A 57,671-nucleotide genomic window follows, 5' to 3' on the forward strand; every position below is an offset into this window, starting at 1 on the left:
AAACATTCTGACTCTGCTAAACGAAGACATAGCGGGTATTAGTCTAATTAATACAGTGCCGTCGGGAATAGATGCATTGCTGGCGGCGCAGCGGCTTCCTAGCTCGGTTCTGAGTGTCAACTTGGCAGGAGAGCCACTGGCACAGACAGTAGTAGAGAAGTTATTTAGTGGGCGAGAGTTACGGCGAGTTGTGAACTTGTATGGACCGTCAGAGGATACGACGTACTCCACTTACTATGAAATGACAGCGGCACCGGAGCAGGCCCCAAGAATAGGTCGTCCGGTGTCCAATACGCAGGCTTACGTACTGGGAGAACAAGGAGAGCTGTTACCGTTTGGAGTAACGGGTGAGTTGTATTTAGGTGGTGCGGGCGTGGCTTGTGGTTATCTTAATCAGCCACAGCTAACGGCACAGCGTTTTATTCCAGACCGCTTTAGTCACAACACAGATGCACGACTTTATCGTACAGGAGACTTAGTTCGATATGACCAACAAGGAGAGTTGTGTTTTATAGGGCGCGTTGACGAGCAGGTGAAGTTACGAGGTTTTCGTATTGAGCTTGGGGAAATAGAGCATCACCTAAATAGCCATGATGCAGTAATAGAATCGCTAGTGTTAGTGGTAGAAGAGGCAGGAGAGGCGCAGTTACAGGCTTACGTTCGAACAGAAGAAGCGACGGGTTTGGCACAGCAGCTACGTGAGTATCTACGGGCATTACTACCAGAGTACATGCTGCCAAGTCGCTACATTGCGGTATCACAGTGGCCGCTATCCCCGAACGGTAAAATTGACAAAAATGCGCTAAAACAATTGCATAGTAACACTGAGCTCGAGGCCTTTATAGCACCAAGAAATGCCACAGAGGAGCAGTTATTACTCATTTGGCAGCGATTGCTCAAAAACGACGCGATTGGTATTAATGACCACTTTTTTACCGTAGGAGGGGATTCAATTATAGCAATTCAATTGGTTGCTATGGCTCGGGAAGTGGGGCTCCATATAACTTTAAAAGAAGTTATGCAGTTACCTACGGTTGCTGATCAGGCATTGGTGGTTAAAGCAAGTAAAGAAGTGAGTGCTGAACAATCTCCCCTAAGCGGAGAATTTAGGCCTTTACCTATTCAATTGAGATTCTTACAACGCTCAAAAGGGGCGGCTGTACATCATTATAATCAGTCTATCTTATTGCAAGTGCCTATTGAGTTATCGCAAGATTTTCTAAGACAAGCAGTTTCATGTTTACTTGATAGGCATGACGCGTTGAGATTACGGTTTACTCACAAATCAATAGGGTGGATGGGCGAGTTTATTGCGCTTGAACAAATTGATATTAATCGGGTTGTACAGAATGTTTTCGTTGCTGATTGGTCGGCTGAGGCCGTAACTGAAATTGCTGCTGCAGCACAGTCTGGGTTTAATATTTCAAAAGGTGAGTTATTTAAAGCAGTCTTAATCTCAGGTAAAAGTGAAGCTCGGTTGTTACTTGTAGCGCATCACCTGGTCGTAGATGGTGTTTCTTGGCGAATTTTGGTACAAGATTTACAGCGTCTTTGGTGTCAGCATCAACGCCAAGAGATACCTCGGTTACCAGCAAAAACCTCATCTATAAGGCAGTGGAGTGATACCTTAGCGCTTCATTACGACGATTTCCAAGCGCAACAAGTCTTTTGGCTTGCCCAATTAGCCGCTGAAAATACCATGATGCCTTTATCTGAGAGTGAAATAGAGCCCTGTTTACGCAGTGAAAGTGAAATCGTTAAGCTACAGCTTACCCACTCAGTAACTCGTCAACTCCTAGGAAGTGCAAACCAAGCTTATCGCACGCAAGTAGAGGATTTATTGTTAAGTGGGCTGTATTTAGCGCTACAGCAAACATTTGCGGTATCGCAAGTCGCAGTTGCACTGGAAAGCCATGGTCGGGATCCTATCTCTGATGATGTGGATCTCAGTGAAACAGTAGGTTGGTTTACTTCACTTTATCCACTATTACTTAGTTCAGAGGGCACAGGGCTTACAGAAGTAATTATTGCTGTAAAAGAACGGCGTAGGGTTATTTCTGAGTCGAACGTTGGCTTTGGAACACTAAAATACTACTCCCAAACTTCTGAGTGTTCGCATTTTGAACAAGCGGATCCTTTTGTGCTATTTAACTATCTTGGACAAATTGAGATAAATGCAGAGCACGAGCATGGGGATTTTTCTCTCGCTAATGAAAGTATGGGGTCAAATCTACACGAGCAAGCTTTACGGGAGTTTGCTATTGCGATCAATGGCCAAGTGAGTGAAGGCTTACTGCATTTGATGATTGACTATAGTGTTGCGCAGTTTAGTCCAGAGACTATGGTTGCTCTTAAAAATAATTTAGCTATGGCGTTGCAGGATATTGCTAATCACTGTGAAGGCCGAATGCCGATGTTAACAACCTCTGATGTCCCTCATGTCGAATTACAACAATCTCAGCTTAATGAATGGCAGAAACGCTTTGGTACACTCATTAATATCTTTCCTGCAACACCATTACAGCATGGAATATTCTTTCAAAGTCAAATTGATAAAAAAGCCTACTTAACCCAAGTTGTAAATCAAATCAGTGGCGAATTGAACATCAAGGCGATGGAGCTAGCATGGCAATATGTGACTAATCGGCATGAAATATTGCGAAGCGGCTTTGCTATAGAAAAAAGTAGCCTTTATCGCTTTGTGCTTGCACCAGATATTAAAGTTCCTGTGCGCTTTTTAGATTGGAGCGACTTGAGTGATGAGCAGCGCCACAGCGCATTTATCACGTTGCGTGAGCAAGACCGAGAAATGGCAATGCCACTCAATGAAGCGCCTTTGCATAGAGTTACTATCGTGCGCTATGGCTCCATGCAGCATCAATTACTTTGGACACATCATCACCTAATTTTAGATGGTTGGTGTCTGCAAACCGTTTACCAAGAACTATTGCAAAGCTATTTGTCTTTTGCTAACTCGCAACCCTTATCGTTACCGAAACCGATCCCACTGGATGGTTACTATGATTGGTTGCAGAGTAAAGATAAGCAAAGTGCTCTTGACTATTGGCATACTTACTTGCATGACTTTGACTCGCCCACCGCATTGTTAGAAAGCCAAAATTTAGACGTTCAATCAGGCTATGTTGAGCGACAATGGCAAATAAGTACGAGTCTGTCGCAAAAGCTACGAGTACTTGCCAGTGAAGCCAAGGTGACTCTCAATGCTGTCATACAGTGGGCTTGGGGATACTTGTTACAGCGTTACAGTGGTGACCAAAAGGTATTGTTTGGTACTGTAATTTCAGGTCGGCCATCTGAGGTACAAAACATTGAAAAGATGGTTGGGTTATTCATAAACACCATACCTGTAAAAGTTGATTTTGTTCCATCAACGGATCTTAAAGCTCAGCTTAAGCAATTACATGAAAGCCAGTTGCAAAGTCAAGAACACGGCTTTTTAACTTTGCCAGAGATCCGGCAACAAACAGCGATTGCCGCTGAGGTTGAGTTGTTCGATAGTATTGTAGTGTTTGAGAACTATCCTACTGAGAGCAATAGCAGTGTAGCGAATAATACCAGCGATGTTGTTATCAATAGTAGTGAGACGGCAGAGTATAGTGCTGTGCCGTTGACTTTTATTGTGAATGATAGTGAACACTTACAGCTTACATTGGGATATCGTAAAGAGCGTTTCAGCGATAACACCATAGCGCAAATGCAATATCATCTTGATGCCATCTTTTCTCAGCTTGCGGATGGTCAAGGTGTGGGTGAAATTTCACTGTTATCGACGTCTGAGCAACATTTACTGGCGCAGCAACATGATACTTTCTGTTCCCACAATTTAGCTTTACTACCGCATCAATATGTTGACCACTTTGCACAGGTAACACCTAACAGCATCGCCGTTCTTGATACTCAAGAAACGTTGACATATCAGCAGTTAAATCAGGCAGCGAACCGATTGGCTCGTTTGCTACAGGCTCAGGGAGTAATGCAAGAATCCTTCGTGGCTTTGTATCTTGAACGTCACTGTAGCATGGTTATTGCAATTTTGGCGGTGTTAAAGGCGGGTGGCGCTTATGTACCTATTGACCCGAGTATGCCGGACGCGCGCAGTAGTGCAATCTTAGACCAGCTGGGTGATGTACAAGTATTGACCCAACAGCACTTAGCGGAAGCTGAGTGTTTGCAATCACATCAAGTGACTGTGATCGATAGCGAAGCGACGCTAGATACTCTCTTCCAGTATAGAGCAACGACTCCTAGTACCTTTGAATTAAGCGCGACAAATCTTGCGTATATGATTTTTACGTCAGGTACAACAGGACAACCAAAAGGGGTGATGGTTGAGCATCAAGCCTTGTTGAATCGTGTACTGTGGATGCAAAAGCAATATGGACTGAAAGCCAGTGATAAAGTGCTGCAAAAGACGCCTTATGGTTTTGATGTTTCGGTCTGGGAGTTTGTTTGGCCTTGGACCGTTGGCGCAAGTATTGTTCTAGCTAAACCCGAGGGTCACAAAGAGCCTAAGTATCTAGCAGAGTTGATACAGCGACAAGGCATTACTCATTGTCACTTCGTACCTTCAATGCTGCAAGCATTTATGCAGCATGCAGAGTTATCGCAGTGCCAAACACTGAAACAGGTATTTTGTAGCGGTGAGGCATTAACGCGCGATCACCGAGAACAGTTTATACGAGCGTCATCCGCTCAGTTACATAACTTATATGGCCCGACAGAAGCAGCAATAGATGTAAGTTATTGGGATTGTAGTAAAACCACCTCGGCCCCGAGTGTTCCCATTGGTTATGCTATTGATAACATTAACTGTGTAGTAGTGAGTCCGGATTTTGCTGAGCAGCCTATCGGTATTCCAGGAGAGTTACTCATATCTGGGATTGGCTTGGCTCGAGGTTACTTTCAGCAGGAACAGCTCACTGCGGAGAAATTTATTACGGTGAGCTTAGCAAACCGTTCTCAGCAGAGATATTATCGCACGGGCGATTTGGTCCGTCGTTTAGAATGTGGAGCTCTGGAGTTCCTTGGTCGTTTAGATCATCAAGTTAAAATCCGTGGTTTGCGTGTAGAGCTAGGAGAGATCCAAGCTGCGATTGCAGGCTGTGATGAAGTGGAAGAAGCATTTGTCAGTGTGCAGGAGTTACAAGCTGGTGAACAGCTTATCGCATTCTGTGTTACATCATTGGACAGTGCTGAACTTTCAGCTGTGATACCTAAGTTGCTGGCATCTACCTTACCGAACTACATGATACCTGCAACCTATATCGCATTGACTGAATTACCAGTCACTGTTAACGGCAAACTTGACCGTAAAGCACTATACAGCATGGTGACGGCCCAGCCTCAGATTGAATATGTTCCAGCACATACGGCAACAGAAGTTGCTCTAGAGGAAGTCTGGCGAGAGTGTTTAGGTATCACAGAACCCCTCAGTACCGTGCAGTCTTTCTTTGCTCTAGGCGGAAATTCGCTTCATGCCATGAGTATCCTCGATCGTGTCCAATCGCACTGGGATTACCCTTTTGAAATTGCAGACCTGTTTGCCTTCCAAACAATCAAAGAATTAGCACAGTTTATTGATGCAACACAGTCCCAGTATAGCTCAGAACAGCAGGAGCTAGAGGCGGATAGTGAGGCCTTTGAAGAAATGGAGTTTTAACCCAATGATTGATTTGCTTAATCAACTACAACAAAAAAATATTCAGCTATCTTCTGACTCCGGTACTTTAAAGGTGAAAGCACCAAAAGGTGCCATGACTGCTGAGTTAGCAGAGCAAGTAAAAACGCACAAAGAACAGTTATTGCACTTTCTTGAGAGAAAGCAGCAAGGGAGGTCAGTGGCGAGTATCCCCTTGTGTGCCATAGATCGTAGTGGTGCGATCCCAGCGTCATTTTCACAACAACGGCTGTGGTTAATCGATAAGCTAGAAGGTAGTCAACATTATAATGTTGCAGCAGCACTGGCCTGTGATGGGGTACTGGATATTGCAGCCATAGAAGCCAGTCTAACCCAAATAGTTGCCCGCCACGAGGCCTTAAGAACCTGTTTCGAAGCCCACGATGGAGTGTGTATGCAGCGGGTAATGCCAGCCCGAGCGGTGACGGTAGAAGTGGTGAATTTGGTTGATTGTGGTGAAGATGAAGTGCAGCGGCAAGTGGATGATGCGGCACGAGAAGTTTTTGACCTAAGCCAAGATTTAATGTTGCGTACAAAAATCATCAAACAGTCTCAAACACGGCATATTTTGTTGTTCACGTTGCATCACATCGCATCGGATGGTTGGTCAATGCAGCTATTAATAAAAGAGTTTAATGCATTTTACCAAGCTGCGATAACAGGCGGGGAAGCGGATGTGCCTGAATTACCGGTCCAATATGGAGATTACGCGTACTGGCAACAGCAACAGTTAACGGAGCAAAACAAAGCACAGTTGTTAAGGTATTGGCAGGCTAGGTTGTCGGGCATGCCGAGCTTACACGGATTGCCATTAGATAAGCCGCGACCAGCCAAGCAAGAATTTACCTCTGGATATGTGCGTAGTCGGATAGGCAAAGAGACATTGGCAGGGTTACAAGCGCTAACGCAAAGCGCAGGTGTCACGTTATTTATGGTACTGCAAGGTGCTTTTGCGGTGTTATTGAGCCGCTTAAGCGGTGAGTCGGACATCGTCTTAGGCGTACCGACAGCGGGGCGTAGTGAGAGTGAATTGTCGCCATTAATAGGGTTTTTTATCAATACCTTGGTGAGTCGAACACAGGTTGATTTAGCGCAGCCATTTACGGCGTTATTGGCGCAGATAAAGGCAGATACGCTGGCAGATTATCAGCATCAAGGGCTCCCTTTTGAGCTGTTGGTAGAGGCATTAAACCCAGATAGAAGCTTAGCATATAACCCCTTGTGTCAGGTTAAGTTGGTGCTACAGAACCATCGCAGCAGTGACGATGAAGGGTTGAGTTTGGGAGAGGCGAGGCTGAAACCACTCCAACAAAGTCAAGAGCAGGTACGGTTTGATTTGGATTTGACTTGCTCGGAGGGAGAAGGCGAGTTGCTATGCCATTGGCGGTATCAACAGAGCTTGTTTACAGAAGCGACGATAGCGGCGTATGCCCGTAGCTTTGAGTATCTATTGGAGAGTATCGCGAAGGGAGCCCAAGGTAGCTGCAAAAGTTTAGCCTTGTATGACGATGAAATGCGTCAAAGCTTGATAGAAGAGAGCGTAGGTGCGGCCTGTGATTATCGGCGAGGAGAAAGTGTAGTAGAGCAGTTTGCGAGACAAGCCCAGCAGACGCCGGAGAGAATAGCGGTACGGGATGAATCACACGCACTGAGCTATGGAGAGCTGTACAGTCGCGTGAATCAGTTGGCACATTACCTTCAAGAGCAGGATATAGGGGTAGGAGAGCGAGTTGCGTTGGTGATGACGCGAGATGTCACGCTCTTGGTGGCGATGCTAGGGGTGATGGCGACGGGTGCGAGCTATATCCCATTGAGCCCGGATAATCAGACGGCACGTTTAGCAGATATATTTAACGATGCGGATGTGACTCAGGTTTTGGTATCGACATGTTTATTAGAAATTTTACCGGTTTCAGGGGTAGATGTGTTAATGCTGGATGAGGATGAGTGGGGCTTATCGGGTTATGACAGCCATCCGGTGGGAGTGACACATACCTTAGCGGATAGCGCCTATGTGATTTATACGTCAGGGTCGACGGGTAAGCCAAAGGGGGTGGAGGTAAGTCACAGAGGATTAATAGATTACTGTGGCTATGGTCTAAAAGCGTACTATCAAGAGCAGTTGACAGGAAGCTATGTGTTGACGTCGCATGCATTTGATATAGGCGTTCCGAGTTTATATTTGCCTCTTTTGGTGGGAGGGTGCGTGAACTTAGCGCCTTGGGGAGAGGAGTTGGAGGGATTAGTCGAGCGGTTACGAGGGAGCTCAGAGGCGAGTTTATATCGTTTGACGCCGATGCATTGTGAGGCATTACTTGAATTGCTGAATGGGGATAAGGTCAGCGGAGCGCATGTTCTGGTGATAGGAGGGGAGACGCTAACGGAGGGGCTGGCTGCGCGGTTGCAAGATACCTTTAGTGAAAGTCAACTTTATAACCACTATGGTCCGACGGAAACGGTGGTAGGTTGTAGCTTATATGATGCAAGCGCGCATTTAAGGGCAGGGGATTCAACGCGAGAAGAGATACCGATAGGGTATGCGATGGCGAACACAGGGCTGTATGTCGTTGATGCAGGGGGTGAGCTGCAAGCGAAAGGAGGCGTAGGAGAGCTTTATGTTGGAGGGCCTTGCGTAGCGAAAGGATATGTTGGAGATCCGGACAGGACGGCGGCGTCATTTGTGTATGTTCCTTGGTTGGCGGATACGAGGTTGTATAGAACAGGAGACAGGGTACGGCGCTTGGAGTCGGGAGCGTTGGTATTTTTGGGAAGGAAGGATGAGCAAGTCAAGCTGCGGGGATATCGTATAGAGCTTGGAGAGATAAGGAGTGTTTTGGCACAGCAAGCAGCGGTGAAACAGGCGGCGGTGTTGGTGCAAGGAGAGGGTGCGGATGCGACGTTGGTGGGTTATGTTGTTGCAGAAGGAGAGGTAGTAGATGAAGGCATTTTTATAGCGGAGTTAGAGCGTGCGTTATCGGCGCGTTTAGCCAGTTATATGTGTCCGAGTCGTTGGTGTTTGCTAGATGCTTTGCCGTTGACGGCGAATGGTAAGCTGGATAGGGGTGCGCTACCGAGCGAGATTGGGGAGATAGGGCAGGAATATGAAGCGGCGGAGAATAGTGTAGAGCGAGCGCTGGTAGAGATATGGGCAGAGGTACTGCGACAACCACTAGAGGAGTTAAGTGTAACGGGTGATTTCTTTAGGTTAGGGGGAAATTCTCTGTTAGCAGTGAAAATAATCAGCGAGATTAACGCTCGTTACAAGCTGCAGTTGGGTCTCAAAGAACTCTTTAGTTATCCTAGTATTCGCCGCTTAGCGGTACTTATGCAGCAATCTGGTTTGGGAGAAAACAACCCAGAGATCCCAGCGTTACCTCGAGATGGTCAAGCCCTACCGCTATCTTACGCACAACAGCGTCTTTGGTTTATTGAGCAATTAGCAACTCAACCAAACGCACAATTCAATATGCCATTGGCGTTAAGAATCCGTGGCCAATTAGAGACTAATACCCTTGAGCAGGCCATCGCAGCAGTTATTAAGCGTCACGAGATACTAAGAACAGTATACCAGCTCGATCAAGATGGCGAACCCCAACAAGTTATATTGCCAGCATTTGCGCCACGGATAACAACGCTTGAGTTAAATGGCAGTGAGCAAGAAAAGCTTAATCAGGCACACGCTAATGTCGCAGCCCAAGCCTTGCAGCCGTTTAACTTACAAAGTGACCACATGTTAAAGGTTCAGTTGTTGCAACTTGGCAAGCATGATTATGTATTGGCCATTGTGGTGCATCATATTGCTTGCGACGGTTGGTCATTGAATATTCTTCTTAACGATATCATGGCATTCTATGACGCGATAAGCTCAGCGCAAGCACCCACTCTGGAGCCATTGACGATACAGTATGCAGACTTTGCAAGTTGGCAACGTCGTTACCTAGGTGGAGAGCGGTTGCAACACGGACTTGATTTTTGGCTGAGTCATCTAGATCAAGCGCCGCCATTACATAGTATTCCCCTAGACCGTAATCGAGCTCCTGATCAGTTCAGCGGAGCAAGAGTAGATAGAACCATTGCACCAGATATCGTTAATGAACTAGAGCTATTTGCTCAGCAGCACCAAAGCACTCTGTTTATGCTCTTACAGACTATGTTCGCGGTTACTGTAGGTAGATTCAGTCGTGAGCAGGATGTTGTAATGGGGATGCCTGCGGTCAATCGTAATAATAAGTCCTGTCAGAATATGATTGGCTTATTTCTAAATACACTAGTCGTGCGTACTCAGTTTGATACACAACAACCCATCGGTGAATTGCTGCGCAAAGCCAAGCAAACCCATATGGAGATACATGCTCACAGTGAGGTTCCGTTTGAATTACTAGTCGAACAATTGAATCCAGAGCGTTCCTTGACACATGCTCCTATCTTTCAGTTGTTTATCAATATGGCCAATGAACAACTAGCATTGTCAACAGAAAGCCAACTCGAAGTGAGTGCTTTTTCCGCACAGCAAGAGTTTGACAGTAAGTACGACATTACTTTATATCTGCGACCGACTCACTCAGGGTTGAAGTTTATTTTTGCTTACAATGCGGCATTGTTTGACTGCTCAACCATTACTGCTTTGGCGAATGAATTTAGTAGTACGTTGTATCAGGTTGCAGCAAATCCACAACTTAACGTTGCACAGCTTAAGTGGTCGCAACCTCTAAAAGAGAATGCCGCAGTTACTCTTTGTGAGCATGAAGTCAGCTCAGTTCATCAATTATTTGAACTTAATTTGAGTAAGCACGCAGCTAGTGGTGCATTACATTATGCAGAGCAAAAGCTGTCATTTGAAGAGTTAAACGAACAGTCCAACAAGTTGGCTCATTATCTGATTAAGCAACATGCTATCAGTAAGGGTCAAACGGTAGGTATACATTGCCAGCGAAACGCCACGCGGATAATCGCTATGCTTGCTGTATTAAAGGCAGGAGCAACACTGGTTCCATTGTCTGTTGAACTGCCTGCATCACGATTGAAGTTGCAAGCAGAAGATGCAGACATTACTTTGCTATTACATGATGAGCAAACAGAGGCATCATTTTTTGGGCGCGCAACATTGGACTGTAGCAGTCTATTGAGAGAAAGCACGCTGGACCAATACAGCGGAGAAAATCCAGACGTTGAAGTCTTTAGTGATGATATTGCGCACATTATCTACACCTCGGGCTCGACGGGTAAGCCCAAAGGGGTGTTAGGGACTCACGGTGCTGTAGTTAACAGAGTCAGTTGGATGTTACAGCGTTTTCCACTGGCCTCAAATGAAGTAACCGTGATGATGACCTCAATGGCGTTTATACGCGGTATGTGGGAGTTTTACGTCAGCTTAGCTGCAATCAAACCCGTTGTTTTATTGCCACGAGAGCAGGTGAAAGATAACAATTTATTCGTCGCAGCTATTGAAAAACATAAAATCACCAGAATAGTTACTACGCCTTCTCATTTGCAGAGTTTAGTAATATCGGAAGCGCAGTATCGCTCGACGCTTAGCAGTTTGCGCTACTGGTTTATTAGTGGTGAAGCACTGTCTTTGAGCCTTGCTGAGCGATGCTGTAAATGGCTGGATGAAGTGGAGTTTTATAACCTTTACGGCTCCACCGAGGTTATGTCCGATGTTCTATACAGTAATATTAAAGAGGATGTCGCACGAGGTGTCATAACACTCGGACAGGCGATAACCAACAACCACGTATTACTCGTTGATGAGCAACTACAACGTGTTCCTACGGGAGCTGTAGGTGAGGTTTTGGTTGTGGGTAGTAATGTGGCAGCAGGGTATTTGTTACGCCCAGAACAAACGAAAGCCGCGTTTGTGGAGTATGATGGTCAACGCGCATACCGAACCGGTGACTTGGCAAAGTATCTCGCTGACGGTCGCTTGGTTGGTTTGGGACGTAAAGATAAGCAAGTTAAGATTCGTGGGTTCCGAGTTGAAGTGGATGAAATCGCCAGTCTACTGCGCAACCGCCCTGAAGTTGATGATGCGATCGTACTGGTCAAAGGCACTGAACTACAACAACGGTTGATTGCTTATCTTAATGTTGGTTGTCGAGCTGTTAAACCGTCACAGCTTGAACAGATTAAAGTCTATTTAAGTGATCATTTACCTGATTATATGGTTCCTAGTCACTTTGTTACCGTCGAAAATTGGCCTCTCACTATCAATGGTAAACTACAATACAGCGCCTTGCCTGAACCCACTTACCAAAATGATCAGATGCAAGTTGTTCCGAGTACAGAGACAGAGCGTCAGCTCCTAGAAATCTGGCAAGGTCTATTAAATGTGACAACAATCGGTGTTACAGATAGCTTTTTTGCGTTGGGCGGACATTCGCTTTTAGCAACTCGTTTGGTTAGCCAAGTTGAGGCGACTTTTGGCTTGACGATAGCGTTGAAAGCAGTTTTTGAAAACAGCACGATTCAATTGCTAGCGCAGCATATAGATAATCATGGTAAAGCCAGTCTGGGGGCAATAACACCGGCACCTAAAGGAAAGCAGATCCCACTTAGTTATGCTCAACAGCGTCTATGGTTTGTCGAGCAAGTAAGTCCTAGTAATCAGTACAATATGCCACTAGCGTATCAAGTAACAGGAAAGTTTGCACTGCAAGTGGCAGAGCAAGCGTTGCAGTATTTAGTAAATCGGCACGCGGTACTTAGAACTCAATATCAATTTGATGGCCAAACGGCATATCAAGAAGTGCAAGAAAGCTGGCAAGTCAGGCTGACGGTTTCTGATCTAACTCATTTATCTGAGCAACAACAAAAAGATAGCATTATTGATCTGCTACGTTCTTTCTATCAACGAGTATTCGTACTCGAAGAACAACCGCCATTTGAAATCCATTATATCTGCCGAAGTAGCGAACAGGGGATACTGTTGTTTAATCTCCATCATATAGCTGCAGATGCATGGTCTATGGGTATCTTGATGTCTGAGTTTATCCATTGTTACCAGGCTATCGAGGCGGGAGTTGATCCGCAGTTACCTGCATTGAGTATTCAATATAGTGATTTTGCGTACTGGCAACGACAGCGATTGGATGATGTATTTTTAGCTGAGCAATTAGCATATTGGCGTACACAACTACAAGATGTGCCAAGCATCCATAACCTGCCATTGGACAGGCCTCGACCTTCAGTCAGAGCACAGCAAGGAGCAATTTATGAGAGTTGTTTATCTGGCGAAATAGTTCAGCAATTAGAGAAAGTGGCGAGTCAGCATAATGTATCGATGTACATGCTATTTCATGCAGCCTTGGCATTTTTAGTTAGCAAATTAAGTGGACAGCAGGATGTGGTTATTGGTTGCCCTATCGCCAATCGAACGAATGTTGAAGTTGAGCCACTAATAGGACTATTTGTAAATACTCTGGTTCTGCGAACTCAAGTACAGCAAGAGAGTTTTAATGGACTTCTAGAGCATATTCGTACGGTCAATTTGGACGCTCAAGCACATCAAGATGTGCCATTTGAGCAACTCGTAGATTTATGTAAGTTACTACGCACTAGCAGTCACACGCCACTAGTACAAGTTGTTTTGAACTTGAACAATATCGGCCAATCTGTTGCGGGGATTGAAGGGCTGGAATTTACCCCGTTAGAACAACAAAGCACGATTGCTAAAACTGACTTGAATCTTGGTGTGGTATTTGCCGGAGGAAAGTGGGTCATCAACTGGACCTATGATGTTGCGTTATTTGATGCAGATACGATTGAGCGATTCTCGAGCTACTTTATACGTATCCTTCATCAAGTTGCACACAATCCACGGATCGCATTAAGTGATATCGATCTGCTCAATGAGCAAACACAGCAAGCATTAGTGGCAATGAGCCGAGGGCCAGAGCTTGCACCAACAAGGATACAACAAGTTCATCAGTTTCTTGAGTACCAGGTAACACGAACTCCAGAGGCGATTGCACTGGTTTCTGATACACAGAGCTATAATTATCAGGAGCTAAATTCAGCTGTTAACAAGCTATCCAACTACTTACTCAAATTGGAGTTACCGCGTCAAGCAACGGTTGGGATCTGCATGGAGAGATGTAGTGATATGGTAATTGCAATGTATGCAGTTGCTAAAGCTGGTTTAGTTTTCACGCCTTTGGATCCGGAGCAGCCACAAGCGCGACGTGCATTTATTATTAGCAATGCAAAAGTTCATTTAGTGCTGAGTCATCAGCAATTTGAGCCCATATTGCGACAAATCCCAGCACTGGCCGTCGCCTATATTGATAGTGTTGCGACCAATCAATTAATCACACAATGCTCAAACATAAATCCAGAAATTGGAGGTCACAATACGGATTTGGCTTATATCATGTATACCTCTGGTTCAAGTGGCGAACCTAAAGGTGTACAAATTGAGCATCGGCAAATCATCGCTGCAACACAGAGTCGTCTAGATGCTTATCGAGTACCAGCAGGGCGCTTCTTGTCTCTTTCATCTATCTATTTTGACTCTTGTTTATTAGGTATTTTTTCAGTGTTAGCACAAGGTGCTGAACTACATATCGTCAAAGATAGTGATGTGGTCGATATTGGAGCCGTTTACCGGTACATCATGGCAAGTGATATTACTCACTTGGCGATTTTACCGACAATGTATCGGGCGTTATTACAGTATGCCAACCTAATGGCTGCGCTACCAAGCCAGCTAAGATTAGTGATCACTGGTGGAGAAGGAGTAGAGCAAGATCTTCAACAGTTGCATTTTGAAAGCCAATGGAGTCAGGGGGCTCGATTTTTTAACGAATATGGGCCAACAGAGGCGACAGTTTGGAGTAGTCACTATGAAATCAAAGCGGATGATAGCTTTCAGGTTGCACCTATTGGTCGTCCGGCGGGTCATGTCAACCTTTACGTAATGGATCATTATGGGCACCTAACACCACAAGGTTGTGAGGGGGAGTTGCACATTGGTGGAGTTGGTGTGGCAAGAGGCTATATGGACAATGCTGAGCTTACCAATGGACATTTTTTCTCAAGACAACTCTACAGCGGAGAATCAGAGCGACTATATCGAACTGGTGATGTGGTGCGTTATAACAAGCATGGTGATATAGAGTTTGTAGGTCGTAAAGATAACCAAGTAAAAATACGTGGCTACCGTGTCGAGCTAAGTGAGATAGAACAACAGATCTTACACCACCCTGATGTACTCGATTGTGTCACAAAAGTGTGGCAGGAGCAGGGAGAAGAAAAGCTCCTTATTGCATACTTACAGATCCGCGAACGACAGTCCGAACAGGCGGTTGTTGCAGCAGTTAAAAAACAACTGGCTCAAACACTACCCAGTTACATGCAACCCAATGCGATAACGAGTATTGGTCATATACCTGTCAATCGTAATGGTAAGGTAGATAGAAAGGCGTTGCCTAAACCTAACCTTGCAGCACTAACCGGTGAATATTCGCCTGCGCAAAATAATACGCAGAAAAAGCTGCTGACCATCTGGGCCGAACTACTGCACTTATCGGCAGAGGAGATCAGCATTAATGCCGACTTCTTTGAACTGGGTGGACATTCGCTATTAGCGGTACAACTAGTGACCAAAGTTAATGAAACCTTTCCTGTTGACTTATCTATAAAAGAAATTTTTAGCTCACCCGTACTATGCGATTTGGCTGACCAAGTTGATGCTTTACTTCATTTAGATGAAGACGAGCTCGCGGCCGCTGAAGCTGAGCTAGCAGATATGTCTGATGAAGAAATAGAAAAGCTTTATCAGGAGCTGTGTGACGAGTAACGGCTACTTTGAATTATCGTCACCTCCGGATATAGCGCATAACAAAATAGGTATAACGAAAATGGATATTGAGAATACACAGTCAGTGGCAGAGTCAAATCGCAAGCGAGCCGCGCTGATTAAAAAGTTGGCAGAGCAAAAGCGCGCCCAGATGTTGGCTAAGAAACAAAGCAAAATTACAGCTCGGCAAATAGGGTCTAACACCTTGCCTTTATCGTTTGCACAGCAACGCCTGTGGTTTCTCGATAAGCTTTCTGACCAGGGCGCAGAATATAATATCTCCGGAGGCTTCACCGTTAGAGGAGAGTTTAACGTTGTGGCGGCCCAACAGGCAATACAACAGATCATCACCCGCCATGAAGTGCTTCGAACGACATATGATGACAAGGACGGAGAGCCTATTCAGATTATTCAAGCGACTCCTGAATTTGCAATGACAGTTTACGACTTGAGCCGTGACGAATGTGCACCAAATGCGAATACGATGGAGGAGTTACTCCAGCGCGAATGTGAAAAACCGTTCGATTTAAGTACCGATGTGATGCTCCGAGCAAGTTATATCTCTATGCCACGCGAGCAAGAACAGGCTGTTGGGGTATTACTGTTTAGTATGCACCATATTGCTTCTGATGGTTGGTCGATGGAAATTGTCACGCGTGAATTTGTGGCAGAATATCAGGCTCAACTTGATGACCGCCCAGCGAGTGTCGTTGAACCGGAGATACAATACGGTGATTTTGCACTTTGGCAACGCCAACACTTGGATCAGCAAGTGTTGCAAAAGCAACTTGAATATTGGCAGCATCAACTTGAAGGAATGCCTGCCGTTCATCGTCTACCCATGGATTATCCACGGCCAGATTTTAAACGCTATCAAGGCCTTAAACTTTCCAGACGACTCGAAGGCAGCGTAAGCCGTCGAGCGTTGATGTTTGCAAAGGAGCATGGACTGACTCCATTCATGTTATTTCATGCGGTGCTGAATCTTATGATGGCACGCTGTAGTAACCAAGCCGAATTTGTGGTGGGAACGCCAGCCGCTAACCGAATGAAGTCAGAGTTGAAGCAAGTGGTTGGCTTTTTTGTTAATACGCTCGTTTTAAAAGCAAATGTCGATGCGTCTAGTATTAATGCATATCTTGAGCACATTAAAGAAGTTAATTTAGATGCTCAATCTAATCAAGATATTCCTTTTGAGCAGATAGTTGAGCATTGCGTGCCAGCCAGAAGCGCCCAATACACCCCATTATTTCAGGTACTGCTAAGTACAACGAGCGGTCAAAACACTGCATTAGAGCTACCTCACCTTGAGTTACTACCTATTGAGCGCAAAGGGGTGGTAGCTAAATTTGATATAGATATTAACGTTGCTTTGGGTGAGCAAGGTGGCCAAATCAAATGGGTTTATGATAGTGCTATTTTTAAGCCTGAAACGATAACACAATTTGCTGAATTTTTTGAATGTACCCTAATCTCCCTATTAAATTGCGATGATCTTAGTTTGCCCTTAAGTCGCATCAATATGATCACTGATGCTGAGCGCACGAAGCTAGTTACTCCCAACCAACCGCAGTTTGAAGGTCAGCCACTAGCAGATCATGTTCATCTTCATTTTAGTGCGCAGGCCCAAAAGCTTCATAACCAAACCGCGTTAATATCGCAAAATAACCACATTAGCTATCAAACAGTTGATAGCGCCTCGACACAAATGGCTATACATCTTCAAGAGTTGGGGGTAGGTGCTGGCGATATTGTGGCTGTAAGTATGATTCAGAATGAGCGCTTAATATATACTATTTTGGGCATTATGAAGCTTGGAGCAGCCTATTTACCTGTCTCACCTGATTTACCTAAGGCGAGGTTACAGTATATTTTTGATGATGCATCAGTGTCATTGGTGATCACATCGGAAGAAAAGATAGGGCTCGACAAGCGTGATGGCCTCAAGGTCATATGTTTCGATGATGATTTTGAGCAACGAATATTAAATCATTATGTTACTGAAGGCTTTGAGCCCCACCAAGGTGACCCATCTACACTACCAAGTTATGTGATTTACACTTCGGGTTCGACAGGCAATCCCAAAGGCGTTGTCATTTCGCAGCAAAGTGCTTTGCAATTTGGGCTCTATATGGGACAGCGATTTGCAATTGACTCTAATTGCCGAGTACTACAATTTGCCACTATTAGCTTTGATGCTTTTATCATGGAATGGCAATGGGCATTATTAAATGGTGGCAGTCTACATTTTTGCGATCCGCAATGTAAAACCGATCCTGCACAGCTAAGCTCGTTTTTACAGCAACAAAGTATTACTCACACACTGTTGCCGCCGACACTTCTTCGCCACCTTCCTTATCATGATAATTATGATTTTAAAGCTCTGTTGGTCGGAGGCGAGGCTTGCGATGAAGGTTTGGCCGAGCAGTGGGCTGGGCGATACCCTATGTTTAATGCGTATGGGCCCACCGAGTCTACAGTGTGTGCCAGTATTGCTGAGCTAAAACCCCAGCATCAGGTCACAATTGGTACTCCTGTAGATTTCACCCAACTATTTGTCTTGAGTCGCGACGGTCAACCTTTACCGAAAGGCTTGTGTGGAGAGTTAGTGATAGCGGGAAGTGGGTTGGCTTTAGGTTATTTGAATAAATCAGAGCTGACTTTGCAAAAATTTATCACGAACCCTTTTGGGGCGGGGCGGTGGTATTTTACTGGAGATATTGCGCGGCAAAATAGCCGCGGAGAATTTGAATATCTGGGACGTATTGATGATCAAGTGAGTATTAAAGGCTTCCGGATTGAGCTTGAGGAAGTTAAGCAGCAACTACTGTTAGCTGTTGGTGTAACCGCAGCAGAAGTAGTTGTTGAAGAATTGGCTGCGGGACAGCGTAGGTTGCTAGCCTACATCGTAGCGAGCAATGAGGTAGTTGGCTCTGACGGTGAACTTATTGCATCGGTGAAAGCACAACTGCATGAGCGTTTGCCCAATTATATGATCCCTGCAGGTTTTGCTGTGCTTGATGCACTGCCTGTCACCCAAAGTGGCAAGGTTGATAAACAGGCACTACCCAAAATAGATATGTTGGCGCAACAAGAATCATACCAAGCGCCAAGCAATGATATAGAGCATCAACTGGTTGAGTTGTATGCTCAGTTGCTGGGACTTTCACCACAACACCTAAGTGTTACGAGTAACTTTTTTGAACTGGGTGGTGATTCGATCTTGTCTATACAGCTAGTGTCGAGAGCGGCAAGGGTTGGATTGTACTTTTCTGTTAAGCAGTTGTTCTCCTACCAAACCATAGCTGCACTGGCTGCCCATGTTTCGACTTCACAAGTACAGCAGGTCTCACAGCAGGCAAGTGCTGGAACCTTACCATTACTGCCTATTCATCAAGCTTTTTTTATGGATGAGGCTGGACTAAATCATTTTAATCAGGCTGTTATGCTCGGTTGCCAAATCCAGTTAACTAAAGAGTTTCTGACCCAAGTTGTTACATGCTTAGTGGTCCAGCATGATGCACTGAGGTTGCGTTTTAAACATCAAGATACTGGTTGGGTTGGTGAGTTTGCTGACACTTCAAGTTTTGATATTGACGCAGTACTAAGCGTAATCAATGTTGATAATTTAAATTCAATTACAGGTATTGCGGATGAGTTACAGCAAAGCCTCAACATTACAGTTGGCCCCTTATTCAAGGTGGTCTTGTTTACTGATCCAAAACAGCAGCAGCGTCTGCTGATTATTTGCCACCACCTTATTATAGATGGAGTCTCTTGGCGTATTCTGCTGGAAGACTTTGAGCGCTGTTTAGATAAGAGCCAAGAGCCCACTCATCATGCTCTATTTGAGCTTGGGCAAAAGACCACCGCTTATCAAACATGGTGCGAGTATTTAGACTCATGGCCAAATCTAGAACAGAACGCCAACGAGATTGCTTATTGGCGAGAGCGGTTAGCGCTACCTGTACCTAGTTATCGGCGCGGTGAGACGAGTGAGGCATACATAAGTAATGAGTTTGTTGGTAGTTTACAGTTTGCATTGGATAAGGATTATACAAGCTTGTTGTTGCAACGAGCTAATAGCACTTATAGAACACAAATAAATGAGCTACTCATTGCAGCGCTATTACGTGGTTTTAGTCTTTGGTCGGAACAGTCTATCATGCGCATAGATTTAGAGGGGCATGGTCGCGAAGAGCTTGATAGCGGCCATGATCTCAGTCGCACTATCGGCTGGTTTACTACCTCATACCCACTTACATTAGAAGCGCCTGATGGAGATCTTGAAGCGCTAATTTGTGCAGTAAAAGAGCAATACCGTGCCATTCCAAATAAAGGACTCGGCTTTGGGTTATTAGCTCGGGCAGGTCTGTTGGGGAGTAATGTTGAACCTCACGCTGAAATTGTATTCAACTATCTAGGCCAATTTAAGCAGGTGATCAATGAGCAATCGCTATTGTTTGCTGTAGAGGAAGGTACCGGGCGAGCTATCAGCCCTCATAGAAAGTTAACACACGGGCTTAGCTTCAACGGTAAAATTTTGGCCGAGCAATTACAGTTCAACTTGAGCTATGACAAAAACGGTTACTCCAGCGAGTCTCTCCAAAAGTTAAACCAGCTAATTGTCAGAAGTTTAGAAGAGATTATTCAGCACTGCTGTGATGTTGAAGCCGGTATTTTTACGGCGTCGGATTTTCCATTGGCAACTGTCCAGCCGCAAGAGCTAAAAAGCTGGACGCAAGGCCAAGCTATTCAAGATATTTATGCGACAACGCCAATGCAAGAAGGGATGCTATACCATAGTAACTTGGAGCGTGGTGCATACGCCAACCAGCTATTTATGGAAGTGATTGGTGAGGTTGATCTCGGCCATCTGCGTGCTGCTTGGCAGTGTCTGGTAGATAGGTACGACATTTTTCGAACTGGATTTAGAACGTCAGAGCTAGGAATAATCAATCAGATTGTCCATCAACAGGTGACATTACCTTGGCAAGAGTTTGATTTAAGTCAACTAGATGTGGCGGAACAACAAGCGATAGTCAATCAAATGCGTGCTGAAGACAAGGCGGAAGGCTTTAATGTCAATATGCCACCTTTAGTACGAGTAACCGTTTGGCAATTGGCGCCCCAACACTATCAGCTTTTGTGGACTCAGCACCATGCATTAATCGACGGTTGGTGTTCTGGTATTGTTTTCTCCGAGCTATTAGCGATTTATCATGCATTAAGTAACAAGCGAGATATACAACTATCGCCAGCCGTGCCTTACAAAAATTACATCGCCTGGCTACAAAGTAAAGATAGTGATAAAGCTGAGCAGTTTTGGCGTACTCAAGTGGGTCAAATTACTGAACGAAGTCATTTACCTTTTTCTCGTTACCTAGAGCAGCCTGACTATGTGGTTGCGAGGGAATATTTACAACTAACAGTCGAGCAAACTAATGCGTTAACTCTGCTTGCAAAGCAAACGCGCACCACCCTGAATGTTGTATTGCAAGCTGCTTGGGCTTTATTGTTGAGTCGAGCAAACCGCAGTAAACAGGTTACGTTTGGTACAACCGTATCCGGCCGCCCTGCAGATTTGAATGGGGTAGAGTCAATGGTGGGGCTATTTATTAACACAGTGCCCGCGGTCATCTCTCTTGACTCAGAGCAGAGCGTATCTGAGCTGTTACTACAGCTCCAATCAGATTATATTGAAAGAGATGAATACAGTTATTTTCCGTTATCAAAAATTCAAAAGTTATCTAGTGAACATGCCGGTCGCGGCCTATTTGATAGCTTATTAGTATTTGAGAACTATCCGCGCTCTTTATCCGATGCGAGTAGGCACACAGAGCAGTCACTGCAAATCAAAAATATTGAATCGCAGCAAGGCAACAATTTCCCTCTTTCTTTGATAGCCTCTCATGGCGAGGTACTCAAGATTAAGTTCGAGTACCATAGTAATCATTATTCAAAACACGGGATAGAACAGCTTCGTAGCTGCCTAGGCGAAATCCTTACGGCCATGTCACACGGATCAGATAAGCCAATATCGACATTAGCTTGGCTAACCAAAGCGCAGCAACAAGCTGTTTTAGTGAACAGTGGTTATGGCCGACAAACGCAAACTTCCCCGAGTTTTATTGCTACCTTAAAGCATCAATTTGCCAGTTATCCAGAGGCTGAAGCTGTTTATAGCCATGGGGTAAGTACGAATTATCGAGCATTAAATACAATTGCTAATCAAATCGCTACACAGTTATCAGAAAACGGTATCGGTAAACAAAGTCGGGTTGGAATTTGTCTCGAAAAGGGCGTGGGTTATTTAGCTTCAATTATAGCGACATTTAAAGTTGGCGCTGCATTTGTGCCATTGGAAAAGGAATGGCCAGCAGAGCGTCTAGCTTTCATTGCTCAAGATGCACAGCTAGACCTAACGCTCACTGAGCCCACGACTCAACATGCAATGACCAAGTCTCAACGACAGCTATGCATAACAAAACTAGCTTCTGAACATATCGAGTTTGAGGGGGACATCCCTCACGCTAATGATATCGCTTATATTATCTACACGTCGGGCACAACTGGTAACCCTAAAGGAGTGGCCGTGAGTCATGGCAACATAAGCCATTACGTTGATGCCATGTTATCTCGACACGCGATTGCCCAACATAGTCGCTTTGCTCTCCTTACTTCATTTGCCACAGATTTGGGTTACACCTCGATACTTCTAGCGTTGGCGACAGCAGGCAGTGTAGATATAGGTAGTCGAGAGTTGATCCAAAGCGGTGATAGTTTTACCCAGCATATCCTTGCACGTGAGATTAATGTGATTAAGCTGACTCCGAGTCTATTGGCTGCACTGTTAACGCATTATGATGGAAAATTAACATCGCTAAACCATGTATTCGTGGGTGGTGAAGCTATTCAATCCGATGCTCGTCAAGTCATTCGCACGCTACTTAATGATGGCGTGGAAGTAATTAATCACTATGGTCCAACAGAGACTACCATTGGGGCATGTACACAGGTTATTAATGATGTGGATGCTAAGCCAATAGCGATAGGTCGCCCTATTTCAGGAATGCGAGCTTGTGTGCTGGATGATAACAAAGAGTTGGTGCCTGATGGCATCGTAGGTGAGCTGTACTTATCAGGAAGCGGTGTTGCTTTAGGATACATAAAACAATCGTCGTTAACGGATCAGTATTTCACTCTTGACCCTTGGGCGTCCGATAGTTCGCGTCGTTACGCCACGGGGGATTTGGTATATAGAGATGAAAGTGGAGATTTGGTATATGTCGGACGTAAAGATAATCAAATCAAAGTTCGTGGTTTCCGCGTTGAACTGGAAGAGATCGAGCTAACTTTACTGCGCTCACCTAGTGTTAGTACCGCCGTTGTCATACTTAACAGCGAGCAAACTTTGGTGGCCTACATCAAGCTCAAAGCTGGGGCTGTAGAGCAACAAAGTAATCTATTAAATCTTGCCCAGCAATGGCTACCTCACTACATGGTACCAAGTGCGATTGTTTTTGTGGAAGATATCCCATTAAAAAGCAACGGAAAAGTAGATAAAAGTGCATTGCCAAGTGTACAAAAGAATGTTGAGAAAAAACGAGCTGAAACGCCTTTGGAATTAACCGTTGCTCGAGCTTGGGCGCAATATTTGGGCTGCGATGCTGAAACGATAGGAGTCGAAGAAAACTTTTATGATTTAGGTGGTGACTCCGTAAAAATGATTTTGGTGATTGGCTTGTTGAAGAAGCAGGGGATCACAATAGCAGCTCAGCAAATGAGCAAAATCAATACCATTGCTGGGGTCGTGGAATTGGTTGAAGGTCAAGGCCAAGCACCGAAACAGCCAGAGTCAGTTGTTTTATTGGGGCAACAAGCTGAAGAAGTTATCTTCGCGATTCACCCATATGGGGGGCGTGTTGATAACTATCGCCAGTTGGGAGCTAAATTGCAGCCTGAATATCAGCTACTAGGGTTACAAGCGCCATACAATTACCAATCTGACTATCGATTTGATTCTGCAAAGCAACTAGCTGAGCGTTATGTAGAAGAAATCCTCGTTACGCAACCAAAGGGGCCTTATAGGATCATAGGTTGGTCTGCTGGTGGCACACTCGCGCACTTGGTTGCTGCTACGTTACAGCAACGAGGCCGGAATGTTGCCTATTTAGGCATGATAGATTCACTTCCGATAGGCATATCTCGAAAAGTGAAAAGTAACCATGATTATCTGTTAAATAGCGCTCGCTATATTGATAAGCATATCGCCACGAAATTAGCACCAACTTGTAGCTACAGCTACGATGAGCTGATGCAAGCCATCATTGAGTCAATATTTTCCTCACAACCTGATTTCCCACTTTCACGCGATGTGCTAACCGCAGCGTTGCAATTTGGGGTTGATTTAGGGCGTAGTTTGGCGACTGCTCAGGCGATGCAAGAACCATTAGATTTAGCCGTTGAGTTGTTTAAAGCGACTGCTTCAGAAGGCGGGGTGATTGAGCCTGCGTCATTTACTCAGGCCTTTAAACAGCCGCTGAAGGTGCATGAATTTGAGACCACACATGCCGGTTTACTCGAAGGTGATGCTGTAGTCATGATAGCCGATCTAATAAAACAGAGTTTAAAGCGAAAGAATAAGAAAAATGAAGGAGTAACTGGATAATGTTAAAGACTAAACCACTACCCGAAGCACGAGATAGAGAAGTACTACTTGAAGTCGAGTTGTCAGGTATGAAATCACTCGATTGGGTGACACAGCATAAGGAGCAACTCAATGGCATGTTAGATGAGCACGGAATGCTGCTCATTCGAGGTTTAAACGTTGTGAGTAGTAAGCAGTTTGGGCAAGCGCTTAGCACGTTGTTTGGCTGTGAGTTAGCTTCGTACCAATACCGCTCGACGCCTAGGACCGAACTTAGAGGAAATGTTTACACTGCCACTGAGTATCACCATGACGAAGTGATACCGCAGCATAATGAATGTTCTTATGCGAATAAATGGCCTCAAAAATTAGGTTTTTTCTGTATGTTACCGGCAGGAAAAGGCGGAGCGACACCGTTGGCTGACAGTCGTGCGGTATATGAAAAATTACCAGCGGAGATCCGTGCCAAATTTGAATCTAAGCAAATCATGTATGTACGAAACTATAGCGACATTGATCTGCCTTGGACTGAAGTATTTCAAACCGACAGTAAAGAGGATGTTGAACGTTTTTGTCATGAAAACGGTTTTGAATTTGAATGGTTTGATAATGAGTTGCGGACCAAGCAGGTTAATCAAGCTGCAATTGAACACCCGCTACATGGCTTTAAAGTTTGGTTTAATCAAGCTCATTTATTCCACATTTCAAGCCTTGACCCTGAAACTAAACAGAGTTTTTTATCAATGTTTGGCACTGAAAGATTACCAAGAAATACCTACTTTGGAGATGGCAGTGACATTCCGGAAGCTGATTTGGCAAAAATCCGGGAAATTTATGAACAGGAAATGTTCCATTTCAATTGGCAAAAAGGCGATGTTTTACTGCTAGATAACTTACGTTTTACCCATGGCCGGCAACCTTTTGAAGGTGCCAGGAAAGTGCTTGTAGGCATGGCCTAACTTCAGGAGAGAGTAATGGTAGATACAATAATAGATGGTGCTGATATTAAGTCATTCGCGACGTTGATTGAGTCCAACTTAACGCCGTCCTCGGTCACTAACCCTACTTTTTTGTCCGGTATCGCAATAGCAGATCCCGTTTTATGGGCAAGTACAAATCGGGAAGCTATTTTAGATTTATTGCAACGCGATGCTGCACTGGTTTTTAGAGACTTCTCATTACCAACTCCTGAGCACTTTGAAGCATTTGCCGCAGCCATTTGTCCTGACCTTTACGGTAACTATGGCGATTTACCGAAAAAAGAGGTTGGTAAGAAAATATACAAGTCCACACCATACCCTAATAACATGAAAATACTTTTCCATAATGAAAGTTCCAATACTGGGGTTTGGCCAACAAAACAATTCTTTTTTTGTGAACAGCCAGCGGCTGTCGGAGGGGCAACGCCATTAGTGGATTGTCGTGCTGTATACAAGGCTTTACCGGAGCATATCAAGCAGGATTTTTCAGCAAAGGGATTGAAATATACGCGTAACTTCTCTGCTGGGTTCGACGTGTCTTGGCAGGACTATTTCAAAACAGACAGCCTTGATGAAGTCAAAACTATTTGTGAACGGCTAGGGTTAACATTTAGTCACGACGCAGACGATACGATAACTACAGAGTTCATAACGGCTGGCGTACTGGTCTTATCTCCAGAAGAAGTAAGCTTTTTCAACCAAGTACAACTACATCACCCATTTTGTCTAGAACCTCAGGTGAGGGCCGTTTTGCTTGAGTTGTTGGGGCAAGATCGATTACCACGAAATGTTACATTTGCAGACGGGAGTGTTATTTCTGATGAAACAATGCAGCTGATTGCAGAGGCCTATGAATCCTGCGCTGTGCGGTTTACGTGGCAACAAGGAGATGTCGTAATGGTTGATAACCGCATTATTGCGCATGGTCGAGATGAATTCGACGGCAATAGAAAAGTTGTAGTGGCGATGGCAGATATGAAAAGTTGAACCATTTTGTATCATTTGTAAATTATTTATTTACTTGAAATTAATTAAATTAACATGTTAACCTGTTCGCAAAGTGTTCAGTTTTGGTCACTATTGACACATTTTTAATCATGATTGAACAGCTAAACGCTGAAAGTCAGGCGAGTGTTTTCTGCCCCTCCTTGCTTTCAAGCTATGTAGCCAAGTACTTGATGTAACGACTTCTCTTTACTGCAGTTCAAGTATTCCTAGCGAATTAATTACAAGTACTGTCTATAGGTAGGCAAGGAAAATGAAAGAATTGTATAGTCTTGAGGAGTACGACAAGCATTTATATGGTTATGTCGTTACTGAATTACTTGCTCTGTGTTTTAAATACAACATATTTGAACGGTTAGTTCAGGCACCAGGAACAAATATCGGCCAGCTAGCGCAAGAGCTGAACCTAGCACCTGAAGCTCTGCATCGAATGTTATTGACGCTTAATGCACTAGATATTCTCACGGAACGTGGTGATGGCTTCGCTGTTGAGGATTATTATCTTCCCTTCTTCGATAAAACCCACATACGTTATTTAGGAAACTTCACTCAATTTGTATGCGATCAAGGTCGCAAGTCCATATTTAAATTAGAAAACCTTTTGACTGGTGAGGAAAAACCTCGCTCGCCTTATGATGATATATACAGCCAAGACAAAAGCTATAGTTTTGCTGCTGCGATGTGGGAGCTGAGTCACTGCTCAGGCCAACCCTTAATCTCATTTTTACCTGACGCACTCGGAGATGTTGTTGACGTTGGTGGTGGTGCAGGTGCAGTAGCCAGTATGCTGATCGCTGCAAACAAGGCACAAAGCGTTACAGTATTTGACCTTCCTGAGGTTGCTTCTGAGTTTGATAGGTATTGTAATGATAATCCCCTTTTTCACCGCATTCGATTTAAAGCTGGCAGCTTTTTTGAAGACTCGATACCTAATGGCAATAACTATTTGCTGAGCAACGTTTTATCTAATTGGAATGAGAATTCATCAGTAGCCATCCTCACTAAAATTCACGCTCAGTTGGCCGCCGGAAATGGCGGTAAAGTATTCATTTTGGAAAGACTTTTTGATGTTGCTGGAAGTCGCTATTCAACTGCTGTAATGCACTTAAACATGATGCTCCATACCGAAGGCGCACATCGTAGCTTTGAGCAGTATAAATCTCTTTTACACCAGGCGGGTTTCTCTTGTGTAGAGCTGATAGAAACAGGGACTGACAGGCATATCGTAACCGGTAGTTTATAAAAAAATACAAAAGGAAATACCATGAATAATATTATCGACTTTCATATCCATGCGGGTGATTTCCCGCAACTGCGTGAAGACATCCAAGATTTAATACAAAAAATTCCGTTAGAAGATGGGGCTGATGTTAAGGAGCTATTTTCAAATGGTGAGGCAATGTCTGCCTACCTTCAAAACGCGGGTGTAAGCACAGGGATTATTCTGGCTGAATGTGGGCCGGGTACAAACTATTCTATTACCAGTGAAATGATCGCTAACCGTTGTAAAGATAACAATAGTTTAGTGCCTTTTGGTAGTGTTAATCCTAATTATCACAAGGATCCGATAGCTGAATTTCATAAAAGTATAGAGGCTGGAGTCAGAGGGTTTAAATTCTATCCTGCTGATCATGGTTTTGATGCATTAAGTAGTGACATGATGGAAATTTATAAACTCTGTGAACAGCATGGAGTGGTGATCATGTTTCATACCGGGTTTACGGCTCAAAAAGATACAGAACAAATGTACTGTAACCCCGCGGACTTTATTCCTATTTTTGAGGCATGTCCTGAGTTGGCAGTCGTATTGTGCCATGCAGGTAAGCCGCACTGGTACAAAGAATCTGTTGAAGTAATTACTAAGTACCCAAATGCATTTATTGATACTGCGTTAGTACCAATCGATGTGGTGACTGAGTTGGTTCGTAGTAACCCCAAAGTAGTAGACAAAGTTTTATTTGGCTCAGACTGGCCTGTATGTGGCAATTATGAGGCATTAGTTGAGCGCTATTTACACTCTGGATTGAGTGAAGTGCAACTGCAAAAAATAATGCGTACCAATGCATTAAGTCTGCTCACTCGTAGAGATTTTTAAGCATCACTGCTTGGACTCAACCGTCATCAAAAATTTGGAGTTTAACCGTGAATAGTACTGAACATAACACGCAACATATCGACCATATTATCATTGGGGCCGGACCTGCAGGGGTACAATTAGGATATTACTTTGAGCGTGACCAAAAAGACTACCTCATCTTGGAAGCCGGTGAGCAACCGGGGAATTTTTATAAAAAGTTTCCGAGGCATCGTAAATTAATTTCAATAAATAAGCGATTCACTGGGAGCGACAACCCTGAATTCAATATGAGGCATGACTGGAATTCATTGTTGTCTGATGATTATTCTTTGTTATTTAAAGATTATGATAAGGAGTTTTTTCCTCAGGCAGACAGCTTAGTTACGTATATGCAAGATTATGTAAATCACTTTGACATTAAAGTGAGATGTAACACTCGAGTTGTTAATATAGATAAGGAAGGTGCACTATATAGGCTAACAGATCAAAATGGGAACGTTTTTCTTGCTAAGAAGTTAATCGTTGCAAGTGGCTTTTTGAAACCACATATCCCACAGATTAAAGGAATTGAGTTAGCTGAAAACTATACTGAGATGTCAATTGACACAAAGGATTATGAAAACCAAACAGTACTAGTGATTGGTAAAGGTAACTCAGCCTTTGAAACTGCCGATCACTTAGTTTCCTCAGCAGCCATCATCCACCTTTGTAGTCCTAATTCTGTAAATTTTGCATGGAAAACACACTACGTAGGTCATTTGAGAGCGGTGAATAACAACGTGCTTGATACCTATCAACTCAAATCGCAAAATGCAGTCTTGGACGCAGAGATTATGTCGATTGAATGCGTAAATCAACGCTTTAAAGTATTATTTAAATACAAGCATGCTGAAGGGGAGCTAGAAGAACTATGGTATGACAAAGTACTTTGTTGTACTGGGTTTGCTATTGATACTAGTTTGTTTAGTGAAGAGACGAAGCCAGAGCTCACAATCAAAGATAAGTATCCAAAATTAAATAACGATTTTGAATCGGTTAATCAAAAAAATATGTATTTTGCGGGTACTTTGACCCATTCGTTAGATTATAAAATGGCGACATCAGGATTTATTCACGGGTTTAGATATAATAGTCGAGCATTGAATACGATATTAAACAAAAAGCAGGGCGAGCATTACCCTGAAGTTACCTGTAACAACGAAGATGTTGCTCAACTCGTGCTTGATCAGGTTAATGAGTCCGGTGCTATGTGGCAGCAGCCTGGATTTATAGGTGATTATTTTTACCCAGATGGTGACAAAGTACATTATGGTTTTTCTTTACCCATAAATCATGTGCTTGAATCTTTAGCAAAAGAGAAAAGACAGTTTTTCACCGTAACACTAGAATATGGTATAGATGCGGACTTTGACCCGTTTACTGCCAACCGGATCCATAGAGAAAATGTCGCGGCTTCAGATCACAGCCAATTTCTTCATCCAATAATTAGAGAGTATCAAGGGACGGAGCTAGTTTCTGAACACCACGTTATTGAGGATCTATTGGCTATTTGGAAAGAAGATATTCACTTACACCCACTACAATCTTTTATCAATGAAGCAATTCGTTTAGTACAAAAAACTGAAGAGTTGGCCTAATCCCCTATGAAACAGCCCCAAAGCAAGTGTTTCGGGGCTGCTTTCTTTTTGAGTCCTGCAAAACAAATTTTCCCCATGCGTTGTATTCCATCACCTTTTAAGGTGTCGATTAAAATGTTGGTACGAGCGCCAGTTGAGCTGTGCTGTTTAATACCAATTTGTCTTACTATTTGCTCAATTTGAAGAATCAAATCTGATGCTAACTGCGTTAAATATTTCTCATTTATTTGGAACTACTAAAGGGCAAGGTTATTGCCTTACTCATATGGACATAGGTAGCTTGTCGCTAGTAAGGAACGGGAGTTGAGCTCCTAACTTTACACAAATATTTCGCTATGTTGTTTAACCAAAAAAGGTAAGTGACGGTTTCAATAGCAAGGTTGGTGTACAATAAGCGTAAATAGCCTTTCTGCTAGAAAGGCATTAATTATCCGAAGTTCAGGTTAAATAGTACGCGATTCGGCAAACATTGATTGTTTATAAAGTCAAGATCAGCGAAAATAGCGGCCAACTACGATTAACATGACGGATTTGACAAGCGAAGGGCAAGAAAGAGCGTGCTTCCGAAAATATGTACAAATCCGTGTACAAACTAAAAGAATTTATACATGGCTACCCAAGATTTTCTTAATGAAATCAACAAGCGAAGGACCTTTGCAATTATCTCGCACCCGGATGCGGGTAAAACCACTATCACCGAAAAAGTACTCTTATTCGGGAAGGCGTTACAAAAAGCCGGTACGGTTAAAGGCCGTGGCTCAAATCAACACGCTAAATCAGACTGGATGGAAATGGAAAAAGAGCGTGGTATCTCGGTAACAACTTCCGTGATGCAGTTTCCATACAATGATGCTTTGGTGAACCTACTTGATACCCCAGGACACGAAGATTTCTCTGAAGATACTTATCGTACGCTAACCGCAGTTGACTCATGCTTGATGGTGATTGATGCAGCAAAAGGTGTAGAAGATCGTACTCGTAAACTAATGGAAGTAACACGATTACGTGACACGCCAATCGTTACCTTTATGAACAAATTGGACCGTGATATTCGTGACCCAATGGAGTTACTTGATGAAGTCGAAACCGAGCTCAACATCATGTGTGCACCGGTTACTTGGCCAATTGGCTGTGGTAAAGAATTTAAAGGCGTTTACCACATCCATCGTGACGAAACGATTTTGTACCAAACAGGCCAAGGTCACACGATTCAAGATAAACGCATTATCAAAGGGCTAGATAACAGCGAGCTTGACGCCGCTGTGGGTGAAAGCTTAGCTGAGCAACTACGTGAAGAGCTTGAGTTGGTAATTGGAGCCTCACACGAGTTTGACCGTGAGTTGTTTTTAACTGGCGAATTAACTCCTGTGTTCTTTGGTACGGCACTTGGTAACTTTGGCGTTGACCATATGCTTGATGGATTAACTGAGTGGGCACCAAAACCACTACCACGCCAAACCGATGACCGTGAAGTAACAGCCGACGAAGAAAAGTTCTCTGGTTTCGTGTTTAAAATCCAAGCAAACATGGATCCAAAACACCGCGACCGTATTGCCTTTATGCGTATTGTTTCTGGCAAATATAGCCAGGGCATGAAGATGAACCATGTGCGTCTTGGTAAACAAGTCAGTATTGCAGATGCGGTAACCTTTATGGCCGGTGATCGTGAACGCGCTCAAGAAGCGTTTGCGGGTGATATTATCGGTCTACACAACCATGGTACGATCCAAATCGGTGATACCTTCACACAAGGTGAAACGCTTAAATTTAGCGGTATTCCAAACTTTGCGCCTGAGCTATTCCGTCGCATTCGTCTAAAAGATCCACTCAAGCAAAAGCAACTTTTAAAAGGTTTGGTACAACTTTCTGAAGAAGGTGCGGTACAGGTATTTAGGCCGCTTATCAACAACGACCTGATCGTAGGTGCGGTCGGTGTGCTGCAGTTTGATGTGGTTGTGGCGCGTTTAAAGTCTGAATACAACGTGGATGCGATTTACGAGAGTATAACGGTTCAGACCGCACGCTGGGTAAGCTGTGATGATGAGAAGAAAATGGCTGAATTCCGCCGTAAGTGTGAGCAAAACTTGGCACTAGATGGTGGTGATAACCTAACTTACATCGCACCAAGTCGCGTAAACCTGAACCTATCTATGGAACGTTACCCTGACGTGAAGTTCCATGAAACTCGTGAACACTAATCGCTGCGCATTAAAGGAAAACAGATGAACATCAAAAGTATTTTAATTGAAAAAGCCAATGCAGCGATGCAAGCGGCTGGTATCCCTGAAGGTACAAACCCAGCGGTAACACAAAGCACGCGTCCTCAGTTTGGTGATTACCAAATTAACGGTGCGATGGGGGCTGCCAAAGCACTAAAAACCAATCCAAGAGAGCTGGCGCAGAAGATCATCGACAACCTAGATGTTGCTGATCTTGCAGAAAAAACAGAAATCGCAGGCCCAGGTTTTATTAATATTCACCTCAAGCCTGAGTTTTTAGCCACAAGCCTAGAGGCGGCAAATACGGATGCCAAGCTAGGTGTTGCTGAACATGCTACGCCTGACAAAGTTGTGGTCGATTTTTCTTCGCCAAACCTTGCTAAAGAGATGCACGTAGGTCACCTGCGCTCAACTATCATTGGTGATGCTGTTGTACGTGCCCTTGAGTTCCGTGGTGATACCGTTATTCGCCAAAACCACATGGGCGACTGGGGTACCCAGTTTGGTATGTTGATAGCACACCTTGAAGATTTGCTAAACCAAGGTGTTGACCTTGAAAATGTCGCACTTGCGGATCTTGAAAGCTTTTATCGTGATGCGAAAAAGCGCTTTGATGACGAAGCCGGTTTTGCCGATAAAGCCCGTGATTACGTAGTCAAACTTCAAAGCGGTGATGCGCATTGTAAGAAGCTATGGCAAATGTTTATCGACACCTCAGTTAAACATTCTGAAGAAGTATACGGCAAGTTAAATGTGACGCTTACGCGTGATAATATCATGGCAGAAAGTGCCTACAATGACCGTCTTGCCGGTGTAATTGAGCTATTAAAAGAGAAAGGCATTGCGGTTGAAGATCAGGGCGCTCAAGTCGTATTCCTTGACGAATTGGCAAATAAAGACGGTGAACCTTCCGTATTTATCGTGCAAAAATCAGGTGGTGGTTTCTTATATTCAACGACGGATTTAGCCGCCTGTGATTACCGCTCAAATGAGCTAGATGTTGATCGTATTCTAATTTTTGTTGATGCGCGTCAGGGCTTACACTTCAACCAAGTTGAGATCACAGCACGTAAAGCGGGTCTTTTAAAAGACAAAACCAGCTACGAGCCGAGCCTGTTCGGTACAATGATGGGTAACGACGGCAAACCGTTTAAAACTCGTACTGGCGGCACGGTGAAGCTATCAGACTTACTTGACGAAGCGGTGAGCCGTGCGACAGAAAAACTTGCTGACAGAGCTTCTGACTTATCTGATGAAGCACGCCAAGAAATCGCGCGTAAAGTGGGTATTGGTGCAGTGAAGTACGCCGATCTGTCAAAGCACAGAACCAGCGATTATATCTTTAACTGGGATACGATGCTGAGCTTTGAAGGAGCGACAGCGCCATATTTGCAGTATGCCTATACCCGTGTGCGTAGTATTTTCCGCAAGGCAAACATGGATAGCGCTAGCCTAACTGGTCGCATTCAAATTCAAGCACCACAGGAAAAGGCACTTGCGCTTAAACTGCTGCAACTGGAAGAAGTGCTTGATCTGATGATCAGCGAAGCAACGCCACACGTATTATGTAGTTATTTATATGAGCTTGCGAGCTTGTATATGACATTCTATGAAGCGTGCCCAATTTTGAAAGATGATGTAGCAGCAGACGTCCGTGAAAGTCGTCTCTTGTTATGTAATCTGGTTGCTAACTCACTGAAAACCGGTCTAGATTTGCTTGGTATCGAAGTGATGGAGCAAATGTAAGTTAGTTTTAACTTGCATTAAGGTATACTAGAAGCCGCTTTATAGCGGCTTTTTTGTAAAGGAAATAGTGATGAAACTTGAAGACATTCGCAGAGAATATACCAAAGACGGTTTACGTCGTGAGATGCTAAAAGACACACCCGTTGAGCAGTTTGAAACCTGGCTACAGCAGGCGATTGATGCCAAGTTTACCGACCCAACAGCGATGGTCGTTGCTACGGTTGACGAGCACGGCCAGCCGTCTCAACGCATTGTTTTACTCAAACATGTAGACCAGCACGGTTTTGTCTTCTTTACCAATACCGGTTCACGCAAAGCGCAAGAATTAAAGCAAAACAACAAGATATGCTTACACTTCCCGTGGCATGAAATTGAGCGTCAGGTTATCGTGTACGGGGAAGCAGTCCCGTTACCAACCAGTCGCGTTGCCAAGTATTTCTTATCACGACCAAAAGAAAGTCAGCTTGCTGCGTGGGCGTCTCAGCAATCGCGCCCCGTGTCATCTCGTCAAGCCTTGATGCAAACCTTTAGTAGCATGAAAGACAAGTTCGCTAAAGGCGAAATTCCACTACCTGATTTTTGGGGCGGTTATTGCGTGGAGCCCACTAAAGTTGAGTTTTGGCAAGGTGGAGAGCACCGTCTTCATGACCGCTTTATGTATGTGAAGCAAGCCGATGGCAGTTGGGAAATTGAGCGGCTCAACCCATAAATTCGCCTTTATAGATAGTCACTGTCACCTCGATTTTGACGAGTTGGCAGATGACCTAGCTACGCATATCAAAGCTGCCCGCAGCAATGGTGTTGAACGCTTTGTGGTGCCTGGCGTTACGCTCAAGCAGTCTCTAAAGCTTGTTGATTTTCAAGCACATCATCCACAATGTGAAATCGCCGCGGGGTTACACCCTTATTTTATTGGCGAACATTGCGACGACGATATGACCGCGTTGGTAGAGTATGTAATACACAATCGTACCCAACTGTGTGCGATAGGAGAGTGCGGCATTGATACAACCTGCGATGCACTTGAGCGGCAAATTGCACTGTTTGAAGCGCATATTTTGCTGAGTAATGAGGTAAAGCTTCCGCTAATCGTCCATCACCGTAAAAGTCATCACCTAATTGCCGCCGCGTTTAAACGTGTCAAACCAAAGTATGGCGGGGTGATCCACGCCTTTTCAGGTTCAAAACAGCAGGCTGAATATTATATCGCTCAGGGTTTTAAGCTAGGAGTAGGTGGCACAATCACTTATCCAAGAGGCGAAAAAACAGCGCAGGTAATATCACAGCTGCCGCTTGAAAGCCTAGTATTGGAAACCGATTCGCCGTCGATGCCGTTACATGGTTATCAGGGGAAGCCGAACTCTCCTAAGCGAGTCGTCCAAGTATTTGACAGGCTTTGTGAATATCGAAGCGAAACACCAAGCGAGCTTGCCTCAGCCCTCTATCGAAATACCACACAGTTGTTCGGCTTGGGCTAAATTGATGATGTCGAGATAAATCTCGACCTACGAGTCAATATCAAAAATGGGATATAAAACCATACCTATCAGCAATAGATAACCCGTGTAGGAGCCGGTTCACCCGGCGATCTTGATGCTTTTACTGCGATATAAAACCATACTTACCAACAATAGAAAAATAGGGTAGGAGCCGGTTCACCCGGCGATCTTGATGCTTTTACCGCGATATAAAACCATACCTACCAGCAATAGAAAAACAAGTGTAGGAGCCGGTTCACCCGGCGATCTTGATGCTTTTACCGCGATATAAAACCATACCTACCAGCAATAGAAAAACAAGTGTAGGAGCCGGTTCACCCGGCGATCTTTACGCTGTTATCGCGATATAAAACCATACTTACCAGCAATAGAAAAGCAGGTGTAGGAGCCGGTTCACCCGGCGATCTTTATGCTCTCCCGGCATAACACCAACAATACTCAAGCCAATTGCTGATTAATAATTGAGATCATCTCATCAGCGTATTGGTGAATAAAAAAGTGCCCACCAGAAAACTCAGTAAGCTGATATGGTTGTGCTGTTAGCTCTTGCCATGCTGCGACATGTTCATTCAAGATCTCATCATCAACACCATGAAAAACATGGATAGGGATGGGTAAAGCTCGCTGCTCTGCGACATAGGTGTCTGCTATTTTGAAGTCGGCCCTAAGCAATGGTACCAGTAACTCCATTAGTTCTTTATTTTCAAGAATCTCTTTTGGCGTGCCATTTAAGTCACGTAGCTCGGCAATAAATTCATCATGTGGCAGACCGTGTAAATGGCGTTTAGTTGAGGTGCAATGCGGTGCACGACTCGCAGAAGCAAATATTTTACGTGGAGTAGGTAAGCCTGCGTCTAATAATTGAAAAGCAAGCTCATATGAAATGCGACTACCAAGACTATGTCCAAAAAACGCGAAAGGCTTACTGGTCATATAGTCTTGGTGTACCATGAGTTCAGAGATAATATCCGGCATGTTGTCTATTGCTGGCTCTACCAGTCGAGCCCCTCTCCCCGGAAGCTGCACAAAAACGAGCTCAACACATTCACTTGCCTTTTCGATCCATGGCGTAAATATTGCTGGGGAGCCACCCGCGTAGGGAAAGCAAAATAGTCGCAACTCAGCGTTTGGATTGGGTTTTGGGGTAATAAAAAGTTTACTATTCATATCCTTTGTTGTTCGATTTTATTTTAGGTTAACTATTATGTTATCAACTTTATTACAATGCTAACAGCTTTACCCCTGCTCTAATTCTTCTGCCCGTTTTTCAGGCGCAGGAAGCATCTTTACTTTCTTGCGAATTTTGCGTTTTACTTCCCAGCGTTTTAATGCTCGACCTATTTGCCATGTGAATACCATCGTAATCACCAGCATCAGTAAAACGACTCGTCCAAGTTCGTGGAAATGAGAGTGGCTTTGTGACATAGCAGCTTCTGTCAAATAGACCATATTGACGAACCCAAGAGGCTGTCCGGTTGGCGTATATACTGGTTCAGAAATAATGCTTTTGGTTTTACTCAGTCCCGGTAAGGTTTGAGGCAGCTGCTGATAATCTGTGGGTGAGGAATTACCGTCGTTACCAACAACAAAGCGTCCTTGATAATCATAAATTGCGACTTGAAGCACAAAGTCATCGCTAGCGAGGTGATTTGCCAGTGCGCTGAGCCTTGGCGTATCACTGCGAGAGAGGGGCAATGCCACATTTTTTGCGAGCTGCTTGGTGAGACTTCTTGCGGTAAGGTCTGCGCCATTATGGAGCAAACGATGAGATTCAAAGCTGGTATTAAACGCAAGCCAAGTCACCATAATTAAACACGTCGCGGCGATGCACAGGCGAAATAATCTACGCCCTCTGGTCGAGTTTAACACTTCTAATACATGTAAATTTTTCATATTTATCGCATATTGCCCGCTTTTGCTAAGGTCCAGTGCTGACAGCTTAGCGCAATCATGTTAAAAATCGGCTTAACGCTATCAAGGAGCAACTTATGTCGTCAATCATTCAATTCGCTAATCGTGAACTAAACACACCAATTCAGGAACATATGGCGCTGGATCATTGGTATAGTTGCCAAAGTAACACAAGCCTCACACAAGTAAATCAATTACCTGAGCTGACGACCCAATCAATATGCTTTTTTGGCCCAAATATACAATTGCAACACCTTGTGGAAGTCGCGAAATTTCTTCGAACATTTGCTATCGAGCAAACTTATTTTACGGCATATCAACCTCATGAACAGCTCCCAGTTGCATTGGGCATGCGTTTTAACGCATCGCAACTGCCGAGCAAGGCTGAAGTAAGAGATTTTGCAAAAAGCATTAATACGCAGGGTGCGATTATAACGCAAGCACCTACTTTAGAAGAACCGGGGCTACTTGTGATGGATATGGACTCCACCGCAATTCGAATTGAATGTATTGACGAAATTGCTCGATTGGCCGACCGATATGATGAAGTGGCTTCTGTCACCGCACAGGCGATGGCGGGGGCACTCTCTTTTTCTGAAAGTCTACACCGCCGCGTTGCGTCACTCTCTGGCGTACCGTTATCACAAATTCAATCATTAAAAGAAAACTTACCGCTAATGCCCGGTATAGAGCTGTTGTGCCAGGCGCTAAAACAGCATCACTGGCATCTTGCCATCGCCTCGGGTGGCTTTACATGGTTTGCAGAATCATTGATAGAGCCACTCCAGCTAGACGCTGTATTTGCCAATACCCTAGAGGTGGAAAACGCGCACCTCACCGGCAAAGTGCTAGGAGATATCGTAGATGCCGACAAAAAGGCGGAAGTGCTAGGTCAACTTGCAACCCAGTATGCGATCCCAATGACTCAAACCGTTGCCATTGGTGATGGCGCAAATGACTTAGTGATGATGGCAAACGCCCAGCTAGGTGTGGCAATCCATGGTAAGCCAAAAGTGGTAGAAAGTGCCGACGCGGCTATTTGTGAAGGATCTTTGTTACAACTGTTATATTTGCTAGGTGTGCCGAAATAATATGCGCTATGAGACGTACCATGGAGGGTGATTTCTCCAATCACTCGAGACTATGAATTAAGTCAGCTCGTCTTCCTGACGGATTTCGACGCCCATCCATGGGCTACGACTACCTTTTCTTTGATGCCCAAAGAATCGTTGCGCAAAAGAAAGGGCACTCCCTCATCACCCGAAAAACATAACAGCTCGGCGGGTAACCGCGTCCTACAACACTATTTGAACTGTGAATTAGGAAGCATTCTGCGATGATAGTTTTTGCAATGCTTGCAAACGGCTTTATTGCTAAAATCGTAGAAGATCTCACAAGCAACTTTATTCCCCCTCCATCACACCCGAAAAGCATAAGTCGATATGCAATGTGCCGACAGGATGTCGGCCAAGTCTTGTCAGGCACAGGGACGTGCCTTACAAGACTATCGGCTTAGGGTTTGAGGATTGAGTGTGATGCTGGGGCGACGTTTTCTTGGTTCGTTCTTTTTCGTCGTTTAAAAAGAATGAACGAGGAGCGCATGGATGCGCTTTGATATGAACCATGGAGGGTAAGGCTAATATGTCCTCCTGACAGGTTTCGACGCCCATCCATGGGCTACGACTTACTTTTCTTTGATGCCCAAAGAACAAGTAAGCAAAAGAAAAGGCACTCCCAACATCACACTGACTCCTCAAGTAAATTGCCAATATGAACGTCACCTCGGTGTAAGGGCCATCCTTGGCCCTGTCACCGATTTTCACGCATCCATGCGTTGAAATGACTCATTGGCAATTTACTTTCGGGTGTGATGAGGGAGACACAAGGCGCTGATAAGTTCTTTTGGTGCTTGTAAGCGACTTAGCTGCTTCAGGAGATAAAATCAGAATTAACAATCAGCGCTACTTTCCTCTCTCCAGCACACCCAATAAGCATTCGAATGCTAAATAAAAAAATGAGTTAAAAATGCTTGCCTTTTATGTAACAATAGCGCGCAAATAAAAACCAATCGCAGCACACTAGGAAGTAGTACTGCGTATTGGTGGAACGGCTTTAACCAACAACAGTGGACATAAAAAATGCAAACAAGGATTGTGGTGTATGGTACTAACCATCCTGTACATGTCGTCGATTTTGAGCTCACGACCTGTATCAATAGCGGCTTTTTACTCAAAGCGAACCTAGAATCCCAATTTGACCTGGCTGATGAATTACTCGTCGGCAATATGCTCACGTTTGAAATTGAGTCACCAGACGCAATATCAACATATTTCACTGGTACTTTGTTTGATATCCAATCTGGTTTTGTGTCTGAGCACACCTGTGGTGCAGAGGTGGTCTTAAAGCCTCGCCTTGAGTTACTTAAGCAAACTGAAAAAAGCCAAATCTTTGTACAAGCCAATGTTCAGTCTGTCCTCAATAAGCTGATACAAAAAGCCGGCTATTCACAAGACCGGATAAAATGGCGAGTCACTAAAGATTTACCCACGCTACCGCAGTGCGTACAAGCACTAGAAAACGACTACACCTTTTTCACCCGACTCTTAGCAAAGTACGGCTTAATTTATTGGTTTGAATGCCATGACTTTATTGAGTCGATAGTGATTGCCGAGGGGAATCTTGCAAGCCCCTATATTGAGCGAGGCTTGCTGTCGGTAACGGATAAAGATGGTCTGGTTCACGAACATGAAACCGGCTTTGTTGGGTTTACGCAGTGCCAAAGCCGCCATCGTTTTAAAATGGGTGGCTCACAAGTGCATATGAATGCTCATCCACCAACCTCGGTCAGCTCGGCCCAGCGTAGCTATTTTGAGCCTGCTGCACAAAATCCCGCTGAGCAATTTGAGCGCACTGGCAATCTCGAGCTTGCCTATCAACAAGGTAAAAATGAAGTCACGCTGGTAGGAAACGTAGCCGAAGCCAATGCCGGTTATTCGTTTTCGTTAAATGGTAAATTGGGCACAGCGAAAGGTGGCGATTATACCTGTATTCGCAGTAAACAGGTGTATAAGCAAGGCAGTGCCAATGACCCTAAGCAAGTTGCGCATCATAGCGAGTCGGTGTGTGTACCACGGGGTGAGCCAATACGTATCGCGCCCCCAGAGCATAGCCCCAAGCCGATGGTGTTTACCGCCACAGTGCGCTCGCTGTCGGGGTCAAAGGCCAATCCTCACTTAGATGCACAAGGGCAATATGCCACGCAAGTACATTTTGATAGTCAGGTGACTGAATCGGTAAAGCGCCTCACACAATATGCCTGTCGTGGTCAAAAGCAACCGACAGGGTTACACTTTCCACTGCTGCCAGACAGTAATGTGCTCATCGGTTGTATGAACAACGACCCTGACCAAAGTTACTTGTTAGGGTTTGCGCTTAATGACACGCAACCATCTGTTGTTACCAGCGCCAATAACGCCCAAAACGTGCTCTGCTCTCGCGGCCAAAACCTGTTGATGTTTGATGACACCCCAAAAACCCCGCATATTGTGTTGCAAACCCTAGCAGGCAACCAGCACTTGGTGTTACATGGGGATAAAAAGCAGCCTTATATCCACTGGCTTGCGCAACTTGGCGCGATGAATATTTTTGCAGCCAAAGACATACAACTTGGCAGTGTTAAAAGCGCAATTCGACTACTCACCAATAAAACCTTTATTGCCAGCGCCAAACAACAACTGGCACTGGAGAGTAAAAAGTCGGTGATTGCTGATGCAGCAACCAACCTAGACGTCACCGCCAATCAAATTGACGTCAGCGCCGAACAAAATATCACCCTTAAGGCGGGTCGCAGTCATCGCAGTGTTATCCAAAGTGATATCAACCTCAAGGCAGACAACAACCTTACCATTACCGCCCCAGCGGGAAGTCAAATCATTCAAAGCCAAGGCAATATCACAGTAAAAGGCAGTGGCTCTGGCAACCTCACCCTTGCCAATGGCGGCAGTGAAATCAGTATTGACTCAAGTGGTAACGTCAACATCTTTGCAGACAAGTTACTGACCTTAAAAGGCAAAGCCATGACCGTGTTTGACGGTAGCATGGAGCAAGATATTGGTGGTAAACAAAGCGCCACGATGCCGAGTGTACCGCAAATTCAAGCGCTCTCTGAGAATGCTCGACTCTCACTTGCCGCCGATGGCATTGCCACCATGATGAGCAGTACCATTGAGTTGTCTTACACCTATCAAGATGGCAGCCCAATTATGGGCGCACCTTATACCATTCGATTTGCAAACGGCACAGAGCTGACCGGTTACTTAGACGACAGCGGTAAAGCAAAAATTGAGAATGCACCACCCGGTCAATACACCGTGCAATATGGTGAGGACAAACGCGATTACCTACCAGAAGATAATCGCCCTAAAAATCCACTGTATGGACAAATCACCCCAGCGCGAGCCGCTGAAATGGTACGCAGCGGCAATACTGCACCACTGATAGAAGCCAACGGCATCGCAACCCAAGCAGGCGATTGGTTATGGGGCACACTACAAGGCGACTTTAATCAAAACCCTTCTACGTCACAAATCGTGGTAGGTACCTTGATTTCCATGATACCGATTATCGACCAAGTCATGGATTTACGAGATATCACCGCCAATGTCATGTTACTGACCGACGATGATGAAGCCAACGACACCGACGCTTGGCTTGCCTTTACCCTAACGGGTATTGGTTTAGTGCCAGTTGTGGGCTCAGCAGTCAAAGGCGTGGGTAAGGTTATCTTAAAAAATACCGGAGAGTCTCTCTCCGCTGCGCTTGCCGTTTTACGCAAGCTCGGCAAAGGCGACCCAGTTAAATACCTAAGAGACATCAACTGGCAAGACCTAGGAAAACAATCCGCCACGGAAGTTAAAAACATCGTCAAAGGCCTGCGCGATTCACTTGATGACATGTCCACCAGTTGGCACTACGACCTACTACTTCCAGACGCCGCTATCGAAGGCATGCAAGCCACGGTAAAACGCCTAGACGAGGTCACCCCCAAAATCGACCAGCATATGCAACAAGCCGCCCAAGAAATCGGACAGCGAGTTAATAAAGCACTGGATGAGTATCAAGGCCAACCACCAATTCGAGGCGTTACCGATAAGCCCACCAAAGCCAAAGCTGATGAGTTGGAACCACCAAAAGGGAATGAGCTGCCGGGGGGTGGAGCTGCAGTGAATGAGAAAATTTCCAGCTCAAACTACAAAAAATATACACCTAATATGGTCAATAATCGCAAAATGTATAAAAGCGATCTTGATTTTACGTCAGAAATACCAGCACATATTGATTCAAGTGTTCATAAGAGTATTAGAGCTAAAATTGAAAATGGTTGGTCAAATCTTGATTTAATGAAAAATGGGAATGCTCCGATAGGGAAGGATGGTAAGCAAATAAATTTGCATCACATTTTGGGACAAGAACCGAGCCCAATGGTTGAGCTTCTATCTTCAACTCATAAAAAACACCACAAAGCTTTACACGGTCTAATCGAAGATGGTAAAAGTTTTAGGAATAACCAATCACTCCAATATCAGTATGATAAATTTAAAAAAGAGTACTGGAAACTTAGAGCAAAAGATTTTGAGTAGGAAAGTTATATGAATAAATATAGTGAGTTAATTAAACAACTTGATTTGAGCGAACACGAAACCTTTTGGCAAGGTGCGGCTGACCTGAAAGAAATAGCTCTACTTGAAAAGTTAATTTCGATTAGGCTTCCACCTTCACTAGTGAGTTTTTTAAGAGAGTGTGGCGGCGGGGGAGTGATAGACTCAGAGATCTCTGGCATTGAAGATAATAATGCCAACTTAACGCACGGTGGGACGATATTAGGTGACACTCTAGATTGCAGGGGAGAATTTCAATTACCTAAGCATTTAGTTGTCATTTTTTATAAAGAAAATGAAATCTGTTGGTGCTTAGACTCTAATACCCAAGAGGAAGAATACAAACTGGTTAATTATAACTTATTTAAAAAACAAGTTGACGAGGTAATCTCGGACTCCTTCTTCTCATTCTTTTGTGAATATGTTGAGATTAGAACCTCGTAATTTTAATTATAATTAAGTCAAAAATACTGAGAGCTGCGCTTAGTAGTCACGGTGGGATCGCCTTTGTAAAAAGACTTTAACACCCAGCTCTTTTCTGATCTAATAACGCCCACATTATCACTATCTACTTGTTAATTATGTCGTTATTTAGCTAACTTTAACTTGTTGAAGATAAGCGTTCTTCCATCAACCAACATCATGCTCTTACTGATGTCTTGTTTCTTATCATTTCGGCGGTTTTATCTAATTGAGAAGGCTGGAAAGATACCGAAATATTTGGGCGCAGTAAACTACCATGGCTCAGGCAGTTTGAAAATGGAGAAATCTATGGCTTTGTGCCAGCTCTTGCCCTTGCTGGCGAACCTAAGCTTGAGAATCTCCAAAAGGTAAAAGCCACGGAACATTTGGCATTCCTAGCTGACCTTGGAGAGAAGCGTGTTATGGCTGATATCGTTGCGCTATCTAACCAATTAACCCCATAACCAATAGCACTTTTTTAAGTCCTTTAAATACATAGATGTTGCAAGGCTAGGTTCAATCATCCTCCTAGCCTACATTTCTCATCAAATTTCTTTTGTTGCTTTCATGTACATTTTTAATTAGAGAAGCCGAGGTAGCTAACTTTCAACTGCTTTATTGAGATGGAATGCAGTGGTAAGACAAAGCCGTAAATAAAGACCCAAGACATATCATAACCATAGTCAAAGTTATCTTAAAAAAATACCGGAGAATCTTTCTCTGCTGCGCTTGCCGTACTGCGGCTTTTTACCCAAAGAAAAGTCGGTAAAGGCGACCCAGTTAAATACCTAAGAGACATCAACTGGCAAGACCTAGGAAAACAATCCGCCACGGAAGTTAAAAACATCGTCAAAGGCCTGCGCGATTCACTTGATGACATGTCTACCAGTTGGCACTACGACCTACTACTTCCAGACGCCGCCATCGAAGGCATGCAAGCCACGGTAAAACGTTTCAGTTTATAGGGAGTTTCCGGTATGGATGAGGCAGCAAGGTTTGCGTTGAGAACAATGGGCCCTACCACCCAAGTGAATATAGAATTAGAACGGTGTAAGTAAGGAGGTTAGAATAATGACCAAACAATTTGAAATAGATGAAGATTTCGAGTGGTTTCTTGAAAAATTTGAAGAGCCTACTGAAAAACATCAAGCCCCAGCAGAAATAATAAAAAAGTTTGAAGGTAAACTGCCTACTAGATTATTAGAATATTGGAGTGAATACGGGTTTTCTGGTTTCGGGGAAGGGCTTTTTTGGTTAACTAATCCCGATGATTATGATGATACCTTAGATGCATGGCTTGGAGATACAGTTATCGTCGAGCAAGACACATATTATGTAATTGCTCGCAGTGCATTTGGTGAGCTATTCTTATGGGGAGAGAAATTTGGACATAAATATCTAATCGACCCATCTCACGGTTGGATTATAGAGAAAGAAGGTAATGCCGAAGACATAGCAGTTGGAGAAGAAAACGATGCCATACAGTTTTTCTTTAGTGCAAAAAGGCCAACATCGCTGGATATAGATGATACGAGTGGAGGCTTACTTTTTGAGAAATGTAAACTTCGATTATCTCAATTAAAATATAACGAAATGTATGCTTTTGAACCCGCTTTTTTTCTTGGTGGGCAGCCTACCATTGACAATGTCAGTAAAGTAAATATTTTCGCCCATCTAAGTGTATTAGCATCATTTGGTCAGAAAGAAATACTAGACCAACAAGGGCTTATAGCTAAGGCTTATTCATAATAAATGCTCCTGTTATTAAAGTAGCAAATAAAAACCACTTAACTCCTTACCACTAAAAACACTTACTTATTAATTGAAAATGCGATGATGATTAACTTTGAACTCATCGCCAATCAAATTGACGTAAGTGCCACACAAAATATCACCCTTAAGGCGGGTCGCAGCCATCGCAGTGTTATCCAAAGTGATATAAAGCTCAAGGCAGACAACAACCTTACCATCACCGCCCCGGCGGGAAGTCAACTCATTCAAAGCCAAGGTAATATCACAGTAAAAGGCAGTGGCTTTGGCAACCTCACCCTTACAAGACGGTTGCACTATATCGGCTTAGGATTTGAGGATTAAGTGTGATGCCGGGGCGACGTTTTCTTGGTTCGTTCTTTTTTGTCGTTTTAAAAAAATGAACGAGGAGCGCATGGATGGGCTTTGATATTAAACATGGAGGTTTATTTTGCTAACGGCTGATAGCTCGAAATTTATCGTAAAGTCAGCCCGTCCTCTTGACAGTTTTCGACGCCCATTCATGGGCTGCGACTACCCGAAAAGCATAACTTCTCGGCGGGTAAAGCGCCTCCCACAACGCTATTTACACTGTGAGGCTGGAGCCGCTTTTGAGCTTATAAACTACTTTATTGCTACTGAGAAAGTGGAAATTCCACAAGCAACTTTATTCCCCCTCCATCACACCCGAAAATCCTAAGCCGATATGCAATGTGCCGATAGGATGTCGGCTAAGTCTTGTCTGGCATCATGGACGTGCCTTACAAGACGGTTGCACTATATCGGCTTAGGATTTGAGGATTAAGTGTGATGCTGGGGCGACGTTTTCTTGGTTCGTTCTTTTTCGTCGTTTAAAAAGAATGAACGAGGAGCGCATGGATGCGCTTTGATATTAAACATGGAGGTTTATGTTGCTAACGGCTGGTAGCTCGGAATTTACCGTAAAGTCAGCCCGTCCTCCTGACTGGTTTCGACGCCCATCCATGGGCTACGACTACCCGAAAAGCACACTTCTCGGCGGGTGGACCGCCTCCCACAAAGTTATTTGCATCGTGAATTAGGAGGCTGTGAATTGGGAGACATACTAGGTTGTTGGTTTCTTATAAGCCTCGACACAGCGTAATTGCTAAAATAATCCGTGCTTACTCTCACAGGAAGAGTTATTGCCATGTACCACGTTGAATTTGGCGAGGTGTGTTACGCCATCCCTCAAATTGTGATTCGACATTTTCATTAAAATTACGAAAGATTAGCTCGATGTTTTGTGCAGGTACAATATTGCACGGATTGCTGCTTTCTTGTCGTAAATACTCGAAAAAAGCGTTGCTGTTGTGCTCGACCATAAATCCCGTAAACAGATAACTATTGGCATATAAGGTGGTACTTTGCATGGTTTGCCACTGATTTTCGCTATTGAATAGGGTGTTAATATCAAGCTTGGCAAAGCGCGATTTCAAAATCCCTTCTTTCGTTAACCAATCTTCGTCAGAGAGGTAAACTGAAAATTGACCTGTTTCGGTAATTCTTAGGTGCTCAAAATACTCGGCTAAGCCTTCCGTTACCCATCGAGGGGTTACGCCGAAATAGTAAAAAACGAGGGCGTGCACGGACTCGTGAATGAGCGTTCTTAGCGTTTCTTCTTCAGTGCGACCGCCATTGATAAAGCCTTGGTTTTGAAACAAGAAGTACATGCCCAAGGTGCCAGCGGGCTCGGCATCGCGAGAGAGGATTAGCTCATTGTAGTCAGCGTCATTGGCGGCAATATGCATGTTCAACTGGATGGGAGATAAGGCTTTTTTATGCGCTAACTGGTTAAAAAAGTGCTTAAACATCATATACACCACGTTGAGGGCTTGCTGCGCCTGATACTCAACATAAGGGCTCACGGGTTCACCCGTTAGATTGAGTTTAAAATTTTCAATGTGGTTGAATTGCGTTTGCAAGGAAAATACTTCGCGCTTTAGTACCCCGCAGGTAGGTGTTGAGATACCGCTGAACATATTAACAAGATCACTGTGCCCGTTTAGGTTATAAAAGGTTTTTTCTGGTATTTCAGGTAGCTGCTGTCTTGTTACTTTTGGTGGTGCAACCGTTAGGTGAGGAGTGGTGTCTGGCTGACTTAAACGTTTTTCGGTATGGGTGTCTAGCTGTATGCCTAATTCAGTCAATAAAGGTTTGATAGACCTCATCGAGTTTGCTGCTGCACTTGGGTAGATAAAATAAAGCGCAAACAATATCAGCGTGATGATAAGTAGTAGGACAAAGACCCGCCAAACCAAAGTGATATCCTTGTGTAATACATGCCCAGAGACTCTGGTTATACTCGATTATCGGTAAACTTGGCAATCGGTAATTTGATTATCGACTTATTTCCATGGCATTAAATAACATCTACTTTAGTGTGTCATAGCGTATCGTTTGCATGATTTGCCATTCTTTTTTCTACAACAATGTACCCATAATCTAATTCGTTGCCTATACTTTTTGAAAAAATAACAGAGCATACAGATGAAAGTAGTTTGGCCGTTGATTTTACTGTGTTGTGTGAGCGGGAGTGCGAGCGCGCTTGATACTCAGGTGAATATTACGACGGGGCAATGGCCGCCGTACTTAGATCAAGCGAAACAAGATCAAGGCTGTGTGGCTGCTGTGATCCGAGATGTCTTTGCGCTCTCTGATATCAAAGTCCGATTTTTATTTATGCCTTGGGAACGCGCCTATCAAGAGGGAATGAAGGCGGCTTACATTGGTAGTGCTTATTGGTATTACAGCGAGCAAAGGAGCAAAGACTATATTTACACTCAATACCCACTCACTGAAGAAACAGCACGCTTTTATCATCATCGAGATTTAGCGTTTACCTATACGAGTTACGCAGATCTCAAGCCATTTAGATTGTTGCTCAATCAAGGGTTAACTTATCCGCCTTCTCTGCTAGAGGCGATAGAGACGCTTGAAATCAAAACTTCATATGCCACGTATACCAGTAAAAATGTGGCACTGATCCTACGAAACCGTGCAGATATTATGATTATGGACGAAAAATCGGCGAAGTCCTATCAGCAGGAACTGCCTGCGGAAGAAGCGGAGTTATTAGTGGCGCAAGCGATCCCTGCTTTTATCCAAAAAGGCTATTTGCTTATCAATAAGCATCATAGTGAATATGTCGAGTTGTATAACGAAGGGCTTAAAAAACTATGGGCGGATGAAGACTATGTTGCTCAGTATCGTGCTCGCTGCTCTCGTGTGTTTACTGATTGATTGCTTTTTGGTTTTGCTAAAACCAAATAATGTCCTGATCCGTTGCGAAATCATTCATAAGTTAGAATCTAAATTTGTTTTTAATGTTTTTCATAGCCTGTTGGCTATTTTGACGGTATATAAAGCATAAAGAATGTTATTACACATAAAGCCTAATAGTGTATTCAGTGGGATTTTAGAGCATGCTTTGCAGCCAACAATCGTAAAGACTATCTTGAATCGTCATTGGCTGCTTTAGATTAAGACTTGCCTTATCCAAACCGCCTTCCGGCAGCTTGATTTTACGTTAAATGGTATATGCCTATCTGGTCTGACCATTTAAATCACCTTTTAAATTTTCCCGATTCTTGGTTAAAGTTTATGCACGCCAACTGTTGTTTTTACACTCAGCTAATTATTGAATTGGGCTGAATTTTGACAGTTGTCATGGATTTTGATAACGTATTGTGCAAATTTGGTATGACCAATTTACCTATGAAGTTAATTCTTACCAAATTGATTAAAATAAGTCAGCGGTCTGGCTAGGTCACATCATAAAAAATTGGCGTTATTTCAATGTCTTTAAAGATTAAAGCAGCAAAATTATCCGACGTAATACTAGAACAGCTTGAGAATATGATCCTCGAGGGCTCGTTATTACCCGGTGCAAAGTTGCCGCCTGAGCGTGAACTAGCTAAGCAGTTTGAAGTGTCGCGTCCATCACTTCGTGAGGCTATCCAGAAATTGGAAGCTAAGGGGCTTGTTACCCGTCGTCAAGGTGGTGGCACGTATGTTAAAAATCAGCTAGAAGAAGGGCTGACTGATCCGTTATTTGACTTGATCAGTAAGCATCCAGAATCTCAGTTTGATTTACTTGAGTTTCGTCATGCATTAGAAGGCATCGCCGCCTACTACGCGGCACTCAGGGGCACAGAGAATGACTTTGCAAAGGTACAACAAAGCTTTGACAATATTGCAGAGATAGGTGATGACTTGATGCAAAAGGCAAGGGCAATTAATGCTTTTCACTTTGCCGTTGCAGAAGCGTCACATAACGTCGTCCTGCTTCATCTTGTAAAAGGGATGCAGTCATTGCTTGAGCAAAACGTGTTGCAAAACTTAACGGTCTTGGTGCAAAAATCAGACGTGAGTGAGCAGCTCGGTGAGCACAGAAAGTTGTTATTAGATGCGGTGATCAATGGTAACCCTGAACAAGCAAGACTTGCTAGTAACGCCCACTTAGCCTTTATCGAAGAAGCGTTATTAGAAGCCGGTAAAGAGCGTTCGCGAATAGAACGTTCACTGCGTAGAACAAAACAGCAGTAATCGGACTTGATTCAGTAAGAATTGGCACAAATAGAATAAATTCGTATTTTAAACATAAGGAACACTCCATATGTCTGAAGTCAATAAAATTGACGTAGACGCGCTAGAAACCCAAGAATGGTTACAGGCGCTTGAGTCGGTCGTAAAAGAAGAAGGCGTAGAGCGCGCTCAGTTCTTGTTAGAGCAAGTATTAGAGCAAGCGCGTCTTGATGGCGTAGATATGCCAACAGGCACTACGACTAACTATGTCAACACTATCCCAGCAGATCAAGAGCCTGCGTATCCAGGGGATGTGAACCTTGAGCGTCGTATTCGCTCTATCATCCGTTGGAATGCGATCATGATCGTACTTCGTGCTTCGAAGAAAGATCTTGAGCTGGGCGGGCATATGGCCTCTTACCAGTCGTCAGCTGCATTCTATGAAATGTGTTTCAACCACTTCTTCCGTGCACCAAACGAGAAAGACGGTGGTGACTTAGTGTATTACCAAGGCCACATCTCTCCGGGCATTTATGCTCGTGCATTTGTTGAAGGCCGCCTAAGCGCTGAGCAGCTAGATAACTTCCGTCAGGAAGTAGACGGTAACGGTATTTCTTCATACCCACACCCTAAGTTAATGCCTGAATTCTGGCAGTTCCCAACGGTTTCTATGGGTCTAGGTCCAATCGCGTCTATCTACCAAGCGCGTTTTCTTAAATACCTAGATGGCCGTGGTCTAAAAGATACGTCTGAGCAACGCGTTTACGCCTTCCTTGGTGATGGTGAAATGGACGAGCCAGAATCACGTGGTGCGATTTCTTTCGCTGCCCGTGAAAAGCTAGACAACCTATGCTACCTAATCAACTGTAACCTACAGCGTCTTGACGGCCCAGTAATGGGTAACGGTAAGATCATCCAAGAACTAGAAGGCCTATTTAAAGGTGCTGGTTGGAACGTGATCAAAGTCGTTTGGGGTTCTGGTTGGGATAAGCTACTTGCCAAAGATACTACGGGTAAATTGCTACAACTGATGAATGAAACAGTTGACGGTGATTACCAAACTTACAAAGCAAAAGATGGCGCCTTCGTACGTGAACACTTCTTCGGTCGTTACCCAGAAACAGCAGCGCTTGTTGCTGATATGACTGACGATGAAATCTTCGCGTTGAAGCGCGGTGGTCATGAGCCATCTAAGCTATTTGCTGCATTTAAAGCGGCACAAGAAACCAAAGGTCGTCCAACTGTGATCTTAGCTAAAACTGTAAAAGGTTACGGCATGGGCGCTGCGGCTGAAGGCAAAAACATTGCTCACCAAGTTAAGAAAATGGACATGACACACGTAGCACACCTACGTTCACGTCTAGGCCTAGATGACTTGGTATCTGATGAGCAATTACAAGAGCTACCTTACTTGACGCTAGAAGAAGGGTCAAAAGAGCACGAATATCTACATGCTCGCCGTAACGCGCTTCACGGTTATACACCTAAGCGTTTACCTAACTTCACAGAAACGCTTACGCTACCTGAACTAGATGCATTTAAACCGCTTCTAGAAGAACAAAAGCGTGATATCTCAACCACAATGGCATACGTTCGTGCGCTTAATATCTTGTTAAAAGACAAGAACGTTGGCAAGAGCATTGTTCCAATTATTGCTGATGAAGCGCGTACCTTTGGTATGGAAGGTTTATTCCGTCAAATCGGTATTTACAACCCGCACGGCCAAAACTACAGCCCAGAAGACCGCGATATCGTTTCTTACTACAAAGAAGCAACGTCAGGTCAGGTACTACAAGAAGGTATCAATGAGCTAGGCGCGATGTCTTCATGGGTTGCAGCGGCAACGTCATACAGCACGAACGACCTACCAATGATCCCGTTCTATATCTACTACTCAATGTTTGGTTTCCAACGTGTAGGTGATATGGCGTGGATGGCGGGCGACCAACAAGCGCGTGGCTTCCTATTAGGGGCAACTGCCGGTCGTACAACGCTAAATGGTGAAGGTCTACAGCACGAAGATGGTCACTCACACATTCAAGCAGGTACAGTGCCTAACTGTATTTCTTACGACCCAACGTTTGCATTTGAAGTAGCGGTTATTCTACAAGATGGTATCCGTCGTATGTACGGTCCAGAGCAAGAGAACGTGTTCTACTACCTAACGCTCATGAACGAAAACTACCATATGCCAGCAATGCCTGAAGGCGCTGAAGAAGGTATTCGTAAGGGTATTTACAAGCTTGAAAGCTACACAGGCGACAAAGCACAGGTTCAGCTAATGGGCTCGGGTACTATCTTGAACGAAGTACGTAAAGCGGCGCAGATCCTAAGCGACGATTACGGTATCGGTTCAGACGTATTCTCTGTAACGTCATTTAACGAGCTTGCTCGTGACGGTCAAGATGCAGAGCGTTTCAACATGCTTAACCCAGAAGCAGAGCAAAAAGTGGCTTACATCACCAGCGTACTTGGTGACGCGCCAGCAATTGCTGCTACGGATTACATGAAAAACTACGCTGATCAAGTACGTGCATTTATGCCGAGCGCATCTTACAAAGTACTTGGCACAGACGGTTACGGTCGTTCAGACAGCCGTGAAAACCTACGTCGTCACTTTGAAGTGAATGCCAGTTACGTGGTAGTTGCTGCACTTGGCGAGCTAGTTAAGCAAGGCAAAGTTGAAAAATCAGTAGTGACTGACGCTATCAAGAAATTTGATATCGACACCACCAAAACTAACCCACTTTACGCATAAGAGGACGAGTGATGGCAATCGAAATTCATGTTCCAGATATTGGTGCCGATGAGGTTGAAGTAACCGAGATCCTAGTAAGCGTAGGTGACACGGTTGCAGAAGAGCAATCGCTTATCACTGTTGAAGGCGACAAAGCATCAATGGAAGTACCTGCCTCTGTGGCGGGAACAGTTAAAGAAATCAAAATAGCGGAAGGCGATAAAGTATCGACTGGCTCTTTGATCATGGTTTTTGAAGCGGCAGGTGAAGAAGCACCGGCAGAGCAACCAGCAGAAGAAGCTAAGCCAGAAGCAAACGCCTCTGGCAAGACAGAAGTGAAAGAAGTTCACGTACCAGATATTGGTGGCGATGAAGTTGAAGTAACTGAAATCTTAGTAGCTGCGGGCGATGTTGTTGAAGAAGAGCAATCGCTTATCACGGTTGAAGGCGACAAGGCTTCAATGGAAGTACCAGCACCATTTGCAGGTACTATCAAAGAAGTGAAAATCAACGCGGGTGACAAAGTGTCAACCGGTTCATTGATCTTCATCTTCGAAGTGGCAGGTAGCGGTGATGCACCTGCGACTAACGAAGCTGCAGAAGCGCCTGCTCAAGAGCAAGCACCTGCTGCATCAGCTGAAAAAGAAGTGCATGTACCAGATATCGGTGGCGACGAAGTTGAAGTTACTGAAATCATGGTTGCTGTTGGCGACAGCGTTGAAGAAGAGCAATCGCTTATCACGGTTGAAGGCGACAAAGCCTCAATGGAAGTACCAGCTCCGTTTGCAGGTACGATTAAAGAGATCAAAGTCAATGCCGGCGACAAAGTATCAACGGGTTCTTTAATCTTCGTATTCGAAGTGAAAGGCGCGGCACCTGCACCTCAGGCAGCTGCTAAAACTGAAGAAAAACCAGCTCAGCCTGCGGCTTCAGCGGCAAAATCTGAAGCACCAAAAGCCTCTGCACAAAAAGATGATTTTGTAGCGAATGATCAGTATGCCCACGCATCACCTGTGGTACGTCGTTTAGCGCGTGAGTTTGGCGTTAACCTAGCTCGCGTTAAAGGTACAGGTCGTAAGAACCGTGTACTAAAAGAAGACGTACAAAACTACGTGAAAGAGCTGGTTAAGCAAGTTGAATCTGGTCAAATCGCAAAAGGTGGCAACACTGGCGGCGGTGAGCTTGGTCTTATTCCTTGGCCAAAAGTAGATTTCAGCAAGTTTGGTGAAATAGAAGAGAAGAAACTTTCTCGCATCAATAAGCTATCGGGTGCAAACCTTCATCGTAACTGGGTACAAATCCCACATGTTACGCAGTTTGACGAAGCAGATATCACTGAGCTTGAAGCGTTCCGTAAAGAACAGAATGTGCTAGCTGAGAAGAAGAAAATGGGTGTGAAGATCACGCCATTAGTATTCGTGATGAAAGCGGCTGCAAAAGCACTTGAAGAGTTCCCAACGTTTAACTCTTCACTATCTGAAGATGGTGAGAGCTTAATCTTGAAGAAATATGTTCACATCGGTATCGCGGTTGATACACCAAATGGTCTAGTGGTTCCTGTTGTTCGCGACGTGAACAAGAAAGGCATCATTGAGATATCACGCGAGTTGATGGAAATTTCTAAGAAAGCACGTGACGGTAAACTGACGTCTGCTGATATGCAGGGCGGCTGTTTCACTATCTCAAGCCTAGGCGGTATCGGCGGTACGGCGTTTACGCCAATCGTTAATGCTCCTGAAGTTGCGATTCTTGGTGTTTCTAAGTCAGACTTCAAACCGAAATGGAATGGTAAAGAGTTTGAGCCGCGCCTAATGGTGCCGCTAAGCTGTTCATACGACCATCGTGTCATTGACGGCGCACTAGCAGCTCGCTTTACTGTGACACTTGCAAACTACTTAAGCGATATTCGCCAGCTAGTAATGTAAGAATAGAAACCGCATGACTTAGGTGATGCGGTTTTCTTGTATTTTATTGTTCCGCTTGATAATTAGGCGGGACAATAGAGAGTGTGAATGATACACTTTCGAGCAATAATAACTCTCTCTGCCCTGTGCCCCGAATCGGGTGTTTGGCAGGCACTTTGGGTCGGCTACTCTCGACGAGTAAACCCGTTCAAATAACAGTTAAGGTAATAACATGAGCAACGAAATCAAAACTCAAGTTGTTGTACTAGGCGGTGGTCCTGGTGGTTACTCTGCAGCATTCCGTGCAGCAGACTTAGGTTTAGACGTTACACTAATCGAATCTCGCGACACGCTAGGTGGTGTGTGCTTGAACGTTGGTTGTATCCCTTCAAAAGCCCTTCTTCACGTTGCAAAGGTAATTGACGATGCAGCAGAAATGGCTTCTCACGGTGTTTCTTTCGGTGCTCCACAAATTGACCTAGACAAAATCCGTTCATGGAAAGAGTCTGTGATCGGTCAACTTACAGGTGGTCTTGGTGGAATGGCTAAGATGCGTAAAGTAACTGTAGTTAACGGCTACGGTAAGTTCACAGGTTCTAACACTATCGCTGTTGAAGGTGCTGACGGTGCAAAAACAGTGACCTTTGATAACGCAATCATTGCAGCGGGTTCTCAGCCTGTAAGCCTACCTTTCATTCCTGAAGACGAGCGTATCATCGACTCTACAGGTGCACTTGAGCTTAAAGACGTGCCTGAAAAGCTACTTGTACTAGGTGGTGGTATCATTGGTCTTGAGATGGGGACTGTTTACCGTTCACTAGGTTCAGCGATTGACGTAGTTGAGTTTGCTGATCAACTAGTACCAGCGGCTGACAAAGACGTTATCAAGATTTACCAAAAGTACGTTAAAGACAAGTTTAACGTGATGCTTTCTACTAAAGTTGTTGCTGTTGAAGCGAAAGAAGACGGTATCTACGTATCTTTCGAAGGCAAGCAAGCACCTGAAGGCCAAGTTCGTTATGACAAAGTACTAGTTGCTGTTGGTCGTACACCAAATGGTAAGCTAATTGACGCTGACAAAGCGGGCGTAAATGTTGATGAGCGTGGCTTTATCAGCACTGACAAGCAAATGAAGACTAACGTTGATCACATCTTCGCTATCGGTGACATCGTAGGTCAACCTATGCTTGCGCACAAAGCGGTTCATGAAGGTCACGTTGCTGCTGAAGTTATCTCTGGTAAGAAGCATTACTTCGATCCTAAGTGTATTCCTTCAATTGCATACACAGATCCAGAAATCGCTTGGGTTGGTGTGACTGAGAAAGAAGCAAAAGAGCAAGGTCTAAGCATTGAAACTGCGGTATTCCCGTGGGCAGCTTCTGGTCGTGCAATCGCTTCTGCACGTACTGAAGGTTCTACTAAGCTTATCTTTGATAAAGAGTCAGGCCGTGTGATCGGTGGTGCTATGGTTGGTATCAATGCAGGTGAAATGCTTGGTGAAATCGGCCTAGCAGTAGAGATGGGTGCTGACGGTGAAGACCTAGCGCTTACTATCCACGCTCACCCAACGCTGAATGAGTCAATCGGTCTAGCTGCTGAAATCTTCGAAGGTTCAATCACTGACCTTCCAAACAAAAAAGCAGTGAAGAAAAAGTAAGTTTTTCTGAGCTTTCAAAAACCCAGCCTTGTGCTGGGTTTTTTTGTTTTTGGGACCCTAGGTTGTAACTCGCTCTTTATAACCTTGGCAGACTAGTTACTAAACAGTATGCTTAGAAAAGGGGCAAAAGTGTTGAGTGTACATGGAACAAATTGAGATATTTGAGATCCCAAGTCCGTGTAAGGGGATCTGTCAGGTAAATAATCGCGGTTATTGTAAAGGTTGCTATCGCAGTCGCGAAGAGCGCTTTGAGTGGAATAATCTTAATAACGAGCAAAAACGTAAAGTTATTGCGCTGTGTCAGCAACGATATAAAAGGTACTTGCAACGTAAATCAAAAACGGAGCAAACAGATGAGCAAACAGGAGAAAACTTTAAATTTGATATTTAGCTTTGAGCATTTTTATTACCCCCTTTCGTTCGAATTCCTCTAGTTTTGCCTTGATTAGTGGAATTAATTGTTCATTGCGCTTATGCACGAAGTGAAAGCTCTCAACGACGGCTAAATTTTTTATTTGTAGGGTTTCTTCATTGATATTTTTTAAATGTGGCTTCAAGTGAAAGTCGAGAATAAGTGCTCCTTCAACTTGCTTCTGCATGACTAAATTGAGTTGTGCTACCGCGCTTTTCACCCCGATAACATAAGCTTGGATTTGGTGCTCAGCCAAATATGTGGTCGCTACAGGATAGCCGCTGCGAACCGTTAAGGATTGAAGCTCCCTAAGTTTACAATCGCCACAAAGGGTGAATAGCTGCAAGTTAAACTGAAACAACGGGTAATCAACACGACGCAAGTTTGGATACTCCTTTTCCACGCTCGCAACTCGAGCTAACTGTCCATCTAGGTTTCCTGCATTAGCTGCAATTAGAGAGCCTTTGTGATTAAATTCTTCAAGGCGTAGCTCTATGTCGAGAGATTGATAAACCATTCCCATAAGTTCAATTACATAGAGTGCTTGCGGGGTCTTTGGCGGTTGATTGAAATGCATAACTTTTGGCGTATCTGTGGCTGCTTGAGTCGCCGTTGAAATCATCATAATTAAACATAGTAATGCGGTTTTCAATCCAACTCCGTCAACTGATTACTTAGAAGTAGAGGCTATTAGTATACATAATTTTTACAAAAAAGTGCACAGCATCTCGGTTTAATCAAAACTAGATTTTGCTGCAATAGGTGTGTTGGCTTGTGATACACTTGTGGTTCCCTTCACTTAAAATTGAATGATGTGTAATGAGCCACAACCTATGTTTGCTACCTAGACAAGAAAAATACCAAATTCAACTTGAGTATGAAGCATCGTTTTGGGCGTACCAAATAAAACGAGGCAAAAAAAGTAGAGAAGCAATCTATGACGCGATCAATCAAAGGCCACTCTCTGAACAGGATACGTTGAAGCAAAAGTTTGAATTTTACTTGAGCCTGATGCTTGCTTGATGTATTCGGTTGAACTACTCCCAGCGATAATGACACCGCTCGTTAATAAGTTTTATGATGCTCAAAAAGCACGAGGACGAGCTGCAAAACACGACAACGTTTGGGTAGTTAAAGATAATAGTAAAATTATAGCGGCTTGTCGTTTACAGCCTGTAGATGGCTATTGGTTACTTGTAGGCGTTTATGTTGCACCGCAGTTTAGACGCAAAGGTGTTGCAAAAAAATTAATTGAATCAGCTGTTTATCATTTTCGCAGTGTAAACCCTGGGCAAACAGTTTATACCTTTGCATATCGCCACCTCTGTCA

The 57,671-nt window shown here is 44.2% G+C and carries 30 protein-coding genes and 3 pseudogenes (2 of these 33 only partly in view); 29 read left to right on the plus strand and 4 right to left on the minus strand.

The window, feature by feature from the left end:
- From PNC201_RS03725 to PNC201_RS03785, 12 genes are all read left to right on the plus strand, one after another.
- Nucleotides 1-5,680 carry the 3' portion of a non-ribosomal peptide synthetase gene (locus tag PNC201_RS03725; RefSeq protein WP_102056217.1) on the plus strand. 2,258 nt of this gene lie to the left of the window's left edge, so the window shows 5,680 of its 7,938 coding nt (coding positions 2,259-7,938); its start codon lies beyond the left edge, outside the window; it ends in the stop codon at nt 5,678-5,680.
- A gap of 4 nt (nt 5,681-5,684) precedes the next feature.
- Nucleotides 5,685-15,494, plus strand: a complete 9,810-nt coding sequence (locus tag PNC201_RS03730; protein ID WP_102056218.1) for a non-ribosomal peptide synthetase — start codon at nt 5,685-5,687, stop codon at nt 15,492-15,494.
- A gap of 61 nt (nt 15,495-15,555) precedes the next feature.
- Nucleotides 15,556-24,165, plus strand: coding sequence for a non-ribosomal peptide synthetase (locus PNC201_RS03735; RefSeq protein ID WP_102056219.1), 8,610 nt, complete (start codon nt 15,556-15,558; stop codon nt 24,163-24,165).
- Nucleotides 24,165-25,103, plus strand: coding sequence for a TauD/TfdA family dioxygenase (locus PNC201_RS03740; protein ID WP_010604449.1), 939 nt, complete (start codon nt 24,165-24,167; stop codon nt 25,101-25,103). Before PNC201_RS03735 ends, PNC201_RS03740 begins: the two co-directional genes overlap by 1 nt.
- A 15-nt stretch (nt 25,104-25,118) precedes the next feature.
- A complete protein-coding gene (locus PNC201_RS03745; protein WP_102056220.1) occupies nt 25,119-26,111 on the plus strand; it encodes a TauD/TfdA family dioxygenase in 993 nt (330 codons plus the stop codon).
- Between the two features lie 271 nt (nt 26,112-26,382).
- On the plus strand, nt 26,383-27,372 hold the full coding sequence (locus tag PNC201_RS03750) for a methyltransferase (RefSeq protein ID WP_102056221.1): 990 nt from the start codon (nt 26,383-26,385) through the stop codon (nt 27,370-27,372).
- A gap of 21 nt (nt 27,373-27,393) precedes the next feature.
- A complete protein-coding gene (locus PNC201_RS03755; RefSeq protein WP_010604446.1) occupies nt 27,394-28,224 on the plus strand; it encodes an amidohydrolase family protein in 831 nt (276 codons plus the stop codon).
- 47 nt (nt 28,225-28,271) lie between these two features.
- Nucleotides 28,272-29,843 (plus strand): NAD(P)-binding domain-containing protein, encoded by a 1,572-nt coding sequence (locus PNC201_RS03760; RefSeq protein WP_102056222.1) that lies wholly within the window; start codon nt 28,272-28,274, stop codon nt 29,841-29,843.
- Nucleotides 29,844-30,451: 608 nt separating this feature from the next.
- A complete protein-coding gene (gene prfC, locus PNC201_RS03770) occupies nt 30,452-32,041 on the plus strand; it encodes a peptide chain release factor 3 (RefSeq protein WP_010604443.1) in 1,590 nt (529 codons plus the stop codon).
- A gap of 24 nt (nt 32,042-32,065) precedes the next feature.
- The gene (argS, locus tag PNC201_RS03775) at nt 32,066-33,808 is read left to right on the plus strand and encodes an arginine--tRNA ligase (protein WP_102056224.1); all 1,743 of its coding nucleotides are present in this window, start codon (nt 32,066-32,068) and stop codon (nt 33,806-33,808) included.
- A 67-nt stretch (nt 33,809-33,875) separates the two neighbouring features.
- Nucleotides 33,876-34,517 (plus strand): pyridoxamine 5'-phosphate oxidase, encoded by a 642-nt coding sequence (pdxH, locus tag PNC201_RS03780; RefSeq protein WP_199539682.1) that lies wholly within the window; start codon nt 33,876-33,878, stop codon nt 34,515-34,517.
- Nucleotides 34,483-35,286 carry a TatD family hydrolase gene (locus tag PNC201_RS03785; RefSeq protein ID WP_102056225.1) on the plus strand — a complete coding sequence of 268 codons (804 nt, stop codon included), beginning with the start codon at nt 34,483-34,485 and terminating at the stop codon, nt 35,284-35,286. Before pdxH ends, PNC201_RS03785 begins: the two co-directional genes overlap by 35 nt.
- 459 nt (nt 35,287-35,745) lie before the next feature.
- Here the strand turns inward: PNC201_RS03785 and PNC201_RS03790 are convergent, their stop codons facing one another.
- Both PNC201_RS03790 and PNC201_RS03795 read right to left on the minus strand, forming a co-directional pair.
- Nucleotides 35,746-36,474 carry a thioesterase II family protein gene (locus PNC201_RS03790; protein WP_102056226.1) on the minus strand — a complete coding sequence of 243 codons (729 nt, stop codon included), beginning with the start codon at nt 36,472-36,474 and terminating at the stop codon, nt 35,746-35,748.
- A gap of 69 nt (nt 36,475-36,543) precedes the next feature.
- Complete coding sequence (locus PNC201_RS03795) at nt 36,544-37,200, minus strand: AhpA/YtjB family protein (protein WP_010379158.1); 657 nt, start codon at nt 37,198-37,200, stop codon at nt 36,544-36,546.
- Between the two features lie 95 nt (nt 37,201-37,295).
- Between PNC201_RS03795 and serB the strand changes: the two genes are divergently transcribed.
- From serB to PNC201_RS03845, 9 genes and pseudogenes are all read left to right on the plus strand, one after another.
- A complete protein-coding gene (gene serB / locus PNC201_RS03800) occupies nt 37,296-38,309 on the plus strand; it encodes a phosphoserine phosphatase SerB (protein WP_102056227.1) in 1,014 nt (337 codons plus the stop codon).
- A gap of 1,194 nt (nt 38,310-39,503) precedes the next feature.
- Nucleotides 39,504-40,211 (plus strand): annotated as a pseudogene (locus tag PNC201_RS23650) (contractile injection system protein, VgrG/Pvc8 family); the annotation flags it as partial.
- 1,959 nt (nt 40,212-42,170) lie between these two features.
- A pseudogene (locus PNC201_RS23655) lies at nt 42,171-42,428 on the plus strand (polymorphic toxin type 15 domain-containing protein); the annotation flags it as partial.
- Nucleotides 42,429-42,617: 189 nt separating this feature from the next.
- The gene (locus tag PNC201_RS23660; protein ID WP_325050974.1) at nt 42,618-42,857 is read left to right on the plus strand and encodes an HNH/ENDO VII family nuclease; all 240 of its coding nucleotides are present in this window, start codon (nt 42,618-42,620) and stop codon (nt 42,855-42,857) included.
- Between the two features lie 9 nt (nt 42,858-42,866).
- On the plus strand, nt 42,867-43,319 hold the full coding sequence (locus tag PNC201_RS03825; protein WP_095728256.1) for an SMI1/KNR4 family protein: 453 nt from the start codon (nt 42,867-42,869) through the stop codon (nt 43,317-43,319).
- A 185-nt stretch (nt 43,320-43,504) separates the two neighbouring features.
- Nucleotides 43,505-43,636, plus strand: a pseudogene (locus PNC201_RS23465) (transposase family protein); the annotation flags it as partial.
- A gap of 18 nt (nt 43,637-43,654) precedes the next feature.
- Nucleotides 43,655-43,801, plus strand: coding sequence for a T6SS immunity protein Tdi1 domain-containing protein (locus tag PNC201_RS03830; protein WP_233525243.1), 147 nt, complete (start codon nt 43,655-43,657; stop codon nt 43,799-43,801).
- Between the two features lie 607 nt (nt 43,802-44,408).
- On the plus strand, nt 44,409-45,086 hold the full coding sequence (locus PNC201_RS03840) for a GAD-like domain-containing protein (protein WP_102056228.1): 678 nt from the start codon (nt 44,409-44,411) through the stop codon (nt 45,084-45,086).
- Nucleotides 45,087-45,170: 84 nt separating this feature from the next.
- On the plus strand, nt 45,171-45,431 hold the full coding sequence (locus PNC201_RS03845) for a hypothetical protein (RefSeq protein ID WP_102056229.1): 261 nt from the start codon (nt 45,171-45,173) through the stop codon (nt 45,429-45,431).
- 815 nt (nt 45,432-46,246) lie between these two features.
- Here the strand turns inward: PNC201_RS03845 and PNC201_RS03850 are convergent.
- Nucleotides 46,247-47,365, minus strand: coding sequence for a DUF1570 domain-containing protein (locus PNC201_RS03850; protein ID WP_102056230.1), 1,119 nt, complete (start codon nt 47,363-47,365; stop codon nt 46,247-46,249).
- A 229-nt stretch (nt 47,366-47,594) separates the two neighbouring features.
- Between PNC201_RS03850 and PNC201_RS03855 the strand changes: the two genes are divergently transcribed.
- From PNC201_RS03855 to PNC201_RS03880, 6 genes are all read left to right on the plus strand, one after another.
- On the plus strand, nt 47,595-48,347 hold the full coding sequence (locus tag PNC201_RS03855) for a substrate-binding periplasmic protein (protein WP_102056231.1): 753 nt from the start codon (nt 47,595-47,597) through the stop codon (nt 48,345-48,347).
- A 555-nt stretch (nt 48,348-48,902) separates the two neighbouring features.
- Nucleotides 48,903-49,652 (plus strand): pyruvate dehydrogenase complex transcriptional repressor PdhR, encoded by a 750-nt coding sequence (gene pdhR / locus PNC201_RS03860; protein WP_010370324.1) that lies wholly within the window; start codon nt 48,903-48,905, stop codon nt 49,650-49,652.
- Nucleotides 49,653-49,722: 70 nt separating this feature from the next.
- A complete protein-coding gene (gene aceE / locus PNC201_RS03865) occupies nt 49,723-52,389 on the plus strand; it encodes a pyruvate dehydrogenase (acetyl-transferring), homodimeric type (protein ID WP_102056232.1) in 2,667 nt (888 codons plus the stop codon).
- An 11-nt stretch (nt 52,390-52,400) separates the two neighbouring features.
- Nucleotides 52,401-54,293 (plus strand): pyruvate dehydrogenase complex dihydrolipoyllysine-residue acetyltransferase, encoded by a 1,893-nt coding sequence (aceF, locus tag PNC201_RS03870; RefSeq protein WP_010607390.1) that lies wholly within the window; start codon nt 52,401-52,403, stop codon nt 54,291-54,293.
- 211 nt (nt 54,294-54,504) lie between these two features.
- Entirely contained in the window at nt 54,505-55,929 is a 1,425-nt protein-coding gene (gene lpdA, locus PNC201_RS03875; RefSeq protein ID WP_010607389.1) for a dihydrolipoyl dehydrogenase, read from the plus strand.
- Between the two features lie 142 nt (nt 55,930-56,071).
- Nucleotides 56,072-56,320, plus strand: a complete 249-nt coding sequence (locus PNC201_RS03880; protein ID WP_102056233.1) for a DUF1289 domain-containing protein — start codon at nt 56,072-56,074, stop codon at nt 56,318-56,320.
- On the opposite strand, the gene PNC201_RS03885 is transcribed toward PNC201_RS03880, so the two are convergent.
- On the minus strand, nt 56,304-56,993 hold the full coding sequence (locus PNC201_RS03885) for a hypothetical protein (protein ID WP_010607387.1): 690 nt from the start codon (nt 56,991-56,993) through the stop codon (nt 56,304-56,306). The two genes, PNC201_RS03880 and PNC201_RS03885, sit on opposite strands and share 17 nt — an antisense overlap.
- A 167-nt stretch (nt 56,994-57,160) precedes the next feature.
- Here PNC201_RS03885 and PNC201_RS03890 point away from each other — a divergent pair, with 167 nt between their 5' ends.
- Together PNC201_RS03890 and PNC201_RS03895 are read left to right on the plus strand one after the other, a co-directional pair.
- A complete protein-coding gene (locus PNC201_RS03890; protein ID WP_010607386.1) occupies nt 57,161-57,364 on the plus strand; it encodes a DUF3283 family protein in 204 nt (67 codons plus the stop codon).
- A protein-coding gene (locus PNC201_RS03895; RefSeq protein WP_102056234.1) for a GNAT family N-acetyltransferase crosses the window boundary here: on the plus strand, nt 57,364-57,671 show its 5' portion. Its footprint extends 118 nt past the window's final position; only the first 308 of its 426 coding nucleotides appear in the window; it begins with the start codon at nt 57,364-57,366; the stop codon falls past the right edge of the window. Before PNC201_RS03890 ends, PNC201_RS03895 begins: the two co-directional genes overlap by 1 nt.

The organism is Pseudoalteromonas sp. NC201 (genome assembly GCF_002850255.1).
Classification (GTDB): Bacteria; Pseudomonadota; Gammaproteobacteria; order Enterobacterales; family Alteromonadaceae; genus Pseudoalteromonas.

What these genes read in the sequence shown, in the direction of transcription:
- aceE (WP_102056232.1), top strand. Translation starts at nt 49,723, where the DNA reads ATGTCTGAAGTCAATAAAATTGACGTAGACGCGCTAGAAACCCAAGAA.
- PNC201_RS03735 (WP_102056219.1), top strand. Translation starts at nt 15,556, where the DNA reads ATGGATATTGAGAATACACAGTCAGTGGCAGAGTCAAATCGCAAGCGA.
- PNC201_RS03730 (WP_102056218.1), top strand. Translation starts at nt 5,685, where the DNA reads ATGATTGATTTGCTTAATCAACTACAACAAAAAAATATTCAGCTATCT.
- PNC201_RS03790 (WP_102056226.1), bottom strand. Translation starts at nt 36,474, where the DNA reads ATGAATAGTAAACTTTTTATTACCCCAAAACCCAATCCAAACGCTGAG.
- PNC201_RS03740 (WP_010604449.1), top strand. Translation starts at nt 24,165, where the DNA reads ATGTTAAAGACTAAACCACTACCCGAAGCACGAGATAGAGAAGTACTA.
- PNC201_RS03890 (WP_010607386.1), top strand. Translation starts at nt 57,161, where the DNA reads ATGAGCCACAACCTATGTTTGCTACCTAGACAAGAAAAATACCAAATT.
- PNC201_RS03755 (WP_010604446.1), top strand. Translation starts at nt 27,394, where the DNA reads ATGAATAATATTATCGACTTTCATATCCATGCGGGTGATTTCCCGCAA.
- argS (WP_102056224.1), top strand. Translation starts at nt 32,066, where the DNA reads ATGAACATCAAAAGTATTTTAATTGAAAAAGCCAATGCAGCGATGCAA.
- PNC201_RS03825 (WP_095728256.1), top strand. Translation starts at nt 42,867, where the DNA reads ATGAATAAATATAGTGAGTTAATTAAACAACTTGATTTGAGCGAACAC.
- PNC201_RS03795 (WP_010379158.1), bottom strand. Translation starts at nt 37,200, where the DNA reads ATGAAAAATTTACATGTATTAGAAGTGTTAAACTCGACCAGAGGGCGT.
- lpdA (WP_010607389.1), top strand. Translation starts at nt 54,505, where the DNA reads ATGAGCAACGAAATCAAAACTCAAGTTGTTGTACTAGGCGGTGGTCCT.
- PNC201_RS03855 (WP_102056231.1), top strand. Translation starts at nt 47,595, where the DNA reads ATGAAAGTAGTTTGGCCGTTGATTTTACTGTGTTGTGTGAGCGGGAGT.
- pdhR (WP_010370324.1), top strand. Translation starts at nt 48,903, where the DNA reads ATGTCTTTAAAGATTAAAGCAGCAAAATTATCCGACGTAATACTAGAA.
- PNC201_RS03750 (WP_102056221.1), top strand. Translation starts at nt 26,383, where the DNA reads ATGAAAGAATTGTATAGTCTTGAGGAGTACGACAAGCATTTATATGGT.
- PNC201_RS23660 (WP_325050974.1), top strand. Translation starts at nt 42,618, where the DNA reads ATGAAAAATGGGAATGCTCCGATAGGGAAGGATGGTAAGCAAATAAAT.
- PNC201_RS03840 (WP_102056228.1), top strand. Translation starts at nt 44,409, where the DNA reads ATGACCAAACAATTTGAAATAGATGAAGATTTCGAGTGGTTTCTTGAA.
- PNC201_RS03745 (WP_102056220.1), top strand. Translation starts at nt 25,119, where the DNA reads ATGGTAGATACAATAATAGATGGTGCTGATATTAAGTCATTCGCGACG.
- PNC201_RS03845 (WP_102056229.1), top strand. Translation starts at nt 45,171, where the DNA reads ATGATGATTAACTTTGAACTCATCGCCAATCAAATTGACGTAAGTGCC.
- aceF (WP_010607390.1), top strand. Translation starts at nt 52,401, where the DNA reads ATGGCAATCGAAATTCATGTTCCAGATATTGGTGCCGATGAGGTTGAA.
- serB (WP_102056227.1), top strand. Translation starts at nt 37,296, where the DNA reads ATGTCGTCAATCATTCAATTCGCTAATCGTGAACTAAACACACCAATT.
- prfC (WP_010604443.1), top strand. Translation starts at nt 30,452, where the DNA reads ATGGCTACCCAAGATTTTCTTAATGAAATCAACAAGCGAAGGACCTTT.
- PNC201_RS03880 (WP_102056233.1), top strand. Translation starts at nt 56,072, where the DNA reads ATGGAACAAATTGAGATATTTGAGATCCCAAGTCCGTGTAAGGGGATC.
- PNC201_RS03785 (WP_102056225.1), top strand. Translation starts at nt 34,483, where the DNA reads ATGGCAGTTGGGAAATTGAGCGGCTCAACCCATAAATTCGCCTTTATA.